Annotated in this window: 42 protein-coding genes; 27 read left to right on the top strand and 15 right to left on the bottom strand. The window is 64.6% G+C overall.

What is annotated here, in order from left to right; translation table 11 throughout:
* Nucleotides 1-41: 41 nt before the first annotated feature.
* The 15 genes from CF70_RS13020 (at nucleotide 42) to CF70_RS12950 (ending at nucleotide 14,951) form a co-directional block, all read left to right on the top strand.
* Nucleotides 42-677 carry an RBBP9/YdeN family alpha/beta hydrolase gene (locus tag CF70_RS13020; RefSeq protein ID WP_035865019.1) on the top strand — a complete coding sequence of 212 codons (636 nt, stop codon included), beginning with the start codon at nucleotides 42-44 and terminating at the stop codon, nucleotides 675-677.
* Between the two features lie 192 nt (nucleotides 678-869).
* Nucleotides 870-1,814, top strand: coding sequence for a sulfate ABC transporter permease subunit CysT (gene cysT, locus CF70_RS13015; protein ID WP_035865018.1), 945 nt, complete (start codon nucleotides 870-872; stop codon nucleotides 1,812-1,814).
* Nucleotide 1,815: 1 nt separating this feature from the next.
* Nucleotides 1,816-2,754 (top strand): sulfate ABC transporter permease subunit CysW, encoded by a 939-nt coding sequence (cysW, locus tag CF70_RS13010; RefSeq protein ID WP_035865016.1) that lies wholly within the window; start codon nucleotides 1,816-1,818, stop codon nucleotides 2,752-2,754.
* Entirely contained in the window at nucleotides 2,751-3,911 is a 1,161-nt protein-coding gene (locus tag CF70_RS13005; RefSeq protein ID WP_035865014.1) for a sulfate/molybdate ABC transporter ATP-binding protein, read from the top strand. Before cysW ends, CF70_RS13005 begins: the two co-directional genes overlap by 4 nt.
* On the top strand, nucleotides 3,908-4,855 hold the full coding sequence (locus CF70_RS13000; RefSeq protein ID WP_035865012.1) for a CysB family HTH-type transcriptional regulator: 948 nt from the start codon (nucleotides 3,908-3,910) through the stop codon (nucleotides 4,853-4,855). Before CF70_RS13005 ends, CF70_RS13000 begins: the two co-directional genes overlap by 4 nt.
* 208 nt (nucleotides 4,856-5,063) lie before the next feature.
* Nucleotides 5,064-5,270 (top strand): LiaI-LiaF-like domain-containing protein, encoded by a 207-nt coding sequence (locus tag CF70_RS12995; protein WP_035865010.1) that lies wholly within the window; start codon nucleotides 5,064-5,066, stop codon nucleotides 5,268-5,270.
* Nucleotides 5,267-5,701, top strand: coding sequence for a hypothetical protein (locus CF70_RS12990; RefSeq protein ID WP_051648359.1), 435 nt, complete (start codon nucleotides 5,267-5,269; stop codon nucleotides 5,699-5,701). The genes CF70_RS12995 and CF70_RS12990 overlap by 4 nt, the downstream gene beginning before the upstream one ends.
* A gap of 112 nt (nucleotides 5,702-5,813) precedes the next feature.
* Nucleotides 5,814-7,010: a sensor histidine kinase gene (locus CF70_RS12985; protein WP_051648357.1), complete on the top strand. Its 1,197-nt coding sequence runs from the start codon at nucleotides 5,814-5,816 to the stop codon at nucleotides 7,008-7,010.
* 72 nt (nucleotides 7,011-7,082) lie between these two features.
* Nucleotides 7,083-7,913, top strand: coding sequence for a LytR/AlgR family response regulator transcription factor (locus CF70_RS12980; protein WP_035865007.1), 831 nt, complete (start codon nucleotides 7,083-7,085; stop codon nucleotides 7,911-7,913).
* A gap of 124 nt (nucleotides 7,914-8,037) precedes the next feature.
* Complete coding sequence (locus tag CF70_RS12975; RefSeq protein WP_035865005.1) at nucleotides 8,038-9,297, top strand: MFS transporter; 1,260 nt, start codon at nucleotides 8,038-8,040, stop codon at nucleotides 9,295-9,297.
* Nucleotides 9,298-9,384: 87 nt separating this feature from the next.
* On the top strand, nucleotides 9,385-11,127 hold the full coding sequence (locus CF70_RS12970; RefSeq protein ID WP_035865002.1) for a thiamine pyrophosphate-binding protein: 1,743 nt from the start codon (nucleotides 9,385-9,387) through the stop codon (nucleotides 11,125-11,127).
* 64 nt (nucleotides 11,128-11,191) lie between these two features.
* On the top strand, nucleotides 11,192-11,689 hold the full coding sequence (gene rraA / locus CF70_RS12965) for a ribonuclease E activity regulator RraA (protein ID WP_035865000.1): 498 nt from the start codon (nucleotides 11,192-11,194) through the stop codon (nucleotides 11,687-11,689).
* A 2-nt stretch (nucleotides 11,690-11,691) separates the two neighbouring features.
* Nucleotides 11,692-12,111: a gamma-glutamylcyclotransferase family protein gene (locus CF70_RS12960; RefSeq protein WP_035864998.1), complete on the top strand. Its 420-nt coding sequence runs from the start codon at nucleotides 11,692-11,694 to the stop codon at nucleotides 12,109-12,111.
* A 431-nt stretch (nucleotides 12,112-12,542) separates the two neighbouring features.
* Complete coding sequence (aceA, locus tag CF70_RS12955; RefSeq protein ID WP_035864996.1) at nucleotides 12,543-13,838, top strand: isocitrate lyase; 1,296 nt, start codon at nucleotides 12,543-12,545, stop codon at nucleotides 13,836-13,838.
* Between the two features lie 360 nt (nucleotides 13,839-14,198).
* On the top strand, nucleotides 14,199-14,951 hold the full coding sequence (locus tag CF70_RS12950) for a M48 family metalloprotease (RefSeq protein WP_081862158.1): 753 nt from the start codon (nucleotides 14,199-14,201) through the stop codon (nucleotides 14,949-14,951).
* A gap of 116 nt (nucleotides 14,952-15,067) precedes the next feature.
* Here the strand turns inward: CF70_RS12950 and CF70_RS12945 are convergent, their stop codons facing one another.
* Together CF70_RS12945 and CF70_RS12940 are read right to left on the bottom strand one after the other, a co-directional pair.
* Nucleotides 15,068-15,502: a universal stress protein gene (locus tag CF70_RS12945; RefSeq protein ID WP_035864994.1), complete on the bottom strand. Its 435-nt coding sequence runs from the start codon at nucleotides 15,500-15,502 to the stop codon at nucleotides 15,068-15,070.
* A gap of 111 nt (nucleotides 15,503-15,613) precedes the next feature.
* Nucleotides 15,614-16,564 carry a LysR family transcriptional regulator gene (locus CF70_RS12940; protein WP_035864991.1) on the bottom strand — a complete coding sequence of 317 codons (951 nt, stop codon included), beginning with the start codon at nucleotides 16,562-16,564 and terminating at the stop codon, nucleotides 15,614-15,616.
* Between the two features lie 242 nt (nucleotides 16,565-16,806).
* Here CF70_RS12940 and CF70_RS12935 point away from each other — a divergent pair, with 242 nt between their 5' ends.
* A complete protein-coding gene (locus CF70_RS12935) occupies nucleotides 16,807-17,508 on the top strand; it encodes a haloacid dehalogenase type II (RefSeq protein ID WP_035864989.1) in 702 nt (233 codons plus the stop codon).
* A gap of 43 nt (nucleotides 17,509-17,551) precedes the next feature.
* Nucleotides 17,552-19,138: a malate synthase A gene (gene aceB / locus CF70_RS12930; RefSeq protein ID WP_035864987.1), complete on the top strand. Its 1,587-nt coding sequence runs from the start codon at nucleotides 17,552-17,554 to the stop codon at nucleotides 19,136-19,138.
* Between the two features lie 75 nt (nucleotides 19,139-19,213).
* On the opposite strand, the gene CF70_RS34865 is transcribed toward aceB, so the two are convergent.
* Complete coding sequence (locus CF70_RS34865) at nucleotides 19,214-19,510, bottom strand: IS4/Tn5 family transposase DNA-binding protein (RefSeq protein ID WP_235185028.1); 297 nt, start codon at nucleotides 19,508-19,510, stop codon at nucleotides 19,214-19,216.
* Between the two features lie 332 nt (nucleotides 19,511-19,842).
* On the opposite strand from CF70_RS34865, the gene CF70_RS12925 reads away from it, so the two are divergent.
* The 8 genes from CF70_RS12925 (at nucleotide 19,843) to CF70_RS12885 (ending at nucleotide 32,511) form a co-directional block, all read left to right on the top strand.
* Nucleotides 19,843-20,412, top strand: coding sequence for a fimbrial protein (locus CF70_RS12925; protein WP_035864985.1), 570 nt, complete (start codon nucleotides 19,843-19,845; stop codon nucleotides 20,410-20,412).
* Between the two features lie 30 nt (nucleotides 20,413-20,442).
* Nucleotides 20,443-21,207 (top strand): fimbrial biogenesis chaperone, encoded by a 765-nt coding sequence (locus tag CF70_RS12920; protein WP_035864983.1) that lies wholly within the window; start codon nucleotides 20,443-20,445, stop codon nucleotides 21,205-21,207.
* Nucleotides 21,208-21,421: 214 nt separating this feature from the next.
* Nucleotides 21,422-24,160 carry a fimbria/pilus outer membrane usher protein gene (locus tag CF70_RS12915; protein WP_081862162.1) on the top strand — a complete coding sequence of 913 codons (2,739 nt, stop codon included), beginning with the start codon at nucleotides 21,422-21,424 and terminating at the stop codon, nucleotides 24,158-24,160.
* 95 nt (nucleotides 24,161-24,255) lie between these two features.
* Nucleotides 24,256-25,041 (top strand): fimbria/pilus periplasmic chaperone, encoded by a 786-nt coding sequence (locus CF70_RS12910; protein WP_235185027.1) that lies wholly within the window; start codon nucleotides 24,256-24,258, stop codon nucleotides 25,039-25,041.
* A 120-nt stretch (nucleotides 25,042-25,161) separates the two neighbouring features.
* The gene (locus tag CF70_RS12905; protein WP_235185026.1) at nucleotides 25,162-26,970 is read left to right on the top strand and encodes a ShlB/FhaC/HecB family hemolysin secretion/activation protein; all 1,809 of its coding nucleotides are present in this window, start codon (nucleotides 25,162-25,164) and stop codon (nucleotides 26,968-26,970) included.
* An 81-nt stretch (nucleotides 26,971-27,051) separates the two neighbouring features.
* Nucleotides 27,052-30,078, top strand: a complete 3,027-nt coding sequence (locus CF70_RS12900; RefSeq protein ID WP_035864981.1) for a GLUG motif-containing protein — start codon at nucleotides 27,052-27,054, stop codon at nucleotides 30,076-30,078.
* Between the two features lie 231 nt (nucleotides 30,079-30,309).
* Entirely contained in the window at nucleotides 30,310-31,536 is a 1,227-nt protein-coding gene (locus CF70_RS12895; RefSeq protein ID WP_051648356.1) for a fimbrial protein, read from the top strand.
* Between the two features lie 684 nt (nucleotides 31,537-32,220).
* Complete coding sequence (locus tag CF70_RS12885) at nucleotides 32,221-32,511, top strand: hypothetical protein (RefSeq protein ID WP_035864976.1); 291 nt, start codon at nucleotides 32,221-32,223, stop codon at nucleotides 32,509-32,511.
* Nucleotides 32,512-32,591: 80 nt separating this feature from the next.
* On the opposite strand, the gene CF70_RS12880 is transcribed toward CF70_RS12885, so the two are convergent.
* The 6 genes from CF70_RS12880 to CF70_RS34860 form a co-directional block, all read right to left on the bottom strand.
* A complete protein-coding gene (locus CF70_RS12880; protein ID WP_051648354.1) occupies nucleotides 32,592-34,916 on the bottom strand; it encodes an ATP-binding protein in 2,325 nt (774 codons plus the stop codon).
* 185 nt (nucleotides 34,917-35,101) lie between these two features.
* A complete protein-coding gene (locus tag CF70_RS12875; protein ID WP_051648352.1) occupies nucleotides 35,102-35,749 on the bottom strand; it encodes a response regulator transcription factor in 648 nt (215 codons plus the stop codon).
* 66 nt (nucleotides 35,750-35,815) lie between these two features.
* Complete coding sequence (locus tag CF70_RS12870) at nucleotides 35,816-36,403, bottom strand: EAL domain-containing protein (RefSeq protein WP_035864974.1); 588 nt, start codon at nucleotides 36,401-36,403, stop codon at nucleotides 35,816-35,818.
* Between the two features lie 1,673 nt (nucleotides 36,404-38,076).
* Entirely contained in the window at nucleotides 38,077-38,727 is a 651-nt protein-coding gene (locus CF70_RS12865; protein WP_035864972.1) for a response regulator, read from the bottom strand.
* Between the two features lie 5 nt (nucleotides 38,728-38,732).
* Nucleotides 38,733-41,966 (bottom strand): hybrid sensor histidine kinase/response regulator, encoded by a 3,234-nt coding sequence (locus CF70_RS12860; RefSeq protein ID WP_051648350.1) that lies wholly within the window; start codon nucleotides 41,964-41,966, stop codon nucleotides 38,733-38,735.
* 361 nt (nucleotides 41,967-42,327) lie between these two features.
* Nucleotides 42,328-42,570 carry a hypothetical protein gene (locus tag CF70_RS34860; RefSeq protein ID WP_235185025.1) on the bottom strand — a complete coding sequence of 81 codons (243 nt, stop codon included), beginning with the start codon at nucleotides 42,568-42,570 and terminating at the stop codon, nucleotides 42,328-42,330.
* 80 nt (nucleotides 42,571-42,650) lie between these two features.
* Between CF70_RS34860 and CF70_RS12855 the strand changes: the two genes are divergently transcribed.
* Both CF70_RS12855 and CF70_RS35970 read left to right on the top strand, forming a co-directional pair.
* Complete coding sequence (locus tag CF70_RS12855; RefSeq protein WP_035864970.1) at nucleotides 42,651-43,019, top strand: hypothetical protein; 369 nt, start codon at nucleotides 42,651-42,653, stop codon at nucleotides 43,017-43,019.
* Between the two features lie 94 nt (nucleotides 43,020-43,113).
* Nucleotides 43,114-43,269, top strand: coding sequence for an amidase family protein (locus CF70_RS35970; protein WP_152561792.1), 156 nt, complete (start codon nucleotides 43,114-43,116; stop codon nucleotides 43,267-43,269).
* Nucleotides 43,270-43,392: 123 nt separating this feature from the next.
* Here CF70_RS35970 and CF70_RS12850 read toward each other — a convergent pair whose 3' ends face one another.
* Genes CF70_RS12850 through CF70_RS12825 form a run of 6 tightly spaced genes read right to left on the bottom strand, consistent with a single transcriptional unit; the run spans nucleotide 43,393 to nucleotide 50,465 of the window.
* A complete protein-coding gene (locus CF70_RS12850; protein ID WP_035864969.1) occupies nucleotides 43,393-44,865 on the bottom strand; it encodes a SidA/IucD/PvdA family monooxygenase in 1,473 nt (490 codons plus the stop codon).
* Nucleotides 44,862-46,238: an LLM class flavin-dependent oxidoreductase gene (locus tag CF70_RS12845; RefSeq protein ID WP_035864968.1), complete on the bottom strand. Its 1,377-nt coding sequence runs from the start codon at nucleotides 46,236-46,238 to the stop codon at nucleotides 44,862-44,864. The genes CF70_RS12850 and CF70_RS12845 overlap by 4 nt, the downstream gene beginning before the upstream one ends.
* 39 nt (nucleotides 46,239-46,277) lie before the next feature.
* Nucleotides 46,278-47,633, bottom strand: a complete 1,356-nt coding sequence (locus CF70_RS12840; RefSeq protein WP_035864967.1) for an LLM class flavin-dependent oxidoreductase — start codon at nucleotides 47,631-47,633, stop codon at nucleotides 46,278-46,280.
* Nucleotides 47,630-48,877: an acyl-CoA dehydrogenase family protein gene (locus CF70_RS12835; protein ID WP_035864966.1), complete on the bottom strand. Its 1,248-nt coding sequence runs from the start codon at nucleotides 48,875-48,877 to the stop codon at nucleotides 47,630-47,632. Before CF70_RS12835 ends, CF70_RS12840 begins: the two co-directional genes overlap by 4 nt.
* A 22-nt stretch (nucleotides 48,878-48,899) precedes the next feature.
* Complete coding sequence (locus tag CF70_RS12830) at nucleotides 48,900-49,244, bottom strand: DUF3088 domain-containing protein (protein ID WP_035864964.1); 345 nt, start codon at nucleotides 49,242-49,244, stop codon at nucleotides 48,900-48,902.
* Nucleotides 49,245-49,277: 33 nt separating this feature from the next.
* Entirely contained in the window at nucleotides 49,278-50,465 is a 1,188-nt protein-coding gene (locus tag CF70_RS12825) for an acyl-CoA dehydrogenase family protein (RefSeq protein WP_035864962.1), read from the bottom strand.
* Nucleotides 50,466-50,488 lie beyond the last annotated feature (23 nt).

Below are 50,488 nucleotides of genomic sequence, written 5' to 3'. Positions count from 1 at the left end.
GGGGGGGGGGGCGGGCGGGCGCCGGCGGGCGCGCCGCCGACGTGCGGCTGAAGGTGCCCAAGGGATTGCAGATCCTGACGGTGCCGGGCTTGCACGGCAGCGGGCCGGGCCACTGGCAGAGCCGCTGGGAACAGCGCTTTCCGGACTGGCAGCGCGTGGAGCAGCACGACTGGTCGCGCCCCAGCCTGCCGCTGTGGGCCGAGCGCGTCTCGGAAAGCGTGATGCGGGCGCAGCGCGTGGCATCGCGCGGGGCCATCCTGGTGGCGCACAGCTTTGGCTGCCTGGCCACCTTGCGCCAGGCAGCGCTGGACGCCGAGGGCATCGCGGGTGCCCTCCTGGTGGCGCCAGCCGACCCCGACAAGTTCGGCGTGGCGGCATTGCTGCCGGCCCACAGGCTGCCGTTTCCCACCATCCTCGTCGCCAGCCGCAACGATCCCTGGATGCTGCAGCGCACCGCCTTCAGCTGGGGCACGCTATGGGGGAGCGAACTGCACGACGCGGGCCTGGCAGGCCACATCAATGCCGATTCCGGGCTGGACCAGTGGCCCGAAGGGCTGGGCTTGCTTGCCACATTGATACAGCGCATCGAGGCCGACGGCAGCGCCGGGCCGTCTGACGACCGCACCGAGCCTTGGGAAACGGGTGTCGAGGTGTCGTCCACGTTTCCTTATATCTAAAACGCCTAAGAACATACATAAAGATTCGTTCTGTTTATAAGGCGGAATCTGCAGAATTTGTCTCGTAGGCCGGTGCGTTATGCGCCGGCGTCATAAAGAAGCCACCCCCGCTTCCCGGATTTCTGGCCCGAGCCTTTGCCGAAATCCTTTTCCGGGTGGTGAATGCGACACTGACGGTACAGACGAGACAACATGCCACCCTCGATTTCCCTGGCGGACACTCCGCCCCCGGCGAGGCCGGATGCCCCGCAGGCGCGCAAGCGCGCGCCCGCCAGGCCAAGCAAACAGCGCTTTACCGTGCTGCCGGGCTTTGGCCTCTCGCTGGGCTTCACGCTGTTCTACCTGACGCTGATCGTTCTGATCCCGCTGTCGGCCACCTTCCTCAAGACCTTTACGATGAGCTGGGAGGCCTTCTGGAGCGCAATCAGCGCGCCGCGGGTCGTCGCTTCCCTGCAGCTCAGCTTTGGCGCCTCGCTGATCGCCGCCATCGTGAATACCGTGTTCGGACTGGTGGTGGCCTGGGTGCTGGTGCGCTACCGCTTTCCCGGCAAGCGCCTGGTTGATGCGCTGGTGGACCTGCCGTTCGCCTTGCCCACCGCGGTGGCCGGTATCGCGCTGACCGCGCTGTATGCCGGCAATGGCTGGCTCGGCCGCTACCTGGAGCCACTGGGCGTCAAGGTCGCTTTCACGCCGCTGGGCGTGGTGGTGGCGCTGACATTCATCGGGCTGCCCTTTGTGGTGCGCACGGTGCAGCCGGTGCTGGAGGATGCCGAGCAGGAGCTGGAGGAGGCCGCCGCCAGCCTGGGCGCCACCCGTCTGCAGACGTTTCTCCGCGTGATCCTGCCGACCATCCTGCCGGCGCTGCTGACCGGGTTTGCGCTGTCGTTCGCACGGGCCACCGGCGAGTACGGTTCGGTGGTGTTTATCTCCGGCAACATGCCGATGATCTCCGAGATCGCGCCGCTGATGATTTATTCCAAGCTTGAGCAATATGACTACGCGGGCGCCACCGCGGTGGCGGTGGTGATGCTGGTGATCTCCTTTGCCCTGTTGCTGCTGATCAACCTGCTACAAGCGTGGACGCGCCGCCACCACCAGGCAGTGCGCGCCTCCGTGGCGCCGGGCAAGGAGAACTGAAATGGCCGGCGTCGTTACCCAGGGACTGGGCGGCCGTTCCGCCCCTGCCGCGCGTTTCAGGGATGCCACGGGCGAAGCGCCGTGGGTGCGTTACACCCTGATCACGATAGCGGTAGTGTTCCTCGCGCTGTTCCTGTTCATCCCGCTGGCTTCGGTGTTCTACGAAGCGCTGCGCAAGGGCGTGCAGACCTACTTCGCTTCGCTGGTCGAGCCCGATGCCGTGGCCGCGATCCAGCTCACGCTGCTGGTGGCGGCCATCGCGGTGCCGCTCAACGTGGTGTTCGGCGTGGCAGCGGCGTGGGCCATCGCCAAGTTCGATTTCCGCGGCAAGAACCTGCTGATCACGCTGATTGACCTGCCGTTCTCGGTGTCGCCGGTGATCTCGGGCCTGGTCTATGTGCTGCTGTTCGGCGCGCAGGGCTGGCTGGGTCCGTGGCTGGAGGCACACGATATCAAGATCATGTTCGCGGTACCGGGCATCGTGCTGGCGACCATCTTCGTCACCTTCCCCTTTGTCGCGCGCGAGCTGATTCCGTTGATGCAGGCGCAGGGCAGCGAGGAAGAAGAGGCCGCCATCGTGCTGGGCGCTTCCGGCTGGCAGACCTTCCGCCGCATCACGCTGCCCAACATCCGCTGGGGGCTGCTGTATGGCGTGATCCTGTGCAATGCGCGGGCCATGGGCGAGTTCGGCGCGGTCTCGGTGGTATCGGGCCATATCCGCGGGCTTACCAACACCATGCCGCTGCACGTGGAGATCCTCTACAACGAGTACAACTTCGCGGCAGCCTTCGCGGTGGCGTCGCTGCTGACGCTGCTGGCCCTGGTCACGCTGGGCATCAAGACGCTGGTGGAATACCGGGCGCGCGGCGAGCACAGGGAAGACGACAATTTTGCGCCCGAGAATCCGGTCGCCGGCAAATTGCAAGGACAGGCATCATGAGCATCCAGGTCAAGAACGTGCAGAAGCGCTTCGGCAATTTCGTCGCGCTGGACGATGTCACGCTCGATTTCGACGAAGGCCAGCTGACGGCGCTGCTGGGGCCCTCTGGCTGCGGCAAGACTACCTTGCTGCGCATCATTGCAGGTCTTGAACGGGCGGACGATGGCCAGATCCTGCTGGAAGGGCGCGATGCCTCGCACCAGCATGTGCGCCAGCGCCAGGTCGGTTTTGTGTTCCAGCACTACGCACTGTTCAAGCACATGACGGTGTTCGAGAACGTGGCCTTCGGCCTGCGCGTGAAACCGCGCGCCGAGCGCCCGGGCGAGGCGCAGATCCGCGAGAAGGTGCGCTCGCTGCTGGAACTGGTGCAGCTCGACTGGCTGGCCGACCGCTATCCGCCGCAGTTGTCCGGCGGGCAGCGCCAGCGCATCGCGCTGGCCCGCGCGCTGGCCGTGGAGCCGCGCGTGCTGCTGCTCGACGAGCCGTTCGGCGCGCTCGACGCCAAGGTGCGCAAGGAACTGCGCCGCTGGCTGCGCCGCCTGCATGACGAACTGCACGTGACCAGCGTATTCGTCACCCACGACCAGGAAGAGGCGCTGGAAGTCGCCGACCAGGTCGTGCTGATGAATCGCGGCCACGTCGAGCAGGCGGGCACGCCGGAGGCGGTCTACAACCATCCCGCCACGCCCTTCGTGTTCGGCTTTCTCGGTAACGTCAATCTGTTCCACGGCAGGCTCGAAGTGGGCGAGCGGGGCGGCTTGCTGCACACCGGCGATTCGATCCTGCCTGTAGTCGGCAGCGGCCATGAAACCGCCGGCGACGCCGTGGCCTATGTCCGCCCGCACGATCTCGACCTGGAACGCTACGCGCCCGGCGCCGACGGCATCGCCGTGACGCTGCGCCGCGCGCTGACGCTGGGCCCTGTGGCCCAGCTCGAACTGGAGCGCGAAGACACCCAGGAAGTGATCGAGGTGGCGTTGCCGCTCGAACGCTTCCGCCATCAGGGCTTCCGCGAAGGCGAGCTGCTGGCGGTGCGGCCGCGCCAGTTGCGTGTCTTCGTCCAGCCTCAACCCGCAGCACAGGCGAATACACAAACACAAACACAAACACAATCACAAGCCAGGGCCAATGTTGCCCCGGCGGGAGCCGCATTATGAATTTCCAGCAACTGCGTTCGATCCGCGAGGCGGTGCGCCGCCAGTTCAACCTGACCGAGGTTGCCAATGCCCTCTACACCTCGCAGCCCGGCGTGTCGCGCCAGATCCGCGAGCTGGAGGAAGAACTCGGGGTCGAGATCTTCGAGCGCTATGGCAAGCGCCTGACCGGCCTGACCGAGCCCGGCCGCGAAATCGTGCGCATCGTCGAGCGCCTGCTGCTCGAGGCGGAGAACCTGCGCCAGGCCGGAGACGAATTCGCCGGCCGGCATACCGGCCGCCTGACGGTGGCCACCACGCACACCCAGGCCCGCTACGCCCTGCCCAAGGTGGTGCAGAGCTTCCGCCGCGCCTATCCGCATGTGACGCTGGCGTTGCAGGAAGCCTCGCCGGCGCACATTGTCGAATTGCTGCTGACCGGCCAGGCCGATATCGGCATCGCCACCGAGGCGGTGGCCAGCGAGGCGGGCCTGACTTCCTTCGAGGCCTATACCTGGCGCCACGTCCTGGTGGTATCGCCGGAGCACCCGCTGACGCACCTGCCGGAGCCGACGCTGGAGGATATCGCCGGCTTCCCGATCATTACCTATGACGCCGGCTTCACCGGACGCCGCAAGATCGACGGCGCCTTCGCCGCCGCCGGCCTGCAGCCGGAGATCGTGCTCACCGCCATGGACGCGGACGTGATCAAGACCTACGCGGAGCTGGACCTGGGCGTGGGCATCGTCGCCTCGATGGCCTACGACGATCGCAAGGACGCCGGCCTGGTGCGGATCGCGGCCGACCACCTGTTCGAGCCGAATACCACCAGCGTGGCGGTGCGGCGCGGGGCCTACCTGCGTGGCTACGCCCATGCCTTTATCAACATGTTCGCGCCGCATCTGTCGCGCGACACCCTCACCAGCGCCCTGTCCGAACCCGCGGGCGTGCAGGTCGTCGAGGCCTGAAGACCTAGGCGGCGCGGGGCGCTGCGGTGCCGGTGGCGCCGCATCCCCGCGTTTCGCGCCGTCCGCTCTCCATTCGTCGCACGCCACTTCCGTCCCGTACTTTGTCGGCGTAAAGTCGCTACAGTCCGTGGCGGAATACACATGCCGTCACATGGCGATGACGCACCGCACTATCGACGGTGCGCGAGTCCCGCACGAGGAGAGGGCGATGAAACGAGGCCGTAGCGGCAGGGGGCTGATTGTCCCGATCATCCTGATTGCACTGGGCGCGATCTTTCTGGCGCAGAACAGCGGCATCCTGCCCGCCCATATCGTCCGCGAAGGATGGCCGGTGCTGTTGATCGCAGTAGGTGCGATCCTGCTCGTGCGCCGTTTCGCCTGGCGCCGTGTCGACCGGCGCGGGCCGGAGCAATGAGCGCGCGTCCGGAAGGGCTGCTGCGCTGGCAGTGGCGCGGCTACGCCCGCAATCACAGTCACCCGCGCAGCTTGCTGCTGCACATCGTCGCGGTGCCGATGTTCATGGCCGGCAATGTGCTGTTCCTCTATGGCGCGCTGGCGCTTTCCGTCCCGGCGGTGGCGCTGGGCGTGCTGTGCATGGCCTTGTCCATGATGCTGCAAGGCCGCGCCCACCGGCTTGAGGCTGTCAGGCCCGAGCCGTTCGCGGGGCCGCTCGATATCGCGCTGCGCATCCTGGCCGAGCAGTGGATCACGTTCCCGCGCTTTGTCCTGTCGGGCCAGTGGTGGGCCGCGTTGCATGGCCGTGCGGCCGGCGATGACGGTAGCGACGCCGGCGGCAAGGTGGCCCAGCGTACATGCGGGCCGGGCAAAGGGTGCCAGAGCTTATGAGCGGCTATTACAATAACAATAGCGATCAGTCATCCCCGACTTGTCCTGCGGCCGCGGTAGCGCCGGCAGGACCGGCGCCATTTTCCCCGTCGCGCAGGGAGGCCTTGCCCACATGAAATCGCTGGATCGGCTAGCTCGTTGTCCCGCCGCCATTCCTTCCCGGATCTCGATCCTCGCACGCGACCTGTTGTTCGTGCTGTGCATCAACACCATGATCGCCGTCAGCCTCAACTATGGCTTCCGTACCGGTGGATCGTTGTGGCACAACTTCGTCTATAGCCACCTGATCGGCCTGTCGATCTGGCTGCTGATCGATGTCGCCCGCGTGCTGATCTGGTGGAACGAGCGGCCCAGGCGCTGGCCATTCCTCTGCCTGACCGCCATTGCCGTACCGCTTGGCGTGATCATGGGCAGCTGGGCGACGCGCATCATCCTCAACGAGCCGGCGAAGTCCTTCGAGGAAGCCGCCGACACGCTGCGCATGTGCCTGGTGGTCGGCATGCTCGCTTCGGCCAGCATGATCTATTTCTACTGGTCCCGGGAGAAGCTCGCCCACCTGGAACGGCAGGCCGCGCTTGACGCCCTGCAGCGCGAGGAGGCGGAAAAGCAACTGGTGCGCGCGCAGCTGATGGCCTTGCAGGCACAGATCGAGCCGCACTTCCTGTTCAACTCCCTGGCCAACCTGGATTGCCTGATCGCCACCGACCAGCAGGCCGCCCGGCGGCTGCTGCAGCGGTTGATCGGCTTCCTGCGCATGTCGCTGTCGCATACGCGCGCCGAGCAGTGCACGCTGCGCCAGGAGTTCGAGTTGCTGCGCAGCTATCTCGACATCCAGGCCCTGCGTTTCGGCACGCGCCTGAGCTATCAGATCGAACTGCCGCCCGAGCTGGCGGAAGTGGAGATTCCGCCCATGCTGATCCAGCCGCTGGTGGAGAACGCAGTCACCCACGGCATCGAGCCATGCATGCGTGGCGGCAGCATCGTGCTGTCGGCGCGCGCGCAGGGCGAGAACGCGGTACAGGTGGTGATCCGGGATACCGGGGTGGGGTTCGGACATGCCGTGACCAAGGGCTCCGGCCTGGGCCTGACCCATGTGCGCGAGCGGCTGGCGCGCATTTTCGGGGCGGCGGCCAGCATGCAGATGGAAGAAAACACGCCGCGCGGCGTGATCGTCCGGCTGACCTTGCCCGTCGTCGGGCTGCCGGCGCCAGTTCCCGTGCCGGCGCCTGCGCCGGTGCCGGCCAGCGTCCCCGCCGGACTCGGGATGGCCCCCGTCACCCGTGCCGCGCATGGCGTTTCCCACTCCTGAGGCGGCTGATTGCCACAGCCGCCCCAGTCTCAACCGCCGTTCCGAACGATCCGCCTGATTACTGCCGCTTCCATGTCCCCGACCTTGTTGATCGCCGACGACGAGCCGCTGCTCGCGCGCGCCTTGCATGCCGAATTGTCCAGTCTCTGGCCCGAGGCGCAGATCGTCTCCGTGGTGCACGACGGCGTTTCCGCGCTGGAGGCGGCCCGGCAGCACGCGCCCCAGGTGGCGTTTCTCGATATCCGCATGCCGGGCATGAGCGGCATGGACGTGGCGCGCGAGCTGATGGCGTTCGATCCGCCGCCCCTGGTGGTGTTCGTTACGGCGTACGACCAGTTCGCCCTGGAAGCATTCGAGCGCGAGGCGGTCGATTACGTGCTCAAGCCCGTGCAGCCCGACCGGCTGGAGGCTACCGTGCACCGCCTCAAGGCAAGGCTCGCGGCCCATGCGCAGGCGAGCGAGGAGGGTGGCTCCGCGCTCGACACCGATCGCCTGGCGCAGTTGCTGGCCCGCCTCGAGACCCTGGAGCCGGGCGGCGCGCCAGCGCAGCAGGCCCCCGCGGGCTCGCCCCAGCATGGCTACCTGCGGTTCATCAAGGCGCTGGTCGGGCAGGAAATCCGCATCATCCCGGTGGACGAGGTGATCTACCTGGAGGCGACCGACAAGTACGTCAACGTCGTGTCCACCAGCGGTGAGGCGCTGATCCGCACCAGCCTGCGCGAACTGTCGCAACAGCTCGATCCGGAGCGCTTCTGGCAGATCCATCGCGGCACGGTGGTGAATATCGACTGCGTAGCCAGTGCCGTGAACCAGTCGCTCGGCCGGCTCGCGCTCAAGCTGCGCAATCGCGCCGAGACCTTGCCGGTGGCGCGCCAGTACGCCTACCTGTTCAAGCAGATGTAACGGGCAGGGCACCCCTGCCGAGGGTGGTTTTACTCTATGATGCGGTATTCGCAGCGCGCCCCCGGTCCCTGACCGGGCCAGGCAGCAGTGGCCGGCGCGCCAGATCCAGCAAGATTGCCGCCCGATGACCGCCGCCACTCTCGATCCCGTTCGCAATCCGTTGCGCCACGATGCCCAGGTCATTGGCCTGGTCGGGCTGGCCCACGGCGTTTCCCACTTTTTCCACCTGCTGCTGGCGCCCCTGTTCCCGTGGATCAAGGCCGAATTTGGCCTGAGCTATGCCGAACTGGGTTTGCTGATGACGGTGTTCTTCGCCGTCTCGGCCGTAGTGCAGACCGCGTCGGGCTTCGTGGTCGACCGCTTCGGTGCCAAGCCGGTGCTGTTCGGCGGCCTTGGGCTGCTGGGCACGGCGGCCCTGCTGCTGTCGGTCAGCCCCAGCTACGCAATGCTGCTGCTTGGTGCCGGCGTGGCGGGGATCGGCAATGGCGTGTTCCATCCCGCCGATTTCACCTTGCTCAATAAGCATGTGTCGCAGCCGCGGCTGGGCCATGCGTTCTCGGTGCATGGCATCTCGGGCAACCTTGGCTGGGCCGCCGCGCCGATCTTCCTGGTGACCATTGCCGAGTTCAGCACCTGGCGCACCGCGCTCGCCTGCGCTTCGGCCGTGGCCTTCGGCGTGCTGGCGGTGCTGCTGGCCTTCCGGCACGTGCTCGACCCGCGAGGCACCGCCGGCGCGGCGCCCAGGCCGGCCGCGGCCAAGGCGGGCGGCAGCATGCTGGCGTTTCTCAAGTTGCCGCAGGTGTGGATCTGCTGGGCCTTTTTCCTGGTCACCACCTTTTCGTTCTCCGGCATCCAGAGTTTCGCGCCGACCGCACTGACCCAGCTCTACGGCATGCCGCTGACGCTGGCCACGGCGTCCTACACCGTTTACATGCTGTGCAGCGCCGGCGGCATGATCGTGGGCGGCTTCGCCGCGGGGCGCACCAGCAACCACGACCGCCTGATTGCGATGAGCTTCACGCTGTCGGGCTTTGTCGCCATCGTGGTGGGGCTGGGCGTGCTGCCGGCCGTGATGGTGCCGGTGCTGATGGGCGTGATCGGCTTCGGCGCGGGTACGGCCGGGCCTTCGCGCGATCTGCTGGTGCGCGCCGCCGCGCCGGCCGGGGCCACCGGGCGAGTCTATGGCGTGGTCTACTCCGGCCTGGATATCGGACTGGCCAGCGGACCGCTGTTTTTCGGCATGTTGATGGATGCGCGCTGGCCGAGCTGGGTCTTCTTCATGATCGGCGCTTTCCAGATGCTGGCGATCTTCACCGCCGTCACGGTAGGTAATGGCAACCGCTCGCGCCGTGATGCGGGAAGCAACCGCGCGGCGGCCGGCTGATACGCTTGCGGCCCCGATTGCCCCCTGTGCTGTTACCGAATTCCTGATCCACGGTTCCGCACGGAACCATCAACTTGTCCGCCGCCCATGGTCAATCCTGCCGCTACGCCGTCCCATGCCGCCCCCGACGGGGCACCGTTGCTCCAGCCGGGCGGTCATATCCTCGTCGATGCGCTGCTGGCGCACGGCGCCGAGCTGGCCTTCGGCGTTCCCGGCGAAAGCTACCTGGCGGTGCTCGATGGCTTTCACGCGCGGCGCGACCGCCTGCGCTTCGTGATCTGCCGGCAGGAAGGGGGCGCGGCGGTCATGGCGGAAGCCTACGGCAAACTGACCGGGCAGCCCGGCCTGGCGTTCTGCACACGCGGCCCCGGCGCCACCAATGCCAGCATCGGCGTCCATACGGCGTACCAGGATTCCACGCCGATGATTCTCTTCATCGGTCAGGTCGGCAGCGATTTTGCCGATCGCGAGGCCTTCCAGGAGATCGACTACCGCCGCATGTTCGGCCAGATGGCCAAGTGGGTGGCGCAGATCGAGCGGGCCGAGCGGATTCCCGAATACATCGCGCGCGCTTACCAGACCGCTACCTCGGGCAGGCCCGGCCCCGTGGTCCTGGCGCTGCCGGAGGACATGCTGACCCAGCAGGTTGCCGTAACGCAGCTGGCGCACTACCAGCGCGTCATGAGTTGGCCGGGCGAGGGTGATCTGGCCCGCCTGGCCAGTATGCTGGCCAGCGCAGAGCGGCCTTTCGTGATTGCCGGCGGCAGCGGCTGGACGCCCGAGGCCTGCCAGGACCTGCAGCATTTTGCCGGACGCTTCCAGTTGCCGGTGGGCTGCGCCTTTCGCTTCCAGGACCTGTTCGACAGCCGCCACGCCAGCTATGCGGGCGATGTCGGTATCGGCATCAACCCGCAACTGGCCGAACGCATCCGCGCTGCCGACCTGGTGCTTGCCATCGGCCCGAGGCTGGGCGAGATGACCACCGGGGGCTATGCGCTGCTGGCCGCGCCGCGGCCGGCGCAGGCCCTGATCCATGTCCATGCGGGCGCCGAGGAACTGGGCAGCGTCTACCAGGCCGACCTGATGGTGCAGGCCTCGATGCCGGCCATCGCGAAACGGCTGGCCCAGCTCGATGCCCCCGCCACGCCGCGCTGGCAGGCATGGACCGCCGCGGCGCACGCCGGTTACGAAGCCTACCTGGCACCGCCGGCCTATACCGGGCAGGGCGTGGACATGGCCGCCATCGTGCGCACGCTGGATACCGTGCTGCCGGCCGATGCCGTGGTGACCAACGGCGCGGGCAACTACGCTAGCTGGCTGCACCGCTATTTCCGCTATCGCCCCTTTGCCGGCGGTGGCCGCGGCCAGCTTGCGCCTACCAGCGGCGCCATGGGCTACGGGGTGCCCGCGGCAGTGGGCGCCAAGATCGCCTTTCCAGGGCGCACGGTGGTGGCGCTGGCCGGGGATGGCTGCTTCCTGATGAATGGCCAGGAACTCGCCACGGCGATGCAGTATGGCGCGGCCGTGATCATCATCGTCGTCAACAACGGCATGTACGGCACCATCCGCATGCACCAGGAGCGGGAGTATCCCGGCCATGTGAGCGGCACCGAACTGCACAACCCGGATTTCGCCGCGCTGGCGCGGGCTTATGGCGCGCGTGGCGCCGTCGTGACCAGCAACGAAGCGTTCGAGCCGGCCTTGCGCGAGGCGCTGGCCGCACCGGTTGCCAGCCTGATCGAGATCCGCATCGATCCGGAACAGATCACGCCGCGCACCACGCTGCAGGCCATTCGCGACCAGGCGCTGGCCGCGCGGGGCGCGTCCTGAGGCAGCAGGACGCCATCGCCTCGCCTAACCTGTCCTTTCCATCTTTCTGATTTGGGAGTTCTTCATGAGCTTTGCTACCACCGATCTGTGCGACGCCAATGAGGCACAGCTGGCCGACGGCTCGCTGCGTGTGCTGGCGCCGATATTCCGCCATTTCGGCAAACGCGCCGCGTTTTCCGGCCCGGCCGCCACGCTGAAGCTGTTCGAGGACAATTCGCTGGTGCGCGAAGCGCTCGAGTCGCCCGGCAACGGCCGCGTGCTGGTGGTGGACGGCGGCGGCTCGCTGCGCTGCGCGCTGGTGGGCGGCAACCTTGGCGTGCTGGCCGAGAAAAACGGCTGGGCCGGCGTCATTGTCAATGGCTGCGTGCGCGATAGCGCTGAGCTTGCGGTCTGCGATATCGGCGTGCGCGCCCTGGCCCTGCATCCGCAGAAAAGCCAGAAGCGCAATGTGGGCGAGCGCGAGGTCACGGTGCAGATGCCCGGCGCCGTGGTGCGGCCCGGCAACTGGATCTATGCCGACGCCGATGGCGTGCTGGTGGCAGACAGCAAGCTGGAGGGCTGAGCATGCCGGTGGTATTTGTCTACGGCACCCTGCGCGCGGGCGAAGTCAACGACCTCAACGCGGCCGCGCGCAAGCACGGCATTGCCGCGCCGCGCCTGCTCGGCAGCGCCACCGTGCCGGGCCGGCTCTATGACTTCGGCACCTATCCCGGCCTGGTGCTGGATGCAGGCGCCCCCGGCGTGGCTGGCGATTTGTACGAGGTGGATGCCGCCCTGGTGCCGGTGCTTGACGAAATCGAAGAGGTTTATCCGGGCCAGGCCACGCTGTTCGTTCGCGAGGAGCGGGTGGTGACGGCTGGCGACCAGGCCGTGCGCTGCCTGCTGTACCCGGTGGGGGAGGACGCGGTGGCGGGTTTGCCGCGCATTGCCTCCGGGGACTGGGTGGCTTACCGGCGTGAGCGCGAGGCAAATCCGCCAGCGTAGGACCGCACGGGGGGAGGCTGGATGCGTTCCTCCTTGAGCAGCATCGCGGCCGGCACTGCCGGTCGTTATTTTTTCACAATGCGGAAAGATGTTTTGCGCGGCAAAAAATGTAGATGCGAAGCACAACTGCCGTTTCTCATGATGGAGAACAGCTTGCCGTATCGTGAAATATGTTTAATAAGTTATTGATTATAAACAGTAAAAAAACTCAGCAACGACTGCATTCCGTGCTGTTGCGACGCGGGACGTTTCCCTACACTCTTATATAAGACACATGACCTGAAGCGTAAAAAACAGGGGTGGTGAGGCAGCAGGACCTGGCCTCCAGACCGTCCCCCTAAGCGCACCGGTCGGCAAGCTCGGCACCGTGGTCCGGCAAGCCTGTCGCAAGTTGCTTATGCCATACCCGTCATCATCACTAGGAGAGTGAAATGTCCCGCGAAACCGAAGCAAAGAACCTGCAAGCAGAATGGGATACCAACCCGCGCTGGAAGGGCGTCGCGCGTCACTACACCGCCGATGACGTTGTGCGCCTGCGCGGCTCCGTGCAGATCGAGCATACCCTGGCTCGCCGCGGTGCCGAAAAGCTGTGGCACCTGCTGAACACCGAACCGTTCGTCAATACGCTGGGCGCGCTGACGGGCAACCAGGCCATGCAACAGGTCAAGGCAGGCCTCAAGGCCATCTACCTGTCGGGCTGGCAAGTCGCTGGCGACGCCAACCTGGCCGGCGAAATGTATCCCGACCAGTCGCTGTACCCGGCCAACTCGGTGCCGCAAGTGGTCCGCCGCATCAACAACACCTTCCAGCGCGCCGACCAGATCCAGTGGAGCGAAGGCAAGGGAGACACCGACTACTTCGCGCCCATCGTGGCCGATGCCGAAGCCGGCTTCGGCGGCGTGCTGAACGCCTTCGAACTGATGAAGTCCATGATCGACGCGGGCGCAGCCGGCGTTCACTTCGAAGACCAGCTGGCTTCGGTCAAGAAGTGCGGCCACATGGGTGGCAAGGTGCTGGTGCCAACGCGTGAAGCTGTCGCCAAGCTGACCGCCGCGCGCCTGGCTGCCGACGTGTCCGGCGTGCCGACCCTGGTGATCGCCCGTACCGACGCTGAAGCCGCCGACCTGCTCACCTCCGACGTGGACGAGCGAGATCGCCCGTTCTGCACCGGTGAGCGCACGGTGGAAGGCTTCTACCGCACCAGGCCCGGCATCGAGCAATCGATCTCCCGCGCCCTGGCCTACGCGGAAGTGGCCGACCTGGTGTGGTGCGAAACCGGCAAGCCGGACCTGGAATTCGCCAAGAAGTTTGCCGAAGCCGTCCGCGCCAAGTTCCCTGGCAAGCTGCTGGCCTACAACTGCTCGCCGTCGTTCAACTGGAAGAAGAACCTGGACGACGCCACCATCGCCAAGTTCCAGAAGGAACTGGGCGCCATGGGCTACAAGTTCCAGTTCATCACGCTGGCTGGCTTCCACTCGCTGAACTACTCGATGTTCAACCTGGCCTACGGCTATGCCCGCAACCAGATGACCGCCTTCGTCGAACTGCAGGAAAACGAGTTCAAGGCGGCCGAGAAGGGCTTCACCGCCGTCAAGCACCAGCGCGAAGTCGGCACCGGCTACTTCGACGCAGTGACCCAGACCATCGAAGGCGGCCTGTCGTCGACTACCGCGCTCAAGGGTTCGACCGAAGACGAACAGTTCTTCGACGACAAGAAAGTGGCCTGATGTTTCGGATCTTCGGATCTTCGGATCAATAGCTGGTCACCTGGAGGGCGTGCGACCATCACGCCCTTCATTTAGGCGCCGCGCCGTGTCTCTCTCAGGGACGGCGCGGTTTTTTGCTTTCTGGCGCCTGGCCGAGGTCCGGACCGGCAGGGGAGGCGGGGCCGATGAGTGAGAAATGTCAAAAATTGTGACTGTAGCGATTAAGGCATTTATCGTTCACTTGGAATGATTTCAGCGATATGATTGCGCCCGTGTGTCAAAAGAGGCACACAGCAGGGTTGCCGGTTAGTCACCGGCGCATATCCATAAAGATCACTGGCGGCAATCCAGCCGGTGTACATTCCAAGAAGAAAACCAAGCATGAAGCACAAACTTTCCCTGGCGGCCATCGCCGGTCTTTCCGCCATTCTGGTCGGCTGTGCCGGCACCAATGTCGACGGCATGATGGGTGCCGGCACGTCGATGTTCAAGGCGGCCTCCCTGAGCGACGGCGACGTCAAGACCATGTCCGACAAGTCGTGCGCCGAGCTCGACAGCACCAGCAAGATTGCTGCGCCCAGCAGCAACTACGCCAAGCGCCTGACCAAGATCATGGCCGGCCTGCAGTCGGCCGGGGTGCCGAACGTCAATGCCAAGGTCTACCTGACCAAGGACGTCAACGCCTGGGCCATGGCAAACGGCTGCGTGCGCGTGTACAGCGGCCTGATGGACATGATGACCGACGACGAAGTGCGTGGCGTGGTTGGCCACGAACTGGGTCACGTGGCCCTGGGCCACACCAAGAACAAGATGCAGGTGGCATACGCCGCCATGGCGGCGCGCGGCGCGCTGGCCGCCAGCGGCAATGGCGCCGTGGCTGCCTTGTCGGCCTCGCAACTGGGCGAACTGGGCGAGCAACTGATCAACGCGCAATTCTCGCAAACGCAGGAGAGCGCCGCCGACGACTACTCGTATGACCTGCTGACCAAGAACAAGGCCAATACCCGCGGCCTGGTCTCGGCGTTCCAGAAGCTGGCCAAGCTGGACGGCGGCAAGTCGGGCATGTTCTCGTCGCACCCGGGCTCGGAAGACCGCGCCAAGCATATCGAAGACCGCATCAAGTCGGCCAGCTGATCTCATCCGGCTCAGCCGGTTGGACGGAAGGACGAAAGCATGAAAAGGCTGGCGCCCCCGACGGGCAGCCGGCCTTTTTGAATTCCACCGCCTCATGCCATGGCGCGTGCCGGCGCTCAGCGATACACGATGACCGGAATGTCTGTGTGCGTGAGTACCTTCTGTGTTTCGCTGCCCAGCAACAGGCCGGAGAGCCCGCGCCTGCCATGCGATGCCATGAAGATCACGTCGCAACCGTGACGCTCGGCCGCGTCGATGATGCCCAGGTAGGGCACGGCAAAGGTGCTCATGTCGGCGTCAAAGCTGATGCCGTCGGCCCTGGCTGCGGTTTCCACTTCCTTCAGGTACAGCTTGGCCTGGCTTTCGATGCGGTCCTTGAAGGCCTGGGGCGCTTCCACCACGATCTCACTGAAGGGCGTGTAGGGATATTCCTCCAGGCAGACATAGGCGGTGACCCGCGCATTGATTGTCTTGGCCAGTTCCAGCGCGCCGTCGATGGCTTTCTTGGACAGCTCCGAACCGTCGGTGGGTAGCAGGATGTGCTTGAACATGCTGGACTCCTTAGGAACGCGGTTTAACGGGTGGTGGGGGGCAGGCCGCACGGCACCTGTCGGATTTCATTGTAGGCAGGGGTGGCTCATGCGTCATTGCCTTATATCAAATTACTGATTGACCACCAGTTGCGCCTTGGCGGCGGAAGCTTGTTCCGCGCGCCGCCAGTACGCCGGATTCCCGTAGGTGTTCTTCAGGTGGTCGATAAACAGCCGCACGCGCAGCGGCAAGTGCTTGCGCTGCGGAAAGACCGCATGGATGCCGATCGGCGGCGCCTGGAACTCATCGAGCACGGTGACCAGCCGGCCACTCGCGATCTCTTGCCCCACCTCCCACCATGAACGCCAGGCCAGCCCGTGGCCTTGCAGGCACCAGGCGTGCAGCACCGCGCCATCGGAACATTCCATGGTGCCGCCGACCTTGACGGTGAGGGGGCGTCCTTCCTGCTGGAAGGCCCAGCCGCGCTGCACATTGGCGCTGGCGCCGAAGGCCAGGCAGTTGTGGCGGGTCAGGTCCTCGGGCAGGGCGGGTACGCCGTGGCGCGACAGGTAATTGGGAGAGGCCACCACCACGCGCCGGTTCTCGGCCAGGCGGATCGAGACCAGGCTGGAATCGGGCAGGTCGCCCAGGCGGATGGCGCAGTCGAAGCCCTCGTTGACCAGGTCGACCACGCGGTCGGACAGGTCCAGGGTGATGGTCACATCCGGATGCGACTCGATGAACAGCGGCACCAGCGGCGCCACATGCTTGCGACCGTAGCCAGCCGGCGCGGTTACGCGCAGGTGGCCGCTGGCCTTGACGCCACCGGCCGAGACACTGGCTTCCGCGTTGTGCAGGTCGTTGAGGATGCGCTGGCAGTCCTCCAGGAACGCCGAGCCCTCGAAGGTCAGACTGATCTTGCGGGTGGTGCGCAGCAGCAGCTTGACGCCCAGGCGCTCTTCCAGCGCATCGATGCGGCGCCCGATGATGGCAGGCGCCACGCCCTCCGCCGCCGCCGCCGCCGACAGGCTGCCCCGCGCGGCCACGGAGACGAACGTCTCCAATTGCTTGAAATGATCCACGGTATTCGCAAGTTTTGTGCCTCATGCCGCCCAAAAATCGGGGAGCTTGAAGCAATGGGGTGGATTTGGTGCCTATTCTTTAGAGCGTTTGCAAAGATTAGTGGGGTAAAAGTAAAAGATCAAGTGACCCGGGCCGACTTTGCCGCACCGCAACGTCTCCCTACAATGCATGCATTCATTGGTGTACAGGCCCACGCAATGCGCTGGCCTGCCGGGTTTGCCCAGGGGAACCGCTTCAGCTCATGCAAAAGATCCGCGCAGTCGTCTTCGATGCCTACGGCACGCTGTTCGACGTTTATTCCGTCACCGCGCGCGCGGAGCAATTGTTTCCGGGCAAGGGCGAAGCGCTGGCGCTGCTGTGGCGCGAGCGGCAGATCGACTACACCCGCATCCGCTCGCTGGCCGCGCCCGACGGCGCATACTACAAGCCGTTCTGGGCGATCACGGTGGACGCGCTGCGCTATGCCGCCGAGCGCCTGCAACTGGTGCTGAACCCCGCCGCGGAGGCGCAGTTGCTCAAGGAATATGCCTGCCTGTCTGCCTTCCCGGAGAACCTCGGGGCGCTCAAGCGCCTGCGGGCCGCCGGGCTGCCGCTGGGCATCCTGTCCAACGGCAATCCCGAGATGCTGGACATCTCGGTCAAGAGCGCCGGCATGCACGGGCTGTTCGACCACGTGCTGTCGGTGGATGCGGTGCGCATGTACAAAACCGCGCCCGACGCCTACGCGCTGGGCCCCAAGGCCTTCGGCGTACCGGCCGGGGAAATCCTCTTCGTCTCGTCCAACGGCTGGGACGCTTGCGGCGCCACCTGGTATGGCTACACCACGTTCTGGATCAATCGTGCCGGCCATCCGGCGGAGCAGCTCGATGCGAGCCCCTCCGGCACCGGGCACGACATGAACGACCTGCTCGAATTCGCCCGCACCTGCGGTGCGGCGGTTTGACAGCGGGCACCCTAAACAAACCATCGATCACAGGAGAACACTGATGGCCATCACGCTGCCTGCGGGCATGAAGATTACCGGCGAAATCCTGCCGGCCTACGAAGACATCCTCACGCCGGCGGCCCTGGCCCTGGTGGACAAACTGCATCGCGCCTTCGAGCCGCGCCGCCAGCAACTGCTGGCTGCCCGCGTCGAGCGCACCAAGCGCCTGGACGCCGGCGAGTTGCCCGATTTCCTGCCGGAAACCAAGAGCGTGCGCGAAGGCGACTGGAAAGTCGCGCCGGTGCCCGCCGCGCTGCATTGCCGCCGCGTGGAAATCACCGGCCCGGTGGAAGCCAAGATGGTCATCAACGCGTTCAACTCCGGCGCGGACAGCTACATGACCGACTTCGAGGACTCCAACACCCCCAACTGGCACAACCAGTTGCAGGGTCAGGTCAACCTCAAGGCCGCCGTGCGCCGCACCCTCACGCTGGACTCGAACGGCAAGCACTACAAGCTCAACGACAAGATCGCCACGTTGCAAGTGCGCCCGCGCGGCTGGCACCTGGACGAAAAGCACGTCACCATCGACGGCCAGCGCGTCTCCGGAGGCATCTTCGATTTCGCGCTGTTCCTGTTCCATAACGCCAAGGAACAGATCGCACGCGGCGCCGGCCCGTTCTTCTACCTGCCGAAGATGGAAAGCCACCTCGAAGCCCGTCTGTGGAACGACGTCTTCGTCATGGCTCAGAACGAAATCGGCCTGCCGCAAGGCACCGTCAAGGCGACCGTGCTGATCGAAACGATCCTGGCCGCCTTCGAGATGGAAGAAATCCTGTATGAGCTGCGCGAGCACAGCGCTGGCCTGAACGCCGGCCGCTGGGACTACATCTTCTCGTGCATCAAGAAGTTCAAGGTTGACAAGAACTTCTGCCTGGCCGACCGCGCCAAGGTCACCATGACCGCGCCGTTCATGCGCTCGTACGCGCTGCTGCTGCTCAAGACCTGCCACAAGCGCGGCGCGCCCGCCATCGGCGGCATGAGCGCACTGATCCCGATCAAGAACGATCCGGAGAAGAACGCCATCGCCATGCAAGGCATCATCAACGACAAGAAGCGCGATGCCACCGACGGCTACGACGGCGGCTGGGTGGCGCACCCGGGCCTGGTCGAGCCGGCCATGAAGGAATTCGTGGCAGTGCTGGGCGACGCGCCCAACCAGTTCGGCAAGCAGCGCGACGACGTTAACGTGACCGCCAAGGACCTGCTGGACTTCCAGCCGGAAACCCCGATCACCGAAGCCGGCCTGCGCATGAACATCAACGTCGGCATCCACTACCTCGGCTCCTGGCTGGCCGGCAACGGCTGCGTGCCCATCCATAACCTGATGGAAGACGCCGCCACCGCCGAAATCTCGCGCTCGCAAGTGTGGCAGTGGATCCGCTCGCCCAAGGGCAAGCTGGAGGACGGCCGCAAGGTGACCGCCGAGATGGTGCGCGCGCTGATCCCGGAAGAGCTGGCCAAGGTCAAGGCTTTCGTCGGTGGCGACACCACGACATATGACCGCGCCGGCGAGATCTTCGAGCAGATGTCCACGTCGGAGGACTTTGCCGAGTTCCTGACGCTGCCGCTGTACGAAGAGATCTGATCGGACGGTAGCACTTGCCTGGCCGGGGCTTATGCCTCGGCGAAAAAAAAACCGCAGCCTGGTGCTGCGGTTTTTTTATGGGTGCGCCCGGCAGGGCGCGCCCACTCCATCTCCTCGTTGCCGGGAAATCGATAGGCAGCGATGGATGGTCTCCGAGCATCCATCGCACGTGCCCGGCATGCTCGCCGTGGGCCTGGCGGCAAGCCGTTTGAGCCGCGCCTTTGCACGTCGACCCCGCCTCGGATCGCCCAGATCCAGCCCCTCGAATTCTTCGTCCACCCGCGCGCCCCGGCTCGTTGTCCATTCGCGCCAACAAATACGAGCGTGACGGCGAGTCCGCGCATGTTCGCAGCCCGCTGCGCCCAAATCCATGGGTTGCCGGCTGCATGCTGTCGAGGCGGGGCTTCGACTTTCGTATGACGAAATGGCTTGAAGTATCCAAATATCGATTTAATTGTTTTTATGGAAAACAAGAATTTTCTTGGGTTTATTTTATTTCATGAGATCTATGATTTGGTCACCGTCGAGTGGCCTCAGTGCCATTGCGTTTCTTTCCGTGACTGCATCTGGCGTGGAATGCGTCAGGCAGGGTGCGGTTCGATTCGGAAGCCGGTGCTTCGGTCCCATGTGGACCTGCATTTAAACCGGGGTGCATCTAATCGTTTGATGCATTGCCCCAATTACCAACGGAAGAAGAAAATCACATGAAGCGTACTATTCTCGGCTCACTCACAGCCGGCTGTGTGGTCATGGCTGCCATGGCTCCCTCGCTGTCGCATGCGTTCGACGGCCAGCTGGACTTCACCGGCTCCATCACGGATGTTACCTGCACCATCAACGGCAAGCCGGCCGGGCCCAACAATCGCACCACCGTGGATCTGGGCCGCGTGGACCCCATCATCTTCACGGGCATTGGCGTGAAATCCCCCGCAGTGCCATTCAGCCTGGTACTGGGCGGCGGCACGGCCTGCAAGGATAAAACGAAGGCCTCCATCTCCTTTGATACGGGCTCCGCCAACATCGATCCCGTCACCGGCAACCTGATCCTGCAGGGTTCCGCTGCGGCGCAAGGCGTGCAGATCGAGGTCAGCGACAACGGCAACAGTGCCACCGGCAAGATCGCGCTGAACCAGGCACAGGCGAGCCCGCAGGTGGCCACGATCACTGGCAACACCGCAACGCTGACCTACAGCGCGGCCTATGTCCAGACCGCTGCCTCCGTCACGGCGGGTGCGGGTAACTCGTTCATCCGCTACACGATGGCTTACTACTAAATCGAGCCAGGTTTAATTGCCAGGAATGCCATGACGTCGGTCGCTCGCATCTCTTCACTTCTTGCCGCCGGTGTCGTGGCGCTCGCCGCCTGCGCCAGCGTGGCGCAGGCTTCCATTGTCATACAGGGTACGCGACTGGTATTCCCGTCCGATGCCCGTGAGGTTACCGTAAGGCTGAACAACATCGGCAGCGAGCCCGTTCTCGTGCAGAACTGGCTGGACGATGGCCAGGCGGATGTGCCGCCCGAGAAAGTCCGGGTTCCCTTCATGGTCTCGCCGACGGTCGGCCGGGTAGAGCCGAGCAAGGGCGCGGTGCTGCGCATCGTCTATACGCAGGAGCCACTGCCGACCGACCGCGAGACGGTGTTCTGGCTCAATGTGCTGGAGGTGCCCTCGAAGAAGGAGGGCGCTGAGAATGCGCTTCTGTTCGCCTTCCGCAGCCGTATCAAGGTCTTCTTCCGGCCCGTGCAACTGACGGACGTCGATGCCGCTCCCGGCAAGCTTGCCTGGAAGCTGGTCACAGTGGAAGGCCAGGGGCCGGGTGGAAAGACGGCGAAGCAGCTTGCCGTGGAGGTCAGCAACCCTACGCCCTACTACGTTTCCTTCGGCCGGGTCGATGCCAGGCTGGAGGGCAAGTTTGTCTCCGCGGGTGGTGGCATGGTGGCCCCGCTCGGCAAGGAGACCTTTGTACTGCCCGAAGCAAAGCCCGGCAATCATCCCGGTGCCCTTGTCCGCTACGAAGTCATCAATGACTACGGCGGCCGGTACACGGAAGAGAAGGCATTGGCAAATTAGCCTCTAAGCATTCCCGTCCCGATTCCTTTCGCCGTGTCGGTTGTACAGCGGCGTCCAGCTTCCGCAGATAGGACAAATTCGTCAGTCTATGCAATCCTCAGTTCGCCCTGTTCAACCCGCTTGCCCAGCTCGCGTCGGCATTGTGGCTGTGCTGCCGACCTCCAGGCCGGGGCGCCTTGCGCCTCGCCTGATCGGCGCCGTGGCGGCGATCGCGATGTCGCCTACCGCCTGGGCGGCGGCGACCGTTGCGGGTGGGCAGGGCGCGGGGACGCGCCAGTCCATGGATCTCGGCGCGCAGATTGGCGAAACCTTGGCGCAGGAAAGTAAAGAGGCACAGGACGGCGACCCGGAGCGCGCGCGAAGTGCCGGCAGCGATGGAAACGGGCCCGCGCCCGAGCCGAGGCTGCTGTCCGCCCTGGACGGCAAACGGGTGGTATTCGACGCCTACATGCTGGCGCAGGGCGCCGAGGGCATCACGATCGATACCAGCCGTTTCGAGCGGCTGGATATTGTCGCACCCGGCAAGTACCGCGTCGAATTGCACGTCAATGGCCAATGGCGCGGCACCGAGGATATCGAGTTCCGGCAGGTTGCAGGCCGGGAAAGCGCGCAGGCATGCTACGACCGCGATCTGCTCACCCGCGCAGGTGTCGATCTGAACAAGAGCGCGCGCGGCCAGGATCCCGCACGGCCGCCCAACCCGATGCCGGAAGGCCTGGTCTGTACCGACATCGGCAACTATGTTCCCGGCGCCGAACTCAAGTTCGACCAGGCGGAGCAGGCGATCTATCTCTCCGTGCCGCAATACTATCTGCGGCTGACCACATCGAAAAACTATGTCGATCCGCAGCGTTGGGACAGTGGCGTTCCGGCGCTGCTGCTCAACTACAACACCAATATCTTCACCACGGAGAGCCAGGGACGCAACACCACCCAGGCCTACGCGGGCCTGAACCTGGGGGCAAACCTCGGGCCGCTGCGATTGCGCCACAACGGCTCGGTTACCTGGTCGCCGCTGACTGGCATGCGCTATCAGCGCGGTTATGTCTATGGACAGACCGATCTGCCCGAGCTGCGTTCGCAATTGCTGGTTGGCGAGAGTTCGACCAGCGGCGAACTGTTCGATTCGGTGTCTTTCCGCGGCGCGCAGATCTTCAGCGACGACCGCATGCTGCCCGAGACGCAGCGCTACTACGCGCCGGTGGTGCGCGGTACCACCGGCTCGAACGCCCGGGTCTCGGTCCATCAGCGTGGCTTCCTGGTCTACGAGACCACCGTGGCACCGGGACCGTTCGAGATCAATGACCTGCAGGTTGCCAGCTACGGCGGCGACCTGCAGGTGACCGTGACAGAGGCCAACGGGCAGGCACGTACCTTCCTGGTGCCATTTGCCACCACCGTGCAATTGTTGCGGCCCGGCGTCACGCGCTACAGCGTGACCGCGGGAAGGGCTAGCGACCCCTCTCTGCAAGGCAGCGGACAGTACATCGTCCAGGGCACACTGCAACACGGCATCAACAATATGGTCACCGGCTACGGTGGTGTGGCCTTCGCCAGCAACTATGCCTCCGGGCTGCTGGGCGGGGCGCTCAACACGCGCTTCGGTGGCTTTGGCGCCGACGTCACGTGGGCCAGGGCCACCGTGCCAAACGGCGATAGCCTGCGTGGCTCCAGCTTCCGTGTTTCGTACAGCAAGAACTTGCCGAACAGCGGTACCAGCTTCTCACTGCTAGCCTACCGCTATTCCACGCGCGGCTATCTTGGCCTGCGCGACGCGCTGATGCTGCACGATGCCGTCGAGCGCGGCGCGGCGGCTGATTCCTTCGCGCGCATGCGCAGCAGAGTGGATGCCAATATCAGCCAGCAGCTCGGCGCAAGTGGCGGCAGTGTCTACCTCAACGGCTCTTCGCTCCAGTACTGGAACCAGCGTGGCCAGGCGCTCAGTTTCACGCTGGGCTACAGCAACCAGTGGCGCGGCAACACCTATTCCGTGTCCGTGCAGCGCGTGCAGAACGCGGGGTCCGGCGGGGCCTTGTATGGGGGAGCCGCCAGCGGCAACAGCACGCTGGTCAGCCTCAACCTGTCGATTCCACTGGGAAAGTCCGCCCGCGGCACTCCCGTCCTGAACACCTTCGTCACGCACGACGACGGTGCCGGCACGCAGGTTTCTTCCGGCGTTTCGGGGCTCATCGACCAGCAGGGCAAGGGCTCGTACTCGCTCTCCGGCACCTATGACGACCGGCGCAATGCCGCCTCGGGCAACGCCAGCATCAACTGGCGCCTGCCCGACGTCACGCTGGGCGCCAGCATTGGCCAGGGTCAAGGCTATCGGCAGGCATCGGCCAGCGCGCAGGGCGGCCTGGTCGTTCATCCGGGCGGCGTTTCCATGGCACAGACCCTTGGCGAGACCATCGGCGTGGTCCATGCGGCGGATGCGCGGGGCGCCCGGGTCGGCTACGGCGGCGCCAGCGTGGACCGGCGCGGCTACGCGGTTGTACCCAGCCTGATCCCTTATCAGCTGAACAGCATCGATGTCGATCCCAAGGGCATCCCCGACGACGTCGAGCTGAAGGTGACCTCGCGCAGCGTCGCGCCGCGCGCCGGTGCGGTGGTGATGCTCACGTACGAAACCCGCAAGGCGCGTGCCCTGCTTATCAATAGCCGCATGCCCAATGGTGAACTGCTGCCCTTCGCCGCCACCGCCATCGATGGCGAAGGCGGCATGGAGATCGGCGCCGTGGGCCAGGGCAGCCGCCTGGTGGTGCGCACCGAGAATGACCGCGGCTCGATCCGCGTCGAATGGGGCAAGAAGCCTGAAGAGCGCTGCGTGATCGACTACACGCTGCCCGCGCGCGTGGAGGGGAAACGCAGCGGCTACGAAATGCTGGACCTGCCGTGCCTTCCATTGCCGGCCGGTGGCGTGGGCAGCAAAAAGCTGGCCGCGCGTCCGTGAGGCCAAGGCAACCCGGAGCCGGGCCATTGTGCAGTACCAAGATGGCAGCGCCAGGCAATCCGGCCGGCATGCGGAATCAGGGAAGGCCGAGCAACATGACCGATCCAATCATTGCGGGCAGAGGCGATCGCAGGCCGCGTTGCGAGCGGGCATGGCGCCGCGCCGGGGCCATGCTGGCCTTGCTGCTGTGCCTGGCGCCCGCCGGGGCGCTGGCGGCGTTGTCGATCATCGGCACCCGCTTCGTCTACCCCGCCGATCTGTCGGCGCTGAGCGTGAGGCTGCGCAATGCGGGCGACAGCCCGATCCTGGTCCAGGCCTGGCTGGACCAGGGAGAGGTCGATGCCGATCCGGCCACGCTGCGCGTGCCCTTCATCTTGTCGCCGCCATTGCTCAGGCTGGACCCGGAGCGCAAGACGGTGCTGCGGCTGCGCTACACCGGTGAGCCGCTGCCGGGGGATCGCGAGTCGGTGTTCTGGATCAACTTTCTGGAGGTGCCGCCGCTGGCCGAGGACAGCGCCAGTCTGCTGCGCCTGTCTTACCGCACGCGCATGAAGCTGCTGTTCCGGCCGGCGGGATTGCCCGGCACTGCGGACGAGGCCATCGGACAGGTGACATGGGCCTTTGGCAAGGCAGGGAAGGCGGGAGGCGCCGTCCTGGAAGCAACCAACCCTACGCCTTACCACGTGTCGCTGGCGCGGATGGAGGTCGGGCGCGGGGGCGCATTGGCGGAACTGGACGGCCTGACCATCGCGCCGCTTGGCGTCACGCGGTTCGTGCTGCCCGGCTTGGCGGGCCCCGCCGCGGACGAGGCGGTGGTGCATTACGAAGCCGTCAGGGATAGCGGCGAACTGATCGTCGGAAATGCAAACGTCAAAAGGTAGTTTCGATGCAGGCGATGGGTGGCTCGATGAGCAAGGGCAACGCTATCGGGCAGAGAGCGGCGCATGAGCATCGATCGGGCCGCTCGTGAAAAGAATGGGATTGCAATGGGATGGAATCAAGTGAGTGCTAGTGCTGGCCGTGAAACCGTTATCAATGCCGATGCCGATCCGCAAGCCCGCCGGGCGGTCGGTGAGCGGGCTGTGCGCCGCGCTTTCGGGCTGCGTGCCTGCGGTGTCGGCCTGATCTTGCTGCTGCCGGTCGTGGGGCATGCGCAGGTGCCCAATGTGCCCAATGCGCCCAATGTGCCCAATGCGGCGAATGTCCCCAGCATACCCAGGGCCGGGCAGACCATGCGCGATCTCGAGACCGTACGTCCGGAACTGCCTGCGCCGTCCAGTCTGGAGCTGGAGCTGCCCAAGGCGGATGATCGCACCGCGCCCGCCGCGCCCGCCGAGCCGGGGACACGCCTGAAGGTGCAGGGCTTTCGCATCGACGGGAACAAGGTATTCGACTCGGCGCAATTGCTGCCCTTGCTGGGCGACCTGAACGGCAGCGAGCAGGACCTGGCAGGCCTGCGCGCCGCGGCGGACCGCATCACCGCGTATTACCACGCGCACGGCTACCTGCTGGCGCGCGCCTTCCTGCCGCCGCAGGATATCGAGGACGGCATGGTCCGGCTCGAAGTGATGGAGGGCAGGTACGGGCGGATCGTGCTGCAGAACAAGTCGCGCGCGTTTGACGGCGTGCTGCGCCAGCCGCTATCGAGGCTCAGGAGCGGCGAGGCGGTGCATGGCGCGGAACTGGAAAGCAGCCTGCTGCTGCTCAACGATATCCCCGGCGCCGAGGCCAAGGGTACCTTGCAGTCCGGCAGCGAGCCCGGTACCACCGACCTGCTGGTCGAGGCGGAGCCCGGGCCGCTGGCCGGCGGCAGTCTGGAGGCGGACAACTATGGCGGCTACTACACCGGCGAATACCGCCTGGGCGGCAGCTTCTACCTGAACAACCCGTTGCGGCTGGGGGACCAACTGAGCCTGCGCGTGCTTGGCAGCGACAAGCGGCAGCGCTACTACCGCGCCGGCTACCAGTTGCCGGCCGGGCCCTGGTCCACGCGCGTGGGTGTGTCGTACTCGGATATGGGCTATCACCTCGACAAGGATTTCGCGGTGCTGGAAGCGCACGGCCGCGCCAGCATCCGCAGCGTCTTCGTCTCGCAGCCGCTGCTGCGCGGCCGCGCCTTCAACCTGAACGCCCAGCTGCAGTACGACGACAAGCGGCTGCGCGACGAGATGGATCTCTTCGAAACCAACGTCGGGAAGCGCGTGGGGCTGTGGACCGCCGGCGTGAACGGCAATGGCCAGGACAACGTATTCGGCGGCGGGCAGACCATGTTCTCGGCGAGCTACAGCACGGGACGGCTTCGCATCGACGATCCGCTCACCGAGTTCATCGACCAGATCAGCGCGAGAGCCGGCGGCAGCTTCAGCAAGATGAACCTGAGCGCGGCGCGCCTGCAGCGGCTGAGCAATCGCTTCCAGCTCTATGCCCAGGCCAATGCGCAATGGGCGTCCGGCAACCTGGACGGCTCCGAGAAGTTCGGCATGGGCGGGCCCTATGGCGTGCGCGCCTACGCGCTCGGCGCCGGCAGCGGCGACCAGGGCTGGCAGGCCAGCCTGGAGTTGCGCTACGCGGTGGCCCCTGGCTGGCAGCTGAGCGCCTTCGTGGACAAGAGCGTGGTGGACATCAACAAGCAGCCCTGGACCAGGGAGCGCAATACGCGCCGGTTGACGGGGGCGGGCATTGGCGGCGCCTGGGCCGGGCAGGGACATCAGATCAGCCTGGCGCTGGCCTGGCCGATGGGCCAGCGCGACGCAAGCGGGGGGCCGGTGCGCAGCCCCAGGTTTTGGGTGCAGGGCGCGCAGTACTTCTGAGTGCGCCGTGGACCGTGTCGGTGCAGTACCCGTGCTGCCGGGATGGTTGCAGCTTTCTCAATAACAAGGAATGAGGTCAATATGAACAAAAGCTATGCACTGGTCTGGAATCAGGCCCAGGGATGCTGGAACGTTGCCAGCGAAGGGGCTCGCCGCCGCGGCAAGTCTGGCGGCGCCAGGCGCGTGATTGTCGCCGCCGTTGCACTGTTGGGGCTGGGGGCGCTTGCGCCGGCGCATGCCTTGCCGACCGGCAATGTGATCGTATCGGGCACCGGTAATGTCGCGTCCTACAACAATGGCCGGGACATGTCGATCAACCAGTCGAGCGACAAGCTGATCATCAACTGGAATGGGTTCAGCGTTGGCGCGGGGGAGAGAGTCTTCTTCAATCAGCCCGACAGCAACGCGATCGCGCTCAACCGCGTGATTACTGCGAACGCCAGCAATATCCAGGGCCAGATCGGTGCCAATGGCCGCGTCTTCCTGGTCAACCCCAGCGGGATCGTGTTCGGGCAGACCGCCCAGGTCAACGTGGGCGGCCTGGTGGCCTCGACGCAGGACATCAGCAACGCGGATTTCAACAGCGGGACCTACCGCTTTACCGGCGGCGTGGGTGCACCGATCACCAATGCCGGCCGGATTACCGCCGCTCCGGGCGGCAGCGTGGCGCTGCTGGGCAGCGCGGTGAAAAACACTGGCCTTATCCAGGCGCAGATGGGCCGGGTGGCGCTAGGCGCCGGCAATGACTTCACCGTGAGCTTCGACGCCGGCAACCTGCTCAACCTGCAGGTGAATGGCGGCCTGGTGGGCTCGCTGGTGGAAAACGGCGGCCTGCTCAAGGCCGACGGTGGCCAGGTGCTGATGACGGCTCGCGCCGCCGGCAGCTTGCAGCAGGCGGTGGTGAACAATACGGGCATGATCGAGGCCAAGACCTTGCAGGGCAATGCCGGCAAGATCACGCTGGACGGCGGCAGCGCCGGCGTCGTGCGCGTGGCCGGCAACCTGAACGCCAGCGCGATGGCCGGCCCGGGCAACGGCGGCACCATCGAGACCAGCGGCGCCGATGTGCAGGTGCAGTTGGCCACCCAGGTTAACACCCAGGCCAATAACGGGCAGACGGGCACCTGGAAGCTCAACGCGATGGATGTCAACATCGGCCAGACGGCCGCCAGTGGCGAAAATACCGCGTTTAGCGACACGCTCTCGCGCAACCTCGGCACGACCAATATCGAGCTGGCCAGCACCGTGGGCAATCTCTCGGTCAACGCGCCGATCAGCTGGAACAGCGGCAACAAGCTGACGCTGGCCTCGGCTGGCGATGTCAATGTGAACGGAGCGCTGAGCGCCACCGGCGTCAACGCCAGCCTGGCCATGACCGCTGGCGGCACCAAGGATATCAACCTGAACAACAAGGTCACGCTCAGCGGGGCCGGCAACGGCCTGGCGTTGAACTATGGCCGCTCGCTGAACCTGAACAACGGCGCGGTGGTCACCTTGTCCGGGACGGGGGCGTCGTTCAGGTCGAACGGCTTTTCCTATAACGTGATCCAGAACCTCGCGCAGCTGCAGGGCATCAACGACAATCTGGGCGGCTACTATGTGCTGGGCAACAAGATCAGCGGCGGCAGCCTGAAGTCGATTGGCGGCGACTACGGCACGTTCTACGGCGTCTTCGACGGCCTGGGCAACACCTTGAACAATCTCTCGGTGACCAGCACCGGGCCTTTGTCCGGCCTGTTCTCGGCATCGTCCGGCAGCATCAGCAACCTCGGCCTGGCGACGTTGTCGGTCAACGCGACGTCTGCCAATGCCGGCGCCGCTGCGCTGGGCGCGCTGGTCGGTCAGAACTCCGGCACCATCTCCAACGTTACCGCCACCGGCGTACGCCTCAATAGCAACACCGGGCGGGCCCATACAATGGGTGGCCTGGTGGGGAAGAACCTCATCGACGGCTCCATCGACCGCGCTTCAGTGAGCCTCTCCAGTCTGTTTGGCAGCGGCCTGACCCAGTCGATCGGCGGCCTGGTCGGTGAGAACGCGGGCAGCGTGACACGCAGCACGTCGGATGTTTCCATCGGGGGGTACATGCAGCGCACGGCCATGGGCGGCGTGGGCGGCCTGGTCGGGCTGAACGCCGGGCCTGACGCCTATATAGCCGATTCGTCCAGCCGGGGCACCGTCGGCACATCCTACGGCGGCCTGAACGTGGGCGGCCTGGTGGGCTACAACAACGGTGGCGTCATCGAGCGCGTCTTCTCCGCCGGTAACACAGGCGCTTCCGGCAACGCCGTCATCGGTGGCCTGGTTGGCCTCAACGACAGCCGTGGCAGCATTGCCGATGCCTACACCAGCGGCCGCGTCAACGGCAGTGGCGCCGCGGCCATCGGCGGCCTGGTGGGGCAGAACCGGAACGGTAGCCTGACCAATGTCAAGACCAGCGGCACCGTCACGGATTATTCGGGCATCGATGTGGGCGGCCTGGCCGGCAACAACGAGGGCGGCACCATCTTCAGCGCAGAAGCCACCGGTGCCGTGATCGGCGGCGCCAACAACCGCGTGGGCGGCCTGGTCGGCAGCAACTACAGCGGCACCATCCAGAGTTCGGTGGCGCGAGGTAAGACCACGGGCGGCAGCAACAGCCACACTGGCGGCCTGGTTGGCTACAACGGCGGCGACCTGCTGGCGGTGGAAGCGAGCGGCGAAGTCTATGCCGGTGCAAACAGCTTTGCCGGCGGCCTGGTCGGCACCAACGTCACCACCAATGGAACCGCGATCGTGTCGGGCGTGGCCAGCGGCAACGTCAGGGGTGAAAGCCGCAGCGCGGTGGGGGGGCTGGTTGGCCAGAACAACGGGGTGGTCCGCGCTTCGTCGGCTTCCGGCACGGTGAGCGGCGGCAGCTATGTGACGATGGGCGGCCTGGTTGGCCTGAATCTGGGCGACGTCAATTACTCGACGGCCAGCGGCAAGGTCAGCTTCGTGCCGAACTACTCCCAGAACTATGGTGGCCTGGTCGGTGTGAACTTCGGTTCCATGCAGGGCAACCGGGTTTCCGGTAACGCTGCCATGCTGCCGCAGGCCGGCATCAACTACGGCACCATCATTCAATAAGGTGCTGAAGCAGTCTGATGGCCTGCCTGTCTAGCAGGCCCCTTACCCCTTGCATGCCATGCCGTGTTTCGGCATGGCATGCAAGGGCATTTCAGTACCGCGCCATGGAAGCCAAGGACGGATATGCGTTGCTGGTGGCGCAGGTGGCGGGTCCTGCTGGCCGCGCGCACCATGGATTTTGACGCCGCCTCGAAAGGCTAGGGAGACAGGGGTGGGGAGATGGAGAGCTGCATGAATACGAATGTACTGCCTATCGCCGGGTTGCCGGGGATTGCACGGGCGGCGCACCAATCGGTACGCCTGTTCATTGCCGTGCTAATGCTGGGGCTGGGGCTGGGGCTGGCGAGCGGCAGCGCCCTGGCACAACTTCAAAACCGCGTGGCCACCAACTGCACGAACCCCAATCCGCAGGAGGTCCAGCCGTGGACGGTAGCCAACCCCCTGACCAGCAGCACGGCCATCGGCACGATCCTGATGGAGCGGCGGTTCGCATTGACGACGTCCTTCACCTTTGGTTCGACGCCGGCCGTGATCGCTCACGAGTTGGTCACGGGCGCGCACTGGGCAATGGGGTTCGGGCCGCCCATCGGAACGGATGGCATTGCGCCAACGAATATTGACGGCATCGGCTTCAAGTGGGAAGCGCTATCGTCGGACGGTGTCGCCAGGACGTTGCGCAAGGAGATCGACCCGCTTGCCGTCGAGAAGTTGGACGTCTTGTTTCAGCCTAATCTGGGGGTACAGATCGGGTCCACCATCGCCAGCTACAAACAGTACCTGGTGCTGACCAAGGACCCGAATGCGCTCGCCGCGGGCGAGATCAAGGTGACCAATGTTGCGAGTGGTCTCCAGGTGAAGATCTACTCAGCGGACTTTCTGAAATCGGTGGGGGTGAGCCTGGGCAGCACGTTCCAGGTGCCCACCTTGGGCCCGGGGTGCCATCAGTCCATTAGCTACGACAGCACTGGTCTCGTCAGCATTGGCGGCGGCCCTCCGCCTCCGATTTCGAACAAATGCGACGTGGTGGCCAATCAGATCATTCCGGTCGATCTGGGGAGTATTCCCATTGATCGCTTCAAGAGGCTCAACGACACGTCCCCGCCGAAGCACTTCGAGATCGCCCTGAGCAATTGCGCGGCCAACGCCAAGCCCACGATCAGCTTCAGGGACAAGGCCACGCCTCCCAACGCAGACAAGACGGTATTGCGGCTCAGTGCGCCAGGCGGGCAAAGCCTGGCCCAGGGGTTCGGCATCATCATGACGCGCGAGGATGGCAGCCGGGAGCGCATCTCCTATGGCGATCCGGGTGCTGCCAAGAAGTACGAGATGACGCTCGACAAAGCGGGCAGGACAGCAAAGCTTCCCCTGTCGGCGCAGTACATCCGCACCGGTGGCGACGCCGAGGTGATGGCCGGCTACGCGGGAGGCTCCGCCGAATTCACCTTTACTTTCCCTTGAGGATGGAGTCCAAGACCAGGTTGGCAACGCTGCGCTGACCACACGCGTGCCATCAAATGAAATCGAGGAGCTACCTCAGCCGAGTTCGATGCCAAATTCGGCATGAACGTGGACCAGCGGTCTGGACAACGAAGTTTCGCCGACAGGCGACCACATCGACCTGTGGAACGGCGAAACAATCACGGCCGCGTCGCTACAGGGCCGGCTCAATAACTTCCTGCGCTTTACCGTGGGGCTTGGGTCGGCGCGGTACTCGGATTTAGGCAAATCGAAGAAGACCCTGCTGCGGGAAGTCGCATGACGCGTCTCGCTTGGTGTGTGGCTTTTATCGCTATGGCGCTGGTAGCGATGAGGCAGTCGGCTCTACTAGCCGCGAAATTGGCAGAGAAATACTCATGGCCGCTCATCGAGCAGTGGCACGGCTGTTGGGACATCGAGCATTGTTCGGTGTCATGGTGGGGCCAAGCCGCGATTGTCCTTTTTTTGGTCGGCCCTGCTGTGGCTTGGGCATCGGCGGGTTGGAAGTACTCGCGTCAGCCAACCGCTGGGAGGTTCGCTTGGACAATGCTCTCGCTGTTGGCAGGCACTGCCCTGTTCTATCTGGGGTACTACGCCTTGATTTGGTGACGTGGAAGCCAGCCATCCTCTGCCAGCGCCTGCGCGCCTCCCAACGGAGGGCGCCCGATGCATAGGTATCCGCACTACAACATCACCGCCCAGCGCGCCGGGCGCGACACCTTCCTCACGGCCCACGCGCCTTCCGAAAGCCCGCTAAGCCTCGCCGCGGAAAAAGCCGCGCAACTCAACGCGCTGCTTTCGGTGGCTGTCGAGAACGCTGCCGGCGGCTCCTTGTGCAACATCACCGAAGAGGCGCAGAGCCATCTGCTTTCGCTGGCGGCCGTGCTCGCACATGAAACGCTGGTGTTGAGCGAGTTGGCCGCGCAGGAGGATGAGGGGGAGGGTGGCGATGGATAATGGGTAGACTGCCAAGCGCAAACGCAGGTGAAGTCCGGAACCCGGAGCCGATCGGGGCGCTCAAATGTGCCTGGGCGTGATCAGCCGCTTTCGCCAACATCGTTCTGCGCAAACTGGACTGCAAGGCCGATCGCTCGCACGCTATACCCGTTCACCTCCCAGCCACCCCCGGTTCTCTGCGGATGATCGGGGCCAAACGGTATCGCCAGAACCCTAAGCCCCGCCCAGGGGATCTCACTGCGCGCCGATGGCCGCACGTCGATCAATATGTCGTCCCGATGCAAGCCACCCTGCGTTTCGGAGTAAGGCTGTCCGACGGCACCCCAACGCCGTAGCCAGGCACACAGATGCGTGGCGACCTCCCTCACGTCCGAGCGCACGTACACCACGCCAGGCCGTAGTTGAGGCATCACGATATCCGGTGCATCGATGGACAACGAGAAGGGCAGCGTAGCCGAGAAGAGGCTTCCGAGCCCAGGCTCGCTTACCACCTGGATAGCGCCGCCCATCAACTGGGCAAGCCGATGGCAGATCGAAAGTCCGAGTCCGGAACTGGCTGTCGCCTGCCGGCTACCGCTTGCCTGATAATACGACTCGAAGATGTGCTCCTGGCTTTCCGCCGCGATACCGATGCCGGTGTCCGCCACCTGCCACATCAGCTCGACGGCTTGCGGCCGGGTTGCCACCATCCGCGCGCGCAGCACCACCCGGCCCATCTGCGTGAACTTGATGGCGTTGCTCAGGAGGTTGTTCAGGATCTGGCGCACGCGAACTGCATCGCCAAGCAAGCTCCCGGGAATGTCCGCATCGATACAGGCGTAGATGAGCAGGCCCTTGCGCTCCGCGCGTGCAGCGTACGAGGAAAGCACGTCCTCCGTCAGGTCGAGCGGCGAGAAGGCCGCCGGTTCGAGCATCAGGCTCCCGGCTTCGATCCTCGAGATGTCCAGCGTGTTATCCACTACCTGCAATAGCGAATCCGAGGACCTTTCGATGGCCTTGATGTACTCCCGCTGCTGCCCTGACGTACAGCTCAAGGCCAGGAGCTCAAGTGTTCCAAGAATGCCATAAAGCGGCGTACGAATCTCATGACTCATGGTGGTCAGGAAAACGGTCTTGGCCTCATTGGCGGCTTGCGCCCGTTGAATGGCTAGCTGCGTTGCTGCTTCCATTTCCTTGCGGGCCGTGATGTCGTTGAACGCGCAGATCACCACGTCTTCGCCCTGGTAGCGCGCTGACGCGAACGACACATAGACGCTGCGGCCGTCATGCAGCACCAGTTCCCTCCCGGTGCTCGGATGGCGGTCCCTGGACAGCGCGGCTTCGCGCCACGAGATGTCGGGATCAAACCAGCTTCGCGCCAATTCATTGGCAAGTGGCACGTTGCCGTCGCGGCGGCGAAGCACGCACAATGCCACCGGTGCCGCCTCGATCATGGATCGGCTAAACGCTTCGCTTTCGATCAGGCTGTCAAATTGCCGCCGCGCCGGCAGCATCTGATGCCGATTGATATACACGATGCCGATGCCGATGCCGATGATCAGCAGAAGGACGCCCCCCAGTGCCAGCCGGATGGCCGGCATGCAAACCTTCAGCAGTGCGCTCGCACGAATGAAATAAACAACACGCCAACCGTCGTCGCCTACCGCCTTGCTGAGCGTGAGGTACTTGGGTATTGGGCCTATTCCGTATCGAATAAACGCATCCTCGCGTGGCATTCTTGCCAGGTCGCGCCTTAATTCGGCATCTTCCGTGCTTTCGAGAACAACGTTATCATGGCGGTCCAGCAGCATATAGCTCAGGCCAGGCTTGGACAGCAGGAGACCCGGCTCGACATTGTCCAATGCCAATCCAAGCCAGCCGGCTGTCTTCTCGCCAGGATCGACCCGGCCAAACATGTAAAGACGGTGATGAATACGATCGCTGGCCCAGATAATCGACCTGGCGTCAGCCGATTGCGCGTGCGGCGCAACCAGCATGTTTGTCACCTCCGGCGAGAGCGTTTCCCGAATTCCACGGCGATCGCTCTCCAGCCCTGCCTGAGTGGACTGGGCAGTGGTCCAGTAGACCAGATGGGCGCCTGAACGCGCGATGGCATCCCTGTCCCGTTCAGTAACATACAAGGTCCAACTCTTCCCGAGTTGCCGATCGATGGCGAGCGAAATCCCTTCGATGTGATGTGCCGCGCTTGCTGGCAACGCGACAACCTCGCCGCTGCCTTCGGATATGGAGTCGATCAGGGATTTCAGCAGCGAACTACGTTGCCCCAGGAAAATCTGCGCGTTATACGCCGCAGCATTCATCTGGCGCCGATATGCGGAAATTTTCCTCTCGAATTGAGACTCCAGGTACAACACCGCGGCCATGCCCGCGCACAGCAGCAACGTCGCGGCCAAGAGATATAGCATCACAACGGCTACGCGCGGCGGCGATATCTTGACGCTACGGCGCCCAGCACGAAGTCGATGGGAATGCATGATCGAATAGTGCCGCCGATCGGAATTCTTTCCTATCGGACAATTCTCAATCTTCGATTTCAGCAGTGATTTTCCATAGCCCCCCGCAATTCCGCTGGCATGACCCCGGAGTGTCGTTACCCGCGCAGGAAATTGACCGTCTCCAATGCAGCAGTATCCTCGTTGGCAGGGGCAAACCGAAATGCGAATGCGTACTCATACAGCTCACGGTCGTTTGCAAGTCCCAGCTTTTTCATGCCCGTGATGCGCTGCGTGCTCACGGTCTTGATGCTGCGGCCCAGTGCCGTGGCGATCTCACCAACGGTCATGCCGCGCGTATAGCGGCGCAGCACTTCGGTCTCCCGTGCTGAAATGCAATCGTTGGCAAAGACGTCGATCGGCTCCTCCGCCACTCGCGAGTGAGCCATCAGCCTGCGCACCGATTCCGCGATATACATTCGCCCTCGCGCGACAGCCAGGATGGCACTCGCGATCTCCCTTTCCGGGTCGCTACTCAGCAGCAGACCATGGGCACCCGAGACGATCATGGCTCGCAGGACCAACGGGCTGGATACCTTCGTGATGATCACGACCTTCAAGCGAGGACAGGTGCCATGCAGAAGATCCAGCAATGCGATATTGTCGTTGTGTCGCCCGCCCGGACGACAAAAGGCGCTGAGCAGGACATCGGCCTTGGCTCTGCCCAGCCACTGCATCAGTTCGGCGGAATCCACGGGTTCTCCAACGATTTCGACTTCATCCATCAGCGCCAACACCTGGCGCATCGTTTTCTGCGATGTGGAATGGTCATCCGCAAGAAGCACTCTGATTGGCACAACTATGCCCTCCGATCAACGAATCTGTGTAAAGCCGATCCGGCTCCCGACGGATCGTGCCCGGTGCGGCGCCCCCGCGCCGTAGAGCTGGCATCGGGTGCGGGCCGCAGGCGGCGCGCTTCCCCGTCCTTTGCCGACGGACGACCGGCGCTCAAGCCGAGGACGAACGTTGGCGCCATTCCAGGATCGGCGCCGGGAACCGTTTATCCGAGCGCGGGCCAACGTGTATTGGAGGGCCGCGGTATCCCGGATACATCCGGTCTCGGCAAACTCCGGCGTGACGCCGGCCACGTAGCCGCCGGCAGTCCGGACCGTAGCGAGAAGACGGTCGGCGGCACCCTCGCACTCCGTCAGCGACGCCGGCACGTTGACCGATGCCGTCGCCGCGCAACCCAGCCTGCGCCACCGGGCCTGGCCGGCCACAGCCGTGCGCAGCATGGCGCAGGCCAGGGCATGCAAATGGCCTTGGGCAGTCACTGGCGGCAGAAACTCCGCCGGCGCCAGTTCGCCGAACAACGAGTGCATCAGGCGCATGCCGTCCATGCCCTGCATCGAGAGATCGGTGATCAGGACGTCGAAGGCAGTTCCCTCCGCAACGTCCATGCCTGCGGGCCATCACTCGCATCCCGCACCTGCGTGACGCCGCATCTGTGCACGCGCCGCTTCATTGCCGCGCGCTGGCGTTGCTGGCCGTCGGCTGGCAGTACACGCAGGCTGGAGCGGACGGCCTGGCGGGTTGCTTCGATTATTTCGGGTACCTGGTGTGACAAGGGGCTGTAAATCTCCATTCATGTAATGGCGGCACGGCGATTAGCGATGACCAGAATGGTGTTGCCATATTTCGCCCTTGCCTCAAGGCGACTGGGCCTGGCAGCAAGCCGATCCTCCTGCGGGTGGCGGCAAGAGATGGCCCAGATCAATCGGGAGCGGGAAAGAGCTTCCGACGGCTTGGTTCCGTGAAAGTGCATAGCGGCCGCCAAAGCCCCCGTATGGCTCGCGTGCATCAGCAGATATTCGCCAGAATTCCCCGGTCGCGACACAGGATAGTTCTTGTTTTCGGAAAAAAGAACTGAATTGAGACTATCGCCACGCTTAACAACGCATGCTCTGGGTGCACGGCGGTGCAAGGCAGCCTCTCATCAAGGTCAGGCGTGGCCCAATTCACCCAACCCATCCCGAGCTTGGCCTCGGCGGAGTTGCCAGTCGCCAAAGCGCATGCCATTCTGCTTCAAATCTGATTCTTGCTCGGCAACAGAAGGCCAATGGGGTCTGGTGAAGAAATATAAAAAACGCAAAAGGAATGGAAGTATAAGGAAACAGAAATAGGTCGGAGTGCACGAAAATAATAATATGATATGGAGCCTTCGTTTCTGTTTGTGCGTGCCATTCAATGATGTTTCGAATCTCGCGAAATTAATTTGTTTAATCGTAAATTAATTTTTGGTGAATTTAAAGACGGAAATTATGATTAATTATGGATGATTGCATGGTTGGTTGGGTAATTAAAGGGAATGAGATTTTACGGTACGGATTTCCGGCCCGGTTGCGCTGGGCAAACCGTGGAGAGCGTAGCCGTAGCTTGTCTTGCGCGGCGCGGCATCGCGCCTATGCGAAGGAAACTGATTGATCATGGTGCGCAGTAGGGGCAGTATGTATTCGTGCGCCAGGGTGGCACGGTGGCGACGACTTCCCATTGGGGAGCGCAGTCCTCGGCGTGGTTGTGATACACCGCCGCGGCGGCCGTGAAGGTTGCCCTGATGATGATCAACCATCCCCGCTAGCCAGTCGCTTGTCGGCAGTCAGCACCGAACTGGCCTTGTTGAGCCGAGGCTCATCATCCGATGGAAATGCGCCGGATATCTGCTCTCCAGGCTCCTCCGCCGTTGGACAGCGCTGCGCTGACACGTTGCTGCAGAACCAGATTATTCTGGTAGAAGAAGAATGATGACTTCGGTATTCTTGACTTCGTCGGCATCAACACTTCCTGCTGATGCCGAATCCCGATTCCGGCGAGGATTCCCTTCCTCTGGCCCGGACTTCTACCCACCCAAGCGGCCCTCGCGGGCAGCTTGGGTTTTTTTTGCGCCCGGCAGGGCACCCTCACTTGAGGGTGGAAGTCTCTTACACATCTCGCTGCTGGGTACCCGGCAGCGCATGCGGTCTCGTTCGCGAGCCGCCGTATGCGAAACCGCACGTACGGTAGTGTGAGGGGGCTGAGGGGGAGGGGCGCCTCAGCCTGCTCGATGCCGATGCCTGGGAGTGTCCGTGGCGTCCTGCTACTGAAAAAGCTCGGTAGCAATGCAGAAGGTAATGAGCTGCTGGTCGGTTGTTGCACCGAGCTTCTGCATTGCTGACACCTTGTGGCCACTCACGGTCTTGATACTGCGGTTGAAGTGCTTGGCGATATCCTGTACCGACTCCCCGCCAACGAAATGGCGAAGCACTTCATATTCCCGCGGCGACAGCGTCTTGATTCGATCACCAATGGACTCCGCCCCCGAACCCGCGCGAAGAGACGCCTGGAGGGATGCTGGAATATATCTGCGGCCACTCCGGATCGCGAACAGGGCGGTGAGGATGTCGTTGAGAGAGTCGCCCTTGAACACCACTCCGTGCACGCCGGCATCGTACAGGGCTGATACGATGATCGGGTTGGTGAGCATTGTCAGGACCAGCAGCTTGACGCCGGGAAACGTCCTGGTCAGGTATGCGATGAGCTTCAGGCCATCCCCGAAGACCGAATCACCGGGCATGGCAAAGTCGGTGACAATAATATCCGGACGGGCAACGGGAATCTTGGCGATCAGGTCCGAGGGGCCCGAGGCGGAATCAACCACCACGAAACGCAGGTCCTGTTCGATGACTTCGCGTATTCCCATGAGCACCAGGGGATGATCGTCCGCTAAGATGATTTTGGTTTTTTTCATGGAGTTCAAGAATCGGATAAAGAGAAGCCGCCGCCTGGTTGATTGTCAAAACTCAGCAAAATGGCCTCGATCCGCGAGGCAGCCCGCGCTATGCCTGCCTTCTGCTTTTGTTGAAGGCCTTCGCTGCGAATGTCTTCCTCCAGGGCTTCGCAGTATTTCACGAGTCTGAACAATTTTACGGTAGCCAGCGCTCCGCGGATACGATGCAACGTATCCAGGGCGCTGTCGGCGGACGAATTCGCTATTGCTCGATTGAGCGCCGCGATATCGCTTCGCATGGTCTCGGAGAATACGTTGCGGAACCTCAGCGGCACGAACCCGACTTCATCGTGACTGGCCGGGGCCTCCGGCACGGCCTGCGCCACGCTCCGTATGACAGCAGGCGAGCGGATCGACTGGAGATGAGACCGTAGCACCCCCAGGTCAAATGGCTTGACCAGCCAGGATGTCATGCCCGCATCCATGCAGCGCTGCTCCTCTTCGCGCATCGCATTGGCGGTGATCCCGATAATAGGGCCCTCGTAGCCTTGTTGCCTCAACGCTTCGGCCAACTCGTAGCCATTTGCCCTTGGCATGTTGATGTCCGTGATCACGACATCGAACCGATCGGTGTGCCATCGGGCCAGCGCATCCACCCCATCGCAGGCCAGAGCAACCACGCAGCCGATTTGTTCGAGTTGCTCCTTCAGGATCGTTCCATTTATGGCGTTGTCCTCGGCCACGAGGACCCGAAGCTGTGCGCCGGCAGCGAGAGGTTCCGCCGGCCTGTCAACTGCCTGGGATACACCCGGCCCCGCCATGGCGATGGCGCTGCCGACCGCTTGGACGCTGTGCGCACTCAGGTAGCCACTCCCCGCTGACAATGCAGCGTCCGCCGCAGCAGGCGGGCTGCCGGCAAACAGATAGTTCCCGGTCCAGCCGTCGGGGACAGGGTAGGAGACGAGAAGGTCCAGCAGACGCGCATGCGGCGCAGCATCGACAGGAATATCGTCTGCTGTGTGGGTGGTGGCTCCCCAGCGCTTCAGCCATGCGCACACATTGTCGGTCAACTCCTTGCTCGGGGATCGCACGTAGACGGATTCCCCCGTCAGCACAGGCGCTTGCGATGGTACCTGCACCGCAGCATGCGATAAGGGGAGCATCAGCGAAAAGCTGCTTCCCAGGCCCGGATCGCTGACCACCCGGATGTCCCCATGCATCAGCCTTGCCAGGCGCATGGAGATGGACAAGCCCAGTCCGGCGCCGCTTACCGTATGCATATTGCTGTCGATCCGATAGAACGGGGTGAAGAGTTCCGCTTGACGTTCCCGCGGTATTCCGACCCCTGTGTCCACCACCTGGAACAGCAGCGTCACGCCAACGCGATCTGTCGAATCTTGCCGGACGCGGAGAATCACGTGACCGGATTCGGTAAATTTGATGGCGTTGCTCAGAAGATGGTTCAGTATTTGCTGAATTCGCATTGTGTCGCCACGCAGGTGCTCAGGCAGATCGGGCGCAACGCAGGCGTACAGGAGCAGGCCCTTTTGCCGCGCGCTGGCGGCAAAGCGGCTGACGGTAGCCTCCACCAGCGATAGCAGGCAGAAGTCGTCCGCCTCGACTGACAGCTGCCGCGCTTCGATCTTGGCGATATCCAGGACGTCGCTGATGATTTGCATCAGTATTTCCGACGAGTTACGGATAGTCTGGACATACTGCCTTTGCGCGTTGCCGAGGCCGGTGAGATCCAGGAGTTCCAACGCGCCCATTACGCCATACAGCGGCGTCCGGATTTCGTGGCTCATCGAGGCCAGGAGGGTGGTCTTGGCCTCGCTCGCGTTGACAGCGTCCTGCTTTCCCTTGGCCAGGGCGCGTTCGATTTCCTTGCGTGCGCTGATATCGGCAAACGCGCACAGCAGCACGGCTTGACCACAGTAGCGGGTCGGCGCGAAAGCCAGGGAGAGCGGCCTGCTGCCATCGCCCCGGATTTCCTCGATAGCGCCGGGCAGGGTAGCAGCAAGCACTTGCGTGGCCTGAGAGGCATTGTCGAGGACGCACTGCAGGTCCTGGTGCGTATCCAGGCCCGGGTCCAGGTTGAGCCATTGCTTTGCCAGATGGTTGCGGAACAGCGCCGTACCGTCCGCCTGGCTGTAAATGCACAGCGCCACAGGCGCGGTTTCGATAAGCGCGCGGCAGAATGCGCTGGTTTCCGCCAGCCGTTCGTGCGCCCGGCGCGCCGGCAATACCACGCGCCGGTTGTACCAGCGGACGAAGGACAAGCCACCGCCCAGCCCGAATAGCACCAGCATTGCGAGGATGACTGGCAGGCCCTTGTTATGGCGGAAGAAGGTCGGATAACCAATGCGGTATAGCGCGTGCCACGACCCGCTCGGGTCCCTTAGCCGAAAGTACAGTCCGTCGGCGGCATAGGTGACGCCATCCGCCTTCGATGCGGGCATCGGCGACTTGCCCGCAAAGGTGGTTCGGGCCTTGTCTTCCAGCCAGAAATCGTCGTAGTTGGGTGTTTCCAGAGAGCGCCGAATACTGCCGATCCTATCCAGGCTCAGCAGCGCAGCAGCGTAGAGCGTATCGCTCCCGGATTCAGCCGCTCGCGGTATGGCCGCCGCGGTATCGAGCGGCAGGACGGCGAGCATCTTGCCTGCCCCCCCGGCCGCCGGATCTGCGCGGAGCCAGCGGACACCCGCCGATGCAACGTCGCGCTCGCCTGCGTGCGTGCCGGCATGCTGCGCAACCATCGAGAACATCTCGCCGTATTCCTCGGGCCTGTTCTCGGAAGTGGAGCGGAACGCCTGCATGCCGACACTGGCATTGGCATGCGCCGCGATCAGGAAGACGTCTGACGGAGGAGGCTGGGATGCTGACCAGTAGGCGCTGTAGTAATCGAAAAAAAAGGAGCCAAACCGGAGCACGGATCTGTCTAGTGGAGGACAATCCTCCTTGCTCTTGCAGGCAAGGCTGAACATGACCGACGTGTGCGGTACCCTCGCCTCGAACAGGATCGAGCCGCCATGGGCGCTCGAATCGATGCGCTGCAGCTTGACATCGCCCGTGTAATCATCGGGATGCAAACTCCGGACTCGCGTCCGCAGGCGTATCAGGAAGGCCTCCTGCTCCCGGATATAGCCAGTGAGTTCGGAAAAATGAATGGCGATCCGTTCTTCCTGATCCTCCACAACGCGGAACATGCCCCAGCAAAGGGTGCCGGCCAACATCAGCGCCAACGGAATGATGGCGAACATCACGAGACTCAGTTGCCTCTGCGTGCGGGCAAGGCGGCGGATCGGACTGCGTTCCATTAGCGCGGCAGGTAGTGAAAGGCGTCGTGTCTACGATGGAGCCCCGGGGAAAATTGGAAACCTCTACGGCGGTACCACGCTGCAGCCCGGTGTGGCCGGCATCGCGCACGCCAAAGGACGGAGAATGGCCTGCTCTGCCCCGAGCAATGCATAAGTGTCACTGAAAGTGGGGCAACTCGATGTGTACACCAGATCCGACGATTGCTCAATAGCCCCGGATCATATCCCGGCATTCAGGAAGGGCCCAAGCGACGCCAGCTAACGGCAGACCGCGATGGCGGCAGCGGGACTGATCGGCGCGTATTTAGAGAGGGACGTGTCGTTGGTTGAGCACGGCAATCAGCCAGCGGGCCGGGTAGCCGCGGCCGATTGATCGCAAGCCGCCGGATTGCAGGCGATCCAGGTGTTCCAGGTGCTCGGACAGGATCTGCCGCTCGTTCTCGTGCATGCCGTGCAGCGAGGCGGCGAGCATCATCTCGGCCCCGGGGTAGTACAGGCCGAAGCCTAGTTGATCGCGGGTCCTATCTTGGATGGATTGTCTATCCACGGGGCTCCCTACAGAATTTGCGCCAAGTCGTTGTCGTGCCAGATTGGCGCCTCGATGTCTTGCCGTCATGGAGTCAACCCATGCGAACGCCAACAAGGCAGCAAGCCTATGACGAGGCGAAGCGCTTTATCGAGACCATTGCCCTGCGAGATGCACAGGCGCTACAGCACAAGTTTGGCATTTCCAGCGCAGTGTCCGAAGAGATGTTCGAGTGCATTGATGCGTACTTCGATAAGGGGGCAATCATATCCATTGCGCCATTGGAGGCGGCCTTTGATTCGCGTATGCGGAAAAGGCCATGCATTGATGGCTATGAGACCAACGGAAAGGTATTGGGAATGGAGTGTGTGCTCTTTGAAAATGGCATGCCTGGTGAGGCTATTCTTCATATTGAAGTTTCAGAAGACAACGAAAGACTGGATCTGTACTACCAATACACTGGATCTTGATGAGATTTCTGCGATGACGGTAAAGGAAGCGTTCAATGTCGCAGGCCTGCCTATGCGAGGCTCCCGATGACGATCGTGACACGCGGCGCACACGATGCTGAGCATCGATGGCGAACCGTCGCTATATCGCGAGCAACTTGCCTGGTCGGGCCTGGCGACGCTCGCGGGGCTGCCGGCAATGGTGGCGCCCGTCGGGAACACCGGGCAGGGGTTGCAGCTCGGTGTGCAAATCATCGGCCCGGTGCTGTGAGGCCGGACCACCATCGCCGTCGCGCGATGGCTGGGAGGCGAGACGCCGGATTGAGGATCCGGCACCTTCTCCTGCCTGCTGAAGGGGCTGCCGGCGCAGTGCGTTAGGCAGCCCGCAGTTGCCTCACGCGGCTGCGAGCGCTGTATTTGCAGGCTTCCACAGCGCACCCGCATAAAACTCCGCGCCAAAATCCGCCGACACATCCCCGCGGATCCGTTGCTCGTGCAGGGCCAGGTCAGCCAGCAAAAGGTCGCGGCTGATCCGCGCGACCGAGGCCGGGATATCGCGGCGCATGCTGGGCACGTCGCCCAACGGTACCCCGACGCTGGCAAAGCCAGCCGGGTTGTGCACGTGGATGTCGCGCAGCCACGGCGCGGCACCTGGCGTCTTTTCCAGGTACTCGAGTCCGCTGCCGAGGTAGGGCGAGGCGGCCAGTTCGTCGTCGCGTGCATCGGCCGGCGGCTGGTAGCGGTCGCGCCAGCGCAGGATGTGCGGAGCGATATCGGCGAGTTCCGCACGCGCTGACGGATCGACCACATAGCCAGTGCCCGCGATCGCAAAATCGAAGCGCAGGGTTTCGCCGTGGGCCTGCGTGACAATGCGGCCGGACTCCACCTCGGCGGAACAAAGCGATGTGCTCAGGTGCAAACGGAACTGCGGGAACCTGAGCACCCGCTCCACCGAATCGGCCGGTGGCGTGGAGCCGGCGCGGCGGTAGCGGATGGCCTGCTCCCAGCGCGTGGCGTCGGGCAGGGCGTGGTAGTTGTCGTAGAGACCGGGATAAGCGCGCACGCGCGATACCGGCGTGGCGGCGATATGGTCGCGGCGCGCAAACATATGCACCGCGGCGGCGCCGGACTCCAGCGCCACGGCGGCGGCGTCGAAGGCCGAGGCGGCAGCGCCCAGTACCGCGACGGTCTTGCCGCGCAGTGCGGCGAAGTCGATGGCGTCGGCGGTGTGCGCCGCCAGCCCCGCAGCCACGGCTTGCGATAACACGGCCGGTACGAACGGGGCGCCGTTGCCCGCCACGCCATTGGCCAGGACGACCTTGCGCGCGGTTTCGATGCGCGGCGCCCCGTCCGTTTCCAGGTGCAGCCGGAAGTGAGCCACCGGGCCGCCGGTGACAGGCTCGATGCGCACAACCCGCGTGCTGTAACGCACTTGCACGCCAAGAAAGCCGCGGTACCAGTCGAGATAGTCGGCCCAGGCAAGACGTGGAATGCGGTCGATGCCGGCATAGGCTTCGGCGCCATGGCGGGCTTCGTACCACGCCTGGAAACCCAGCGCAGGCAGCCCGAGCTCGGGCCCGACCAGATTCTTGGGCGTGCGCAGCTTCTGCATGCGGGCGCGCGTGCGCCAGACGCCGGCCAGCGTGCCGTCGGGCGCGGCATCGAGCACGGTGACATGGCCGATGCCCGCGCGGCGCAGCGCGAAGGCATAAGCGCTGCCACTCTGGCCGCCGCCGACGATGGCTACATTGTGGTCGATGCCCGCGTGGCCGGGCACCCAGTTGTCGGGTGCGGGTCCGAGCAGGCGCAGCGTTTCACGCGCGAGGAAATCCGGATCGGATGCGGGGAGGGAGGGCGAAGTGGTCATGCGGCAGCGGCAATGGTTGGTGCGGCGGGTTCGGAGGACGCTGCGGGATGCGCGGGGCGCCTGAGGCCCAGGTGCTCGCGCAGCGTGCTGCCCGAGTACTCGGTACGGAACAGGCCGCGGCGGCGCAATTCCGGCAGCACCAGCGCGATGAAATCGGTGAGCCCGCCCGGCAATACCGGAGACATGATGTTGTAGCCGTCGGCGCCGAATTTCCGGAAGCGCTCTTCGAGCTGGTCCGCGATCTGTACGGGCGTGCCGACCAGTTGCCAGTGGCCGCGCGCGCCGGCCACACGCTGGTAGAGCTGGCGGATGGTCAGGTTCTCGCGCCGCGCGAGATCGATCACCAGGCGCTGCCGGCTCTTGCTGGCATTGGTCTCGGGCAGTTCGGGAATCGGCCCGTCGAGCGGATAGCCGGACAGGTCGAAGCCGCCGCTCAGGCCCGATACCAGTGCCAGCCCGACCACGGGGTCGATCAGCGATTGCAGTTGCTCGAATTTCTCCCGGGCTTCGCTCTCGCTTTCCGCCACGACCGGGAACACGCCGGGCAGGATCTTGAGATCGTCCGGCTCGCGGCCGTATCTGGCTAGCCGCCCCTTGACGTCGGCATAGAACGCCACCGCGTCCTCCACGGTCTGCTGCGCCGTGAACACGGCTTCGCCGGTGCGGGCCGCCAGCTCCTTGCCGGCTTCCGATGAACCAGCCTGCACCACGACCGGGTGCCCCTGCGGCGTCCGCGAAACGTTAAGCGGCCCCTGCACCGAGAAATGCTTGCCCTTGTGGCGCAGCACATGGCGCCGGGCCGGATCGTAGTAGCGCCCGCTGGCCTTGTCGCGCAGGAAGGCGTCGTCTTCCCAGCTGTTCCACAGGCCGGTGACCACGTCGGCAAATTCGGCGGCTCGCTCGTAGCGGTCGGCATGCGCCAGGTGGTGGTCGCGGTTGAAATTGCGCGCTTCGTGCTCACTCGACGAGGTGACCAGGTTCCAGCCCGCGCGACCGCCGGAAATGTGGTCCAGCGAGGCGAACTTGCGGGCCACGTGATAGGGCTCGTTGAAACTCGTCGAAGCCGTGCCCACCAGGCCGATGCGCTTCGTCACCGCGCCCAGTGCCGATAGCAGGGTGATGGGTTCGAACTGCGCCTGGTAGCTGTGCGCGGTGCGGCTGAGGAACTCGGTATCGTCGCCGCGCGTGCCCACGCCGTCGGCCAGGAAGATCAGGTCGAACTTCGCCGCCTCGGCGGCCTGCGCCAGCGCCACGTAATGCTGGAAGTCGATGCCGGCGTCGGCCTTGGCGTCGGGATGGCGCCAGGCGGCGATATGGTGGCCGCTGGGGTAAAGGAAGGCGCCCAGGCTGAGGAAGCCGCTACGTTGAGCCATGATGGATTGTCTCGTGTCCTGTTGATGTCAGTGTTGGTGTCAGGCCGCCTCGCGGGCGCTTTGCCGCCCTTGCGGCCGTGCCAGGCCCAGATGCTCGCGCAGCGTGCCGCCTTCGTACTCCGTGCGGAAGATGCCGCGCCGCTGCAGGATCGGCACCACGCCGTCGACAAAATCCTGCAGTCCGTCGGGCAGCGCATCCGGCATCAGGTTGAAGCCGTCGGCCGCGCCGTGCCGGAACCAGTGCTCGATGTCGTCGGCGATCTGCTCCGGCGTGCCGACGATCACGCGGTGCCCGCCGCCGCCCGCCAGTTCGCGGATCAGTTCGCGCACGGTATAGCCGTGACGCCGCGCCAGCGCGAGCGTGGCATTGAAGAAGGTATGGTTGCCGTTGCCATTGGCGGGCAGGGCGAGGCTGGCGGGCAGGCGTTCGTCGAGCCTGAGGCGGTCCGGCGTGATGCCCAGCGTGCCGGCCAGCCGCGTCAGGCTGTAGTCCCACGGGATCAGGTCGACCAGTTCGTCGCGCCGCCGGCGCGCCTGGGCTTCCGTTGCGCCGATGATGGTGGTCAGCCCGGCCAGCACCTGCACGGCATCGGGCCCGCGCCCCAGCGCCTGCGCACGCGATTTCAGCTCGCGTCCGTAGGCCAGCGACTCCTCGAACGATTGCGAGGCCGAGAACACGGCTTCCGCGTGGCGCGCCGCCAGCTCGCGGCCGTCCGCGGAGCCGCCTGCCTGCACCACCACCGGATGGCCTTGCGGCGAACGCGGCAGGTTGAGCGGTCCTTGCACCGAGAAATGCTCGCCGTGGTGCGCGATCGGCAGCACCTTGCCCGGGTCGACGAAGCGGCCCGATGTCTTGTCGCCGACGAAGGCATCGTCCTCCCAGCTGTCCCACAGCGCCTTGACGACCGCGGTGAACTCGGAAGCGCGCGCATAGCGCTGCGCATGATCCGGCGCCGCATCGCGCCCGAAGTTGCGCGCCGAGGGCGCGTCGGCGGTGGTGACCACATTCCATCCGGCGCGCCCGGCGCTCACGTGGTCCAGCGTGGCGAAACGCCGCGCGATGTTGTAGGGCTCGTTGTAGCTGGTGGACGCCGTGCCGATCAGGCCGATATGCGTGGTGGCCGCCGCGATGCTCGCCAGCAGCACGGTCGGCTCCAGCGCGGTGATCGGGCGGAAGTGGATCTGGTCGACGATGGCGGCGTTATCCGCGAGGAAGACCGCGTCGAGCTTGCCGGCCTCGGCGATCTGCGCCACGCGGATGTAGTGCCGCACATCGGCGAAGGCGCCGGGGTCGCTCCCGGGCAGCCGCCAGGCCGACGGCACGAAGCCCGAATGCAGGATGTTGATGTTGAGGTGAAGCTGGCGCGGCCGGCGCGATGCAAGGGGTGCGCTCATTGGAATGTCCCCGGTTCCGGATGGCCTTCGCCGAGTACCCAGCGGCCTACATTGCGGGTCTTGTATTCCGACGGGTTGTGCAGCGTGTGGATGCGGGCGTTGCGCCAGAAGCGGTCCAGGCCAACCTTGCGCACCGCCGAGCGCGCGCCGGTGACTTCGAAGATCTCGCTGGAGACCTGCAAAGCGACTTCGCCGGCCAGCACATTGGCTGCCGCGATGGCGACTGCCGCTTCGCCGCGTTCTTCGGCGGTGAGCTTTTCCCCGCGCGCCTGCACGCCGTCGAGCGCCGCCAGCGCGCGGTCGGCCAGCGCGGTGGCAGCCTGGGTCCTGACCCAGAGTTCGCCGTACTGGCGCTGCACCCAGGGGTCGTCGACATGGCGCTCCACGCCCGAGTGGATCCACGGGCGCGACTGGTGCACCGTGTATTCGCGCCCGGCGCGCAGCGCGCCCTGGGCCGTGCCGATAAACACATTGAGCAGCACGCTTTGCTGCTGCAGCGGCGTGACCGTGCGGTAGGGCTCGGGCGGCGCGCCGGTGGGATTCAGCGGCACGGGCTCGCCCAGCACCTCGTCCTGGTGCACGCGCACGCCGCGGTAGGTGACGCGGCCGCTGCCGGTCTGGCGCTGGCCGATGCCGTCCCAGTCATCCTCGATCACGATGCCCTCGCGGTCCGCGGGAATCGCGGCGAAGCGTCGCTCGCCGCTTTCGGCATCCTCCCAGGCAATCGCCAGGAAGTCGGCAACATGCGAGCCCGAGGTGAAGGGGCGATAGCCGTCCAGCACGAACCACTCCCCGTCGCGCCGGCCAAACAGGCTGTTGGAAAAGCTGTTGGCGGTATTGCCCCAGAACCAGTTGCCCTCGACTGACCGGCGCCACAGGCTGGCCGCCTTTTCCGGAGCATTGCGCAAGCGCGGGCTCAGCAGGCTGCTGTAGTGATAGCCGAACAGATGGCCAAGCGAGCCATCCACCTGTGCGAACAGGCGTGTGATGCGCAGCACGGTCGACCAGGACTCGCCCTGGCCGCCATGCTCGCGCGGCAGCAGCAGCGCCAGCAGGCCGTGCTCCTTGAGCAAGCGGATCTGTGCCAGCGGTTTCCCGCCGGCCTGGTCGCGCGCGATGGCGTCTTCGGCGAAGCGGTCGCGCAGTGCCACGGCGCGCGCGACGAAGGGGTTGCCGGTGTCGGGTTCGAACAGCGCGGGCGCTGCATCTTCCAGCGCATGAAGGTAAGCGACGTTAGCGGTCATGATGGTGTTCCGGTTGGTGCGCTCAATGCACCCTGGCAAAACCGTGGCGCTCGGCCAGCAGTTCGAGGATGCGGCGGCTGTCGGTGACGAAGCGCAGTTCGCCCAGGGCTTGCGCATCGGCGGGTGCGGGCGCGGCGTCGCCCAGGACCAGCGCGGGCAGGCCCTGGTGCGCCTCGCCGAGCACGGCGATCACCGTCTGGCGCGGACGCGCGAAGGGCACGCGCGTGATGTCGAGATGCCCGGCCAGCGCCGGGTCCGAGGCCAGCAAGCCTTCGATGGCCAGGCAATGCGGGCAGACGTAGCGTGCGCCGGGTTGCTTGGGGTCGGTGAATCCGGGTTGCAGCAGGAACAGTCGGTCGCGGCTCATCGGGAATCGTTGAAAGAACTGGTGATTGGAAAGTCAGCGGTACACGGCAGGGGAGGGGAATTCGCCCGTGAGCAGCCATGTGCCCACCGTACGTTTCTTGTATTCCGCCGGGTTGTGCAGCGTATGCGTGCGCACATTGCGCCAGAAGCGGTCGAAACCGTTGGCGTTGGTGGCCGAGCGCGCGCCCATGACCTCGAAGATCTCGCTGGAGACGGCCAGGCCGGTTTCCCCCGCATACAGGTTGGCCGTGGCCAGGTCGATTGCCGCGCGTCCGCGCAGCTCCGGCGTCAGCGCCGGGCCATGCCGGTAGATCGCGTCAAGGCTGCGCGCGGCCTGGTCGGCCAGTTCCGTGGCCGCCAGCGTGCGGATGGCGAGTTCGCCGTACTTGCGCTGGACCCACGGGTCGTCGACATGGCGCGCCACGCCCGAGTGGATCCACGGGCGCGACTGCGTGGCGGTATAGGCACGGCCTTCGTCCAGCGCTCCCTGCGCCGTGCCAACGAACACATTGAGCAGCACGCTTTGCTGCAGCAGTGTGACCAGCGAGGCAAAGGGCGTCAGCGGATCGTCGGGCCGGCCCAGGAGTTCGTCGTCGCGCACCAGCACGCCGTTGAAGGTGACGGTACCGCTGCCGGTCTGGCGCTGGCCGATGCCGTCCCAGTCATCCTCGATCACGATGCCGGCGCGTTCCGCCGGCACGACGCCCGTCAGGCGCTGGCCGAGTTCGTTTTCCCAGGCGACCTGGATCACGTCGGCCACATGCGTGCCGCTGGAGAAGGGCCGGAAGCCGGTGACTATCCAGCCGTCGTTGCCGGGCGCGCGCCGGGCGCCGGAGGTCTTCGACAGTGCATTGCCAGAGTTGCTCCACAGCCATTGCTGCTGTGCGGCCGCGCGCAGCAGCCGTTCTTTCTGGTCAGGCGCGCCACGCGCCAGCACGGTATGCACGGGGAGATGGTGGTAGCCGAAGAGGTGGGCCAGCGAGCCATCGGTGCGCGCGAACTCGCGCACGACCCGCAGCAGCGACAGCCACGAAGCGCCGCCGCCGCCGTAAGCCGCCGGAATGCCGGCCGCCAGCAGGCCGCTTTCCTTGAGCAGGCGAATCTGCGCGGTGGGCCGGCCGCCGGCTTTGTCGCGCTGCGCGGCATCGGTATGGAAGGCCTCGCGCAGCACCACTGCGCGGGCGACGAAGGGATCGGTCAGATCCGGGCCGAAGGTGGACATGCTTGATTTGGCGAGGTGGACCG

Source organism: Cupriavidus sp. SK-3, from assembly GCF_000611145.1.
Lineage (GTDB): Bacteria > Pseudomonadota > Gammaproteobacteria > Burkholderiales > Burkholderiaceae > Cupriavidus.
Note: the sequence above shows the minus strand (reverse complement) of the source record. Positions and strands in the feature narration are given on the sequence as shown.

Coding starts and splice junctions, on each gene's coding strand:
- CF70_RS12920 (WP_035864983.1), top strand. CDS start 20,443: ATGACGTCGGTCGCTCGCATCTCTTCACTTCTTGCCGCCGGTGTCGTG.
- CF70_RS13005 (WP_035865014.1), top strand. CDS start 2,751: ATGAGCATCCAGGTCAAGAACGTGCAGAAGCGCTTCGGCAATTTCGTC.
- CF70_RS12885 (WP_035864976.1), top strand. CDS start 32,221: ATGCATAGGTATCCGCACTACAACATCACCGCCCAGCGCGCCGGGCGC.
- CF70_RS12970 (WP_035865002.1), top strand. CDS start 9,385: ATGGTCAATCCTGCCGCTACGCCGTCCCATGCCGCCCCCGACGGGGCA.
- CF70_RS12910 (WP_235185027.1), top strand. CDS start 24,256: ATGACCGATCCAATCATTGCGGGCAGAGGCGATCGCAGGCCGCGTTGC.
- CF70_RS12875 (WP_051648352.1), bottom strand. CDS start 35,749: ATGCGCCAGGTGTTGGCGCTGATGGATGAAGTCGAAATCGTTGGAGAA.
- aceB (WP_035864987.1), top strand. CDS start 17,552: ATGGCCATCACGCTGCCTGCGGGCATGAAGATTACCGGCGAAATCCTG.
- CF70_RS12975 (WP_035865005.1), top strand. CDS start 8,038: ATGACCGCCGCCACTCTCGATCCCGTTCGCAATCCGTTGCGCCACGAT.
- CF70_RS12950 (WP_081862158.1), top strand. CDS start 14,199: ATGAAGCACAAACTTTCCCTGGCGGCCATCGCCGGTCTTTCCGCCATT.
- CF70_RS12945 (WP_035864994.1), bottom strand. CDS start 15,502: ATGTTCAAGCACATCCTGCTACCCACCGACGGTTCGGAGCTGTCCAAG.
- CF70_RS12985 (WP_051648357.1), top strand. CDS start 5,814: ATGAAATCGCTGGATCGGCTAGCTCGTTGTCCCGCCGCCATTCCTTCC.
- CF70_RS12830 (WP_035864964.1), bottom strand. CDS start 49,244: ATGAGCCGCGACCGACTGTTCCTGCTGCAACCCGGATTCACCGACCCC.
- CF70_RS35970 (WP_152561792.1), top strand. CDS start 43,114: ATGCTGAGCATCGATGGCGAACCGTCGCTATATCGCGAGCAACTTGCC.
- CF70_RS12860 (WP_051648350.1), bottom strand. CDS start 41,966: ATGTTCGCCATCATTCCGTTGGCGCTGATGTTGGCCGGCACCCTTTGC.
- CF70_RS12825 (WP_035864962.1), bottom strand. CDS start 50,465: ATGTCCACCTTCGGCCCGGATCTGACCGATCCCTTCGTCGCCCGCGCA.
- CF70_RS12870 (WP_035864974.1), bottom strand. CDS start 36,403: ATGGACGTTGCGGAGGGAACTGCCTTCGACGTCCTGATCACCGATCTC.
- CF70_RS12925 (WP_035864985.1), top strand. CDS start 19,843: ATGAAGCGTACTATTCTCGGCTCACTCACAGCCGGCTGTGTGGTCATG.
- CF70_RS12895 (WP_051648356.1), top strand. CDS start 30,310: ATGAATACGAATGTACTGCCTATCGCCGGGTTGCCGGGGATTGCACGG.
- CF70_RS12880 (WP_051648354.1), bottom strand. CDS start 34,916: ATGCTATATCTCTTGGCCGCGACGTTGCTGCTGTGCGCGGGCATGGCC.
- CF70_RS12995 (WP_035865010.1), top strand. CDS start 5,064: ATGAAACGAGGCCGTAGCGGCAGGGGGCTGATTGTCCCGATCATCCTG.
- CF70_RS12835 (WP_035864966.1), bottom strand. CDS start 48,877: ATGACCGCTAACGTCGCTTACCTTCATGCGCTGGAAGATGCAGCGCCC.
- CF70_RS12850 (WP_035864969.1), bottom strand. CDS start 44,865: ATGACCACTTCGCCCTCCCTCCCCGCATCCGATCCGGATTTCCTCGCG.
- CF70_RS12980 (WP_035865007.1), top strand. CDS start 7,083: ATGTCCCCGACCTTGTTGATCGCCGACGACGAGCCGCTGCTCGCGCGC.
- CF70_RS34865 (WP_235185028.1), bottom strand. CDS start 19,510: ATGGATTTGGGCGCAGCGGGCTGCGAACATGCGCGGACTCGCCGTCAC.
- rraA (WP_035865000.1), top strand. CDS start 11,192: ATGAGCTTTGCTACCACCGATCTGTGCGACGCCAATGAGGCACAGCTG.
- aceA (WP_035864996.1), top strand. CDS start 12,543: ATGTCCCGCGAAACCGAAGCAAAGAACCTGCAAGCAGAATGGGATACC.
- CF70_RS12845 (WP_035864968.1), bottom strand. CDS start 46,238: ATGGCTCAACGTAGCGGCTTCCTCAGCCTGGGCGCCTTCCTTTACCCC.
- CF70_RS12840 (WP_035864967.1), bottom strand. CDS start 47,633: ATGAGCGCACCCCTTGCATCGCGCCGGCCGCGCCAGCTTCACCTCAAC.
- CF70_RS12855 (WP_035864970.1), top strand. CDS start 42,651: ATGCGAACGCCAACAAGGCAGCAAGCCTATGACGAGGCGAAGCGCTTT.
- CF70_RS12900 (WP_035864981.1), top strand. CDS start 27,052: ATGAACAAAAGCTATGCACTGGTCTGGAATCAGGCCCAGGGATGCTGG.
- CF70_RS12960 (WP_035864998.1), top strand. CDS start 11,692: ATGCCGGTGGTATTTGTCTACGGCACCCTGCGCGCGGGCGAAGTCAAC.
- CF70_RS12915 (WP_081862162.1), top strand. CDS start 21,422: ATGTCGCCTACCGCCTGGGCGGCGGCGACCGTTGCGGGTGGGCAGGGC.
- CF70_RS12935 (WP_035864989.1), top strand. CDS start 16,807: ATGCAAAAGATCCGCGCAGTCGTCTTCGATGCCTACGGCACGCTGTTC.
- cysT (WP_035865018.1), top strand. CDS start 870: ATGCCACCCTCGATTTCCCTGGCGGACACTCCGCCCCCGGCGAGGCCG.
- cysW (WP_035865016.1), top strand. CDS start 1,816: ATGGCCGGCGTCGTTACCCAGGGACTGGGCGGCCGTTCCGCCCCTGCC.
- CF70_RS12865 (WP_035864972.1), bottom strand. CDS start 38,727: ATGAAAAAAACCAAAATCATCTTAGCGGACGATCATCCCCTGGTGCTC.
- CF70_RS12990 (WP_051648359.1), top strand. CDS start 5,267: ATGAGCGCGCGTCCGGAAGGGCTGCTGCGCTGGCAGTGGCGCGGCTAC.
- CF70_RS13000 (WP_035865012.1), top strand. CDS start 3,908: ATGAATTTCCAGCAACTGCGTTCGATCCGCGAGGCGGTGCGCCGCCAG.